Here is a 57671-nt window from a genome sequence, read left to right as displayed (position 1 = left end):
TCGGCCAGCGGCGTACGCCCGCCGGTCGGCAGCTCGGCCAGCCGGGTCGAGGCGGCCAGCACCGACGAGGTCGCCGGCAGCAGGGTCCGGGCGCCGCCACCCCGGAACGCGATCACCGCTACCTTGTCCCGCCGCTGGTACGCGTCGGTGAGCAGGGCGAGCACCGCGTCCTTCACCGTGGTCATCCGCTGCCGGGCGCCCATCGAGCCGCTCGCGTCCACCACGAACAGCACCAGGTTGCCCTCGCGCCCCTCACGAACGGCCTCGCGCAGGTCGTCGCGGCGCAGTCGCAGTGGACCGGTGACCCGGCCCCGGGCCGCCTGGTGCGGCGCGGCGGCGCGGATCGTGGCCGGCAGGTGCAGCGCGCCCACCCGACCCGCCGGCACCCGGGCGCCGGTGGTGCGGCCCCGCCCGGTGCGGGCCCGCGACCGTCGGCCCGGCACCCCGTCACCCAGGCCGGGCGCCGTGAGCACCCGCGCCTTCAGCCCACCTTTGGGTACGGCCACCGGCTGGGACTCCCCGCCGCCGGTCGGGTCGTCGGCACCGGTCGCCGATTGCCGGCCACCGCGCGGACGCGAGTTCCGGCCGTCGCCGCCCTGCTGGTGCTGCGGCCAGCCGTCGTCGTCGCCCCGGTCGCCCGGCTGGCGCTGCGGCCAGCCGTCGGTGCCGTCCGGGCCGTCGGTGCGCCCGTCGGGGCCAGCGCCGCTCCGCGCCGCAGAGTGCTCCGTCGACCCGGGCTCACAGTGGTCGACGCCGTCGCCGCCCTGCGGTCCGCCGCCACTCGGGCCGCCCTCGTGTGGTCCGCCCCCGTTCGGGCCACCGCCACCGGCCGGGCCACCGCCCTGCGGGCCGCCGCCGTCCGGGCCACTGTCGTCGGGGCCGGCGTCGTCCGGGTCGTCGGGGTGGGCATCCTGGGCGCGCTGCAACGCCTCGTCGAGGCGCTTCTCGTCCAGCCCCGGGGTGTCGAACGGGTCGCGGCGGCGGCGGTGCGGCAGGGCCAGCCGGGCGGCCACCCGTACGTCGTCGATGGTGACCCGGTCCCGGCCGTGCCAGGCCGCGTGGGCGAGGGCGGTACGGGCGGTGACGATGTCGGCCCGCATCCCGTCCACGTCGAACGCCGCGCACACCTCGGCGATCTGCCGCAACGCGGCGTCCGGCAGTCGTACCCCGGGAAGTCGACGGCGGGCGGCGGCCACCTGGCCGGCGATCTCCGCGTCGGCGTCGGCCCAGCGGGCGGCGAAGCCGACCGGGTCCGCGTCGGCGGCCAGCCGGCGGCGGACCACCTCGACCCGGATCTCCGGGTCCCGGCTGGCGCCCACCTCCACTGTGAGCCCGAACCTGTCGAGCAGCTGCGGGCGCAGCTCCCCCTCCTCCGGGTTCATCGTGCCGACCAGCAGGAACCGCGCCGCGTGGCTGACCGAGACGCCCTCCCGCTCGACGTGGCTGCGGCCCATCGCCGCCGCGTCGAGCAGCAGGTCGACGAGGTGGTCGTGCAGCAGGTTGACCTCGTCGACGTAGAGCACACCCCGGTGCGCGGCGGCGAGCAGGCCCGGCTCGAAGGCGCGTACCCCCTCGCCGATCGCCTTCTCCAGATCCAGTGCGCCGACCACCCGGTCCTCGGCGGCGCCCACCGGCAGCTCGACGAGGCGGGCCGGACGGGTCTCGGCGGCGGCTTCGGCCGGGTGCGGGCCGTCCGGGCAGACCGGGTCGGGCTCGGCCGGGTCACAGCCGAACCGGCAGCCGGCCACCCGCCGCACCGGAGGCAGCAGCGCGGCGAGAGCCCGCACGGCGGTCGACTTGGCGGTCCCCTTCTCACCCCGGACCAGCACCCCGCCGATCGCCGGCGAGACCGCGTTGAGCAGCAACGCCAGCCGCATGTCGGCCATGCCGAGCACCGCGCTGAACGGGTAGGTAGTGGTCATGCCCGGTCCTCCAGGTCGCCCTCACTGGCCAAATACGTGTCGCGCAGCCGGTCGAGGGTGGCCGGCTCCGGCTTGGCCCACAGCCCCCGGTCGGCGGCCTCCAACAGCCGCTCGGTGATGCCGCGCAACGCCCACGGGTTGGACTTCTCCAGGAACTCCCGGGTGGTCTCGTCGAAGAGGTACGCGGCGGCCAGGTGCTCGTACATCCAGTCGTCGACCACACCGGCGGTGGCGTCGTAGCCGAACAGGTAGTCCACTGTGGCCGCCAGCTCGAACGCGCCCTTGTAGCCGTGTCGGCGCATCGCGGCGATCCACTTCGGGTTGACCACCCGGGCACGGAACACCCGTCGGGTCTCCTCGCCCAGGGTGCGGGTGCGCACGTCGTGCGGCATCGCCGAGTCACCCACGTACGCCTGCGGTGACGTGCCGGTGAGGTGGCGGACCATCGCCACCATCCCGCCGTGGTACTGGAAGTAGTCGTCGGAGTCGACGATGTCGTGCTCGCGGGTGTCCTGGTTCTTCACCGCGACCGCGATCCGGGCGAACGAGCGCTCCATGTCGGCGCGCGCCTCCCGCCCGTCCAGGCCCCGGCCGTACGCGTAGCCGCCCCACACCGCGTACACCTCGGCCAGGTCGGCGTCGCTGCGCCAGGTCCGGGCGTCGATCAGGGGCAGCAGCCCAGCGCCGTACGCGCCGGGTTTGGAGCCGAAGATCCGCGCGGTGGCCCGCCGCTCGTCGCCGTGCTCGGCGAGGTCGGCGGCGACGTGCGCCCGCAGGTAGTTCTCCTCGTCCGGCTCGTCCAGGGCGGCGACCCGCCGGACGGCGTCGTCGAGCAGCGCCACCACGTGCGGGAACGCGTCGCGGAAGAAGCCGGAGATGCGCACTGTGACGTCGACGCGCGGGCGGCCCAGGTCGGCGGTCGGCACCACCTCGATGCCGGTGACCCGCCGGGACCTGTCGTCCCAGACCGGCCGGCAGCCCAGCAGCGCGAGCACCTCGGCGATGTCGTCGCCCTGGGTCCGCATCGCGCTGGTGCCCCACACCGTCAACCCCACCGAGCGGGGGTACGCCCCGGTGTCGGCGAGGTGTCGGGCCAGCAGCGAATCGGCGAGGGCCACCCCGACGTCCCAGGCGTTGCGGCTGGGGATGGCCTTCGGGTCGACGGAGTAGAAGTTGCGGCCGGTGGGCAGCACGTTGACCAGGCCCCGGGTGGGTGAGCCGGACGGGCCGGGCGGCACGAACCTGCCGTCCAACGCCCCGAGGGTGTTTGTCAGCTCGTCGGTGGTCCGGTCCAGTCGGGGCACCAGCTCGGTGGCGGCGAAGTGCAGCACCGCGGCGACGTCCGGGATCGGCCGACCGGTCACCTCCGCCACCACGGCGTCGACAGTGTCCACGGCCCAGTCCAGGGTCTCCATGCCGACGACCAGCCGCCGCGCGAGGGCCTCGATGAGGTCGATCGCGTCGGCGGCGGTGCCGGCCGGCCCGTCCACCACGTCGGTCAGCGCGGCGGGCAGCGCCAGTCGCTGTCCCGGCGACGCGAGCAGCTCCTGCTCGTCGAGGGAGTACGCGACGGCGAGGGCCTGTCGCAGGCCGGGCAGGGCCCGGGCGCCGCCCCAGATCTGCGGGGCGCGTAGCACCGCCAGGACCAGGTTGACCCGGGGTTCGCCGGTGGGCGCGTCGGCGAGGATGTGCAGCCCGTCGCGGATCTGCACGTCCTTGACCTCGCACAGGTACCCGTCGAGGTGCAGCACGAAGTCGTCGAAGTCGTCCGCGTCGGGCATCGCCTCGGCGTGCAGGTCGTGGTGCAGCTCGGCGGCGCGCACCAGGTCCCAGATCTGGGCCCGCACGGTGGGCACCTTGGCCGGGTCGAGGGCCTGCACTGTCGCGTACTCGTCGAGCAGTTGTTCCAGTTTGGCCAGGTCGCCGTAGGTCTCGGCGCGGGCCATCGGCGGGACCAGGTGGTCGACGACCACGGCGTGCGCCCGCCGCTTGGCCTGGGTGCCCTCGCCGGGGTCGTTGACGATGAACGGGTAGACCAGCGGCAGGTCGCCGAGGACCGCGTCGGGCGCGCAGTCCGCGGCCAGGCCGAGGCCCTTGCCGGGCAGCCACTCCAGGGTGCCGTGCTTACCCAGGTGCACCACGGCGTCCGCGCCGAAGCCGCCGTCCGCGACCGGCGCTGTCAACCAGCGGTACGCGGCCAGGTAGTGGTGGCTGGGCGGCAGGTCCGGGTCGTGGTAGATGGCGATCGGGTTCTCCCCGAAGCCGCGGGGCGGCTGGATCAGCAGCACCACGTTGCCGAAGCGCAGCCCGGCGAGCACGATGTCGGCGCCCTCGGTGTACAGCTCGCCCGGCGGCTCACCCCAGTGCTCCCTCATCCGTTCGCGCAGCTCGGCCGGGACCTGGTCGAACCAGCGCTGGTACGTCGACCCCGGAACACGGGCCTCGGCGGCGGCCAACTGCTCCGGGGTGAGCCACTCCACGTCGTGACCACCGGCGGCGATCAGCGCGTGGATCAGCGCGTCGCCGTCGTCGGGCGGTGGCGCGTCACCCAGGTCGTAGCCGGCCTCGGCCAGCGCGGCGAACAGCCGGACCGCCGAGGCCGGGGTGTCCAGCCCGACGGCGTTACCGACCCGGGAGTGCTTGGTGGGGTACGAGCTGAGCACCACGGCGACCCGCTTGTCGGCGTGCGGCACGTACCGCAGCCGGGCGTGGCGCATCGCGATCCCGGCGACCCGGGCGGCCCGCTCGGGGTCGGCGGCGTAGACCGAGAGCCCGTCGGCGTCGATCTGCTTGAACGAGAACGGCACGGAGACGATCCGGCCGTCGAACTCGGGGATGGCCACCTGCATGGCGGCGTCCAGCGGGGACAGGCCGGCGTCGCTGTCGGCCCACTGCGCGCGGGTACTGGTGAGGCAGAGCGCCTGGATGACCGGCACGTCCAGGGCGGCCAGGGCTCCGACGTCCCAGGCGTCCTCGTCGCCGCCACCGGAGGCGTCGGCGGCGACCGCGCCGCCGGCCGCCAGCACCGTGACCAGCAGCGCGTCACAGCGGGCGAAGAGCCCGAGCGGGCCGGCGCCAGCGGTCAGCCCGCGCAACGAGCCGCAGAAGATCGGCAGCGGGTTGCCGCCGGCGTCGTGGACCGCGTCCGCGAGCACGTCGACGAAGTCGGTGTTGCCGGCGAGGGCATGCGCCCGGTAGAAGACGATCCCCACCGTGGGCCGATCCGGGTCGGCGGGGTGTTCGCCGTGCACGCCGTACGCCGGGGTGGGCGCGGGTGCGGCGAACCCCTCGCCGGTGAGCAGCACCGTGTCGGAGAGGAACCGGGCCAACTGCCCCAGGTTGTCCGGGCCGCCCTCCACCAGGTACGCCAGCGACTGGGTGACCACCCCGGACGGCACTGTGGAGATGGCCATCAGCTCCGCGTCGGGCAGCGCCTCACCGCCGAGCACTACCGTCGGCACGCCGGTGGCGAGTACCGCGGCGAGGCCGTCCGGCCACGCCTGCCGACCGCCGAGCAGGCGTACGACGACGAGGGCGACCCCGTCGAGCAGGGCGGGCACCTCCTCGGCGGTGACTCGGGCGGGGTTGGCCAGCCGGTAGTCGGCGCCGCTGGCGCGGGCGGCCAGCAGGTCGGTGTCGGCGGTGGACAGCAGCAGGATGCGCACGGCAGGCTCCGGAAAGTGACGCCCTGGGCCCTCACGGGGGCGACCGGGGCGATGCGGGTGGGTACGGCGTCGGCCGGTACGACGGCCCGCGCGACCAGCGCCCCGACGCATGCGTCGGGGCCGGTCAGCGCCGGGCGATCAGCTCAGCGGTGCCGGTGGCCGGTGTCCTTGGAACGCACTGCCTGCAGCGCGATACGACGATAATCGTCGATGAATGAGACGCCGTGCGTCATCGGGTCCTCCTCGGGTGTCCACGCCCTGGGGTACGTCCCGACGGCCGAAGTATCCTGGCTTCCGGATCAACGCTCTCCCCCGGCCTTCCAACCGCAGACACACGGCCGTGACTCACGAGGGGGGATCGCTCCCCGGTGACAGTGGCGGGACCGCGTCGGATTCGCACCGACTTCCTTCACTGCCGTCAGGCCGCGAATGCTGCCACACCGCCGCGCCACCGGTCAACGCGGACCCCACCACCACCCGACCACGCTCACCACATTGACCTGCGGAAATATCGGCGCGCGGGTGATGCCTCTCGCCGCAACGGCGGGCTGGGCGAACTGGTTGATCGGCCTCGCGGACTGGGCCCGTGGCCGGGGGGCGGAGCGTTCAGGCGGCCCCTTTGGAGCTGATGTCGTAGACGATTCAGCCGATCAGCGGGCGTGGCGTTCCGGGTGGGCCCGGCTCCAGGTCCGCATCCGCTCCGGGTAGCCGGTGCGCGCCGCCTCGTACAGTGGCACCGCGTGCTTGCGGGCGATGGAACCGGCCGCGCGGGGCGTTCCGGTACGGCGGCGAATCCACTCGCCGTCGTGGGCGATCGCCACCACAGTGGTGTCCGTCGCGGTCGTCTCCGGTTCCAGGTAGAACTCCACCCCGCGCCGAGTGGCCACGAACGCCTCCAGCGCCGCGAGGTCGTCGCGGGTCGCCTCCCGGTCCAGCTTCGTCGGGGTCGCCTCGGCACCCCGTGACCGGCGGTTGAACCAGCTCATGCCCCGCCCCTCTCCTCGACGTCCCTCCAGTGCAGCACCGGTTCCTGGCAATACGCTGCACGCCGGATGGGAGAGAGCTGACCTGCGCCGGGAAATCCCTGTGGAACCCACGGCGGGTGGGCGGTGTCATGAGTGTGATCCGAACGGAGGCTCCCCTGGACGACGAGGCGCTCGTCACCCGCGCTCGGGCAGGTGACCTGGAGGCGTACAACCTCCTGGTCGCCCGGCACACCGCGTCCGCGTACCGGACCGCGGTGCTGCTCGGCGCGGGCTCGGACTCCGAGGACGTCATCCAGGAGGCGTTCGTGAAGGCGTACCGGAAGCTGTCACGTTACCGGGGTGACGCGTCCTTCCGGTCGTGGCTGCTCGCGATCGTCGCGAACGAGACCCGCAACCTGCACCGCTCCCGTGGTCGGCGCGACGGGCTCGTCCTGCGGGCGGCGGCAGCGGACCCGACGTCCGAGGTCGCCGAGGATGACGCGGTCGGCGCGGTCCTCGCCGGGGAGCGCCGGGCGTCGCTGGTGCAGGCCCTGCGACAACTGCCGGTACGGGACCGCGAGGTGATCGTCTGCCGGTTCTTCCTCGATCTCACCGAGGAGGAGACGGTGGCGGCTCTGGGCTGGCCCCGGGGCACTGTGAAGTCGCGTACGTCCCGGGCGCTGGCGAAGCTTCGCGGCCTGCTCGACCGTGAGGAGGTCCGGCATGGGTGACCTCGAACGCGAACTGCGCGACCTCTCCGCCTGGCTGGACACCCCCGATCCACCCGACGTGACCGCCCGCGTGCGCGTACGACTCGGCACGCCCGCGCCCCGGAGGCGCCGGTGGCGGTCGCTCGCCGCGGTGGCGCTCGTGGCCCTGCTGGTGGCGCTGTTGCCGCCGACGCGGGCCGCGATCGCCGACGTCGTCACGGGGTTGCTGCGCTTCGCCGGGGTCAGCATCGCCACCTCGCCCGCCCCGACGCGGCCCGCCGGCACCGCGTCGCCGTTGCCCGGGCAGCGGGCCGTCGCCCTGGACGAGGCGCAACGGGCGGTGCGGTTCCCGATCCGCCTGCCGGCGATGCTGGGCACACCCGAGCAGGTGCTGGTGGCCGACCCGGACGCCACGGGCCGGTACCGGGTGGCGACGCTGCTCTACGACGGGGGCGCGCTGCGCGTCGACGCGTTCGACGGTCGCCTCGACCTGGCCTTCCACAAGGAGGTCACCCCGCCGGGCGCGAACTGGGTTCAGGTCAACGGCGACTTCGCCGTCTGGGTCGACGGCCCACACGTGTTGTCCTACGTGGACCGGGCGGGCGGGATCCGCAGGGAGACCGCCCGACTGGCCGCCTCGACCCTGATCTGGCAGGACGACGACGTGAGCTACCGGCTCGAGGGCACCCTCACCAAGGCCGAGGCGATCGAGATCGCGCGCTCGTTGGGCTAGTACGCGTTGGGGTCCCAGTCTGCGAGCTGCTCCATCGGCTCGGTGTCGCCGGTGGTCTCCAGGCCGTCGAGCGGGACGCGGTCGTAGAAGTAGAGGACCAGTTCGCTCGCTGCGCCTCGCATCGCCATGTCGCCCGGTTCCGCGCCGGCGGGGAGGTCGTCGCAGCGGACGCCGTCGGCGTTGAGGGTCAGGCGCCAGGAGCGGCCCTCGGTCGTGTGCAGGTCGATGGTCGCCGGCGTGAATGGCCAGGGGACTGTCGTCGCCGCGACGGTCGTCAGGAACTCGTCGACGCCCTCGACCGCGACGTCCGTCGGCAGCGGCTGTGCGGCCCCCTGGGTGAGCTGGGCGTCGTAGGTGTGGACGGCCAGCTCCTGGATCTGGTGCCGGGCCACGGCTCCGCTGGTCTGCGGGGCCTGCGAGCGACCCCACCAGGTCCAACAGCCACGGTCCGGGCCGGCGTCGCGCATCGCGTCGAGCATGAGCTCGGTCGACTCGGCGAGCCAGGCGTCCAGGGCTTCGCGGTCGCGGGGCGCGGTCGGGGCGCCCTTCGGGTCCGTCCTCGCCGGGGGCTCGGCGCCCGGGCCCGCCGCGATGATGGCGGCCTGGCGGCGGCGGCCGTCGCCGAGGTGCTGCGCGAGTTCGTGCAGCGTCCAGTCCGGGCAGGTCGGGACCTGCACGTCAAGGTCGGGGGCGGACGCGATCGCGGCGCGGAACGCGGCCGAGCGGTCTTCGATCAGCCGCAGGACCTCGGGGAAATCCACAATGTTCTGCACCTCGGTTGTGTATCACTGCGCTCCGGCCACCGGATAGCGAATTAGCGCTCCTCTGGCCGCACCGCCGCCAACCCGGTAGACGTTCCCTCTCAGAGCACGAGGAACCCGGCGGGCCTGGGCGGTGTCGGAAAGGTGCGACGAGTGGTCGGCGCGTACCGGAAGGGGCGAGATGGTTTCCTGGGGCAGGTTGGTGCTGGCATCCTCGGTGGTCCTGCTGGCGGGGTGCACGACCACGACGAGCGGCGCGACGCCGACGGCGGGTGCGGCCACCACGGCGAGCACCGCGACCGCCTGCGCTGCGCGGGTCGAGACGGGGTCGCTGCCGGACTGGGCGGACGCCGGGTTCAGCGGGGACGCGCGGGTTCCGCACGTCTTCGGCGCGAAGGGTGACATCGTGGCGGTGCTGTTCGCCCATCCGCTGCGGCAGGTCCGCACGGACGGGTCGAACAACAAGATCCTCTGGGTGGCCCGCGCCGCCACGACCTCCCCCGACCCGACGGCACCGGCAACCCTGGTGATCACCGCGAGGCTGGACGGCACCGACACCCGGGTGATCCGGGAGGTCGCCGGAGGCCCCGGTCCGTCGATCATCGACCTGCCGCAGGCCGGTTGCTGGCGCCTCGACCTGCGCTGGTCCGGGCACACCGACACGATGGACCTGGTCTACGCCCCCTGACAGCACCTCGGGCCGCCTAGGCTGCCGATCATGCCCATGGACGCGCGGACGGCGGCCCGCAACAACGCCGAATGGTGCGACATCGTCTGCCGCAGCCATGGGTTGGCCGGCCGTACCGACGGCGACGCCTGGTCCGTCCCCCACCGTTCGCCGCAGTGGTACCCGGACGCGGTCACAGTGCGGCCGGGCGTCGACGCCGAGGCCGTGCTGGCCCGGATCGACGCGGGGCCCGGCGCGTCGGTGAAGGACAGCTTCGCCGACCTCGACCTGTCCGGGTACGGGTTCCGGGTGCTCTTCGACGCGCAGTGGATCCACCGGCCACCGTCGGCACCACCTGTCGACACGCCGCTGGCCGCGGTCACCACACCCGACGAGCTGGCGTCCTGGGCGGCGGCCCACGGCGGTGGGGAGCTGTTCCGCCCCGCGCTCCTGGCCGACCCCCGCGTACGTGTGCTCGCCCGCCACGACGACAGTGGTGTGATCACCGGCGGCGCGGTGCTCAGCGGCGACGGCCCGTACGGCGTCTCCAACCTGTTCACCCGCAGCGACGACTCCCGGGACATCTGGCGCGCGGTGTGTGCCACGGTGCCCAACGCGCCGCTGGTCGGCTACGAAACCGCAGCGGACCTGACGCCGGCGCTCTCCGCCGGCTTCACCACCACCGGCCCTCTCCGCGTCTGGCTGCACGCCTAGCGCTCCGGCCACGGGCTCCGCGCACGGACAGCTATGCTGGGCGGCATCGGCACCGATCCGGCCATCACCGGGGAGCCTCCGGAAGAACGGGCAGTTCGACCGCCCCAGTAGAACCGGACGTCGCGGCACGTCACGTCGCGAAATGGAGCGGCGCCTGCACCGTCGAGGCGCAAGCGGGGTGGTACCGCGGAGTCCTGGCCATACGCCCGGCGCTTCGTCCCCGCGTGGGCAGTGAGCTGATGCCCGCGTGAGCGGACGTGAAGTGTAGGGAGAACGTCGGTGCCGGACGGTCCGTCGAAGTCGCCATTCGTGCCACTGCCCACCAAGATCGACCTTGGTGGGATGGACCGTGCGGTCATCGAGTGGTGGCAGGCCAACAACGTGTTCAACCGGAGTCTGGAGCAGACGGCCGACGGTCCGCCGTGGGTGTTCTACGAGGGGCCGCCGACCGCCAACGGCACACCGGGCACCCATCACATCGAGGCGAGGGTCTTCAAGGACCTCTTTCCCCGGTACCGGACGATGCGAGGCTTCTCGGTGCCACGCCGCGCCGGGTGGGACTGTCACGGCCTGCCCGTCGAGCTCGCTGTGGAGAAGGAACTGGGGCTCAGCGGCAAACCCGACATCGAGAGGATGGGCGTCGCGGAGTTCAACGCCCTGTGCCGCACCTCGGTGCTGCGGCACGTGGACGAGTTCGTCCAGCTCAGTGAGCGGATGGGTTACTGGATCGACCTGGAGCACCCGTACCAGACCATGTCCCCGGAGTACGTGGACAGCGTCTGGTGGTCGCTGAAGCAGATCCACGACGGCGGGCGTCTGGTGGAGGACTTCCGGGTCGCGCCGTACTGCACCCGCGACGGCACGACCCTGTCCGACCACGAGGTGGCGCAGGGGTACGAGACCGTCACCGACCCCTCCGTGTACGTGCGGTTCCCGTTGCGCGGGGACGTAGCCGGACACAGCGGTGTCGACCTGCTGATCTGGACCACCACCCCGTGGACCCTGGTGTCCAACACCGCCGTCGCCGTACATCCCGCTGTGACGTACGCCCTCGTCCGCACCGGGCAGGGCACGTTCGTCGTCGCCGAACCGCTGGCCCGGCGGGTCCTCGGCGACGAGGCGGAGATCCTGGCGACGGTACCGGGGTCGGCCCTGGAGGGCCTGCGGTACGAGCGGCCGTTCGACCTGGTGGACATCCCGGACGCGCACCGGGTGGTCCTCGCGGAGTACGTCACGACCGAGGACGGCACCGGCCTGGTGCACCAGGCGCCGGCCTTCGGCGCGGACGACCTGGCGGTCTGCCGCGCGTACGGGTTGCCGCTGGTGAACCCGGTCGCCCCGAACGGGCGGTTCAACGACGGCATCGACCTGGTCGGTGGGGTGTTCTTCAAGGACGCCGACGCGTTGCTCATCGACCGGCTCAGGCAGTCTGGTCGGTTGTTCCGGCACGAACCGTTCGAGCACCCCTACCCGCATTGCTGGCGGTGCCACACCCCGCTGATGTACTACGCGCAGCCATCCTGGTACATCCGGACGACCGAGGTCCGCGACGAGCTGACGCGGGAGAACGAGAACACCAACTGGTTCCCGGAGCACATCAAACACGGCCGCTACGGCGACTGGCTGAAGAACAACATCGACTGGGCGGTATCCCGCTCCCGGTACTGGGGTACCCCGCTGCCGCTGTGGCGATGCCCGGACGACCACGTGACAGCCGTTGGTTCCCGTGCGGAGCTCGGGGAGCTGGCCGGCGCCGACCTGTCCGAGCTGGATCCGCACCGCCCGTACGTCGACGAGATCACCTTCGCCTGCCCGGACTGCGGCCAGGTCGCCACCCGGGTCCCCGAGGTGATCGACGCCTGGTACGACTCCGGGGCGATGCCGTTCGCGTCGTTGGGTTACCCCCACGTGCCGGGTAGCAAGGAGATCTTCGAGCGCACCTACCCGGCCCAGTACATCTGCGAGGCGATCGATCAGACGCGGGGGTGGTTCTACACGCTGATGGCGGTGGGCACGCTGGTCTTCGACCGGTCCCCGTACGAGAACGTCGTCTGCCTCGGGCACATCCTGGCCGAGGACGGCCGCAAGATGAGCAAACACCTGGGCAACATTCTGCTGCCGATCCCGTTGATGGACACGCACGGCGCCGACGCGGTGCGCTGGTTCATGGCCTGCTCCGGCTCACCGTGGTCGCCGCGCCGGATCGGGCCCGGCCCACTCGACGAGATCGTCCGCAAGGTGTTGATGACCTACTGGAACACCGCGGCGTTCTTCTCCCTCTACGCGGCGAACTCGACGTGGGCGCCGCATCTGGCGCAGCCGGTCGCCCAGCGACCGGTGTTGGACCGGTGGATCGTCGGCGAGGTCCACGCCCTCGCGGCCGCCGTCGACGAGCGGATGCAGAACTACGACACGGCTCGCGCCGGCCGACTGCTCGCCGACTTCATCGACGACCTGTCGAACTGGTACGTACGGCGGTCGCGGCAGCGTTTCTGGGAGGGCGACCCCGACGCCCTCACCACCCTGTACGAGTGCCTCGACATCCTCACGCGGCTACTGGCGCCGTTCATTCCCTTCGTCACGGAGGAGGTGTGGCAGCAGGTCGTCCGGCGCGGTGCCGAGTCGGCCCCGGAGTCGGTGCACCTGGCGACCTGGCCCACACCCGACACCACACTGATCAGCACGGAGCTGTCGGCCCAGGTGGCCACGGCGCGGGCGTTGGCCGAGGCGGGCCGGTCCGCGCGCAAGGCGAGCAGTCTGCGGATCCGTCAACCGTTGAGCCGGGCGCTCGTGGGGCTGCCGGCCGGCACCGTCCTCCCGCAGGCGTTGCTGGACGACATCGGTGACGAGTTGAACGTCAAGGTCCTCCAGCCGCTCGATGCCCAGAGCGGGGTCATCGACGTGCAGGTCAAAGCGAACTTCCGGACCCTGGGCCGCCGGTTCGGCAACCGCACCCAGCACGTCGCGAAGGCGATTGCCGCCGTGGCCCCTCGGGATCTGGTCGACGGCGTCCGGGCGAACGGGACGTACCCACTGTCGGTCGACGGCGCGCAGGTCGAGGTGGGCCTGGACGACATCCTGATCACGGAGGTGCCGCGCACCGGTTGGGTGGTGGAGTCCCAGCGTGGCGTGACGATCGCGTTGGACACCGAGATCACCCCCGAGCTGGCTGCCGAGGGCGTCGCACGAGACGTCGTCCGCATCATCCAGCAGGCCCGCCGCGACGCCGACTTCGAGGTCTCCGACCGGATCACGGTGTCGATCGCCGCCCCCGCGGATGTCGCGGCGGCGATCTCCACGCATCAGAAGCTCATCGCGCACGAGACCCTCGCGCTCCAACTGACGGTAGTGGACGCGTTGTCGGAGGGGTTCTCCGGCACCGTGGGCGACGGTCAGGAGATCGTCGTGCACGTCGTGCGGGCCTGAGCGGGCGACCGTAACGAGCGCGGGTGCGCGGCGCAGTCGGCCGCGCACCCGCTACCGCTCGGCGGCGAGGGCTAGTTCCTACCTACCGACGGAGCGGTTTCAGCGGAGTGCGGCGGGCGCAGCACCGGCACCAGCAGCAGGGTCGGCAGCAGCAGCAACGGCACCGCCAGCAACGCGCGTAGGGTGCCGACCTCGTCGCCGACCAGCCCCAGCAGCGGCGGGCCACCGAGGAACGCGGTGTAGCCGATCACCGCGACCACGCTCACCCGCACCGCCGCGTGCGCCTCGTCGTCGGCCGCCGCGCTCATCCCGACCGGGAAGCCCAGCGACGCACCCAGACCCCACAGCGCGACGCCGATGACGGCCACCGGTCCGGAGCCCGCCAGTACGGCCAGGCCGGCGCCGACCACGGCGAGGCCGATGGTGCCGCTGAGCACCGGCACCCGGCCCCACCGGTCCAGGGCGATGGTGCCGACGGTGCGGCCGACGGTCATACCCACCACGAAGACCGCGAAGACCGCCGCGCCGGCGGCCTCACTCAGGTCCCGTCCATCGATGAACGCCACGGCCAGCCAGTCGTTGGCGGCACCCTCGGTGAACGCCGCCACCAGCACGAACAGCCCGATCAGCAGGGTGCGCGGCTCCCGCCAGGCGGCGAGTTGCGCCCGGCGACGGGCAGCCGGGGTGGCGTCCGCCGGGTCGCCGGTGTGGTCGCTGCCCACGGGCAGGAACGTCCGGGCGGCGAGCGCGGTGCCGGCCAACACGACCACCGCGACCGCGACGAGATGCGCGCCGACCGACACGTCGAACCGGGCCGCCCCGGCGCCGAGCGCCGCTCCGGCCACCGAACCGAGGCTCCACCCGGCGTGGAACCGGGGCATGATCGTGCGGCCCAGCCGCCGTTCCACCGCCGCGCCCTCGACGTTCATCGCCACGTCGCAGGCGCCGGAGCCGTAGCCGAGGGCGACCAGTCCCAGGGCCACGATGGCGAACGACCCGGTCATCGTGGCCCCCAGCCCCGCCACGGTCAGGCCGACGGCGACCAGCACGGTGGCCATCGTGACGGTGCGGGCCGCACCGAATCGCTGGGCGAGCAGGCCGGAGGTGGGCATGGCCAGCAGCGCGCCGACGCTCATCGCGAGCAGCAGCAACCCGAGTCGGCCGGCGGAGAGGTCCAACGCCTCCCGGACCGCCGGGACGCGAGAGAACCAGCTACCGACGGCCAGCCCGTTGAGGGTGAAGGTGACGGCGACGCCGTTGCGGGCGAGCCGCACCGTCCGCACTGTCGGCGAGGCATTGTCCGGGGTTACGAGTCGACTGGTGGGGGCGCTCACGAGGGTGGGTCCTCTTTCTCGGGGTGATCTCCTGGCACGATCGCACACCTGAGAGCGCTACCACCACAACCGGGAACCGCCCCTTACCGCTGTTGGTCCGGCCGGGGCATGATGTGAGCAGGCGTTGGTCCGACCGGACGGGCCGCCGCAGGAGGCGACGATGACGACAGCGGCACACCGACCGGCCACTCTCGAGGACGTGGCCCGGGTCGCCGGGGTGTCCCGGTCCACGGCGTCGCGGGTGATCGCCGGCACCGGGTTCGCCTCGCCGGCCGCCCGGAAGCAGGTCACGGCAGCCGTCGACCAGCTCGGCTACGTGCCCAACCCGGCTGCCCGGGCGCTGGTCCGCGGCGGTGGCGTACGCCTGGTGGTGGCCGTTCTCGGCACCAGCGCCGCGGTGCTGGACGACCCGTACGTGCACCAGGTGGTCGGCGCGGCCGCCCGGGTGTGCACGCCCGCCGGTGTCGGGGTGGCGCTGTACTGGCTGCCGTTCGGTGACCCCCGCAGCCTCGACCAACTCGACGGGGATCGCAGCGTCTGCGGTGTGATCCTGGTCAACACCACCGAGGAGTTGCTGGCGGCGGTGCCCCGGTCGCTGCGCGGTCGGGTGGTTTCGATCGGCGTCGGCTCGGCGACAGTGCCGTCGTTCGACGTCGACAACGCCGCCGGTTCCGAAGCGGTGCTGCGCCATCTGTACGCCTCGGGTCGCCGCCGGATCGCCATGGTGACCGGCCCCCGGTGGCTGCCCTGCGCGCAACGCCCGGTGCAGACGTACCGCCGACTGATGGCCGAGGCCGGCCTGCCGGAGCGGATACTGCCCGGGGACTTCCGGGCGCCGCGCGGCCGGACGGCGGCCGGCGAGGCGCTGCGCCGCTGGCCGGACATCGACGCGATCTACGCGATCAGCGACGACACCGCGCTCGGGGTGATCGCGGGCCTGCGCGATGCTGGTGCGCAGGTGCCCGGCGACGTCGCGGTGGCTGGCTTCGACGACATTCCGTTGGCCGGGATGACCGCCCCGGCGCTGACCACGGCGAGTCATCCGGTGGGGCGGATCGCCGTCGCCGCGGCCACCGCCCTGCTGGACGGGCGCCCGGCGGCTCCGGTGACCCTCTTCCCGTCCGCCCTGGTGGCGCGGGCCAGCGCCTGAGTCGACGCTCGGTCGAGCACGCCGACGGTTAACCCCGTACGGGCCGGGTAACCGCGTCGGACCTTTCGTCCACCGTGAGGAGCGCCGACCCGTGTCCGACTCCGCGCCGTCGCGCTGGGACCCGGCGCCGAGCCCCCGGGACGGCCGGTTGACCGCCCGCCGCCACCCGCCGGTGGCGCCGGGCCGCACCGGGCTGGTGCCGATGACCGGCCCCGACGGTGACCGGCTGGCCCTGGGGTACGCCCCGGAGCCGGCGGCCGACGGTTCGGCGTACCGGTTGGTGCTGCTCCTGCACGGTGCGGGCGGTTCGGCCCGACAGGGGTTGGACCTGCTGTTGCCGGTCGCGGACGCGCAGCACCTGCTGCTGGTCGCCCCGGACTCGTCGGCGGCCAGTTGGGACCTGATCGCCGGCGGCTTCGGGGCGGACGTCCGGCGCATCGACGGGCTGTTGGCGACCGTCTTCGACACCTACCCGGTGGCCGACCTGACAATCGGTGGCTTCTCCGACGGCGCCTCGTACGCGCTGTCGCTGGGCCTGGCGAACGGGGACCTGGTCGACGCGGTGCTGGCCTTCTCCCCCGGTTTCGCCGCGCCACCGGTCACCCACGGCCGGCCACGGATCTTCATCTCGCACGGCGTCGACGACCGGGTGCTGCCCATCGACGTGTGCAGCCGCCGTCTCGTCCCCCATCTGCACGATCGCGGCTACGACGTGACCTACCAGGAGTTCCCCGGCGGCCACGACATTCCCGCCCCGATCCGCGGTTCCGCCGTCGCCTGGCTCACCGCCCACCCGTGAAGGGCAGGGAACCACAGTTGAGCGGCGCGGACGTCAGACCGGCGGGAGGCCGAGGGCGTCGTCGACGCGGGCGAGGACCGCGGCGTCGTCCTCCGGGTTGACGCCGCGCAGCAGGTCGATGGCGGTGGCTCGGACCTGACCGATGATCATCGCCAGGGGGAGGGTCTGCGTGGGACCGAAGAGCTGCCCGGCGGCGTGCACCGCGGCCAGCGCCGACTCGTCGGCCAGCGTGGCGTGTCGGTCGGCGGTCCCCTCCTGCCCGTTCAGGTCGGCGGCGAGGGCGGCACCGGCCTGACGGACCGCCTCGGCCAGTGACCGCAGGGCGGCGCCCAGTTCGGGCGGGGCCGGGGTGTGCAGCCGGCTGAGGGTCACGCCCGCACGGGCCAGTACCCGGACGTTGCGGACCGCGTAGTCGATCTGCCGGATCGACTCGTCCACCGAGCGCAGCCGACCGATGTGCCGACGTCGACGGACGTTGAGCCGCAGCGCCTCACCGGCGGCCAGCACACCGTCGCGCAGCCCGTCCACCCGGGCGTCCATCCCCCGCGCCTGCCGCAGCGCGGCGACCGCCGCCGGTTCGTCGCGGTCGTCCAGCGCGTCGGCGATCCCGCCGAGCAGCCCGGCCAACTCGTCGAAGGTCCGCCGCACCTCGGCGACCAGCGGCGCGAGGGGATGCCGGGCGTCGACCAGCAGGCTGGCCGCGAGGGCTACCGCGCCGCCGACCAGCGCGTCGACGAAGCGGAACGGCACCAGCGAGCCGTCCGGTGGTGCGACCACCACCAGGTAGAGCGCGGAGACCGCCGCCTGCACCAGCGTCACGCCGGTGGCGCCGAAGGCCACCGCGAGGAGGACGGTGAGCAGGATGACTGTGAACACCGTCCAGGTGCTGCCCGGGCCGAGCGCCTGCACCACCAGGTCGGCGACGAGCACCCCGGCGGCGACCCCGAGGATGACCTCGACGGCCCGTCGGATGCGCTGCCCCCGGGCCTGCCCGAGGACGATCAGCGCGGCGGCCGGCGCGAAGAAGGGCTGCGGGTGCCCGAGCAACCGGGTGGCCAGCAGCCAGGCCACGGTCGCCGCGACGGTCGCTTCCAGCACCGGCCGCCAGCCGTGCCGCAACCGCCCGCCGGCCGTCCGCAGGCCGCTGAACCGCACCATCGCCCAACCTCTCCCACCTACGCCGCCGGCCCGCCGCCCGGCCCGCCGCCCCGGCCCCGGCCCGCCGCCCCGGCCCCAGCTCACCACACGCGCCACCAGCTCCCGCCGGCACGGCGCCGGCACACCGCCGGCACACCGCAGCACGCCGTCCGCTCCCCCTTTGGAGCTGATGCCGTAGACGAATCAGGCGCGATGTCGTAAACGATTCAGCTCCATAGGGCCAGCCCACGACACCATGCCGGCGGCCCACGGCATCCCGGGGCGATCGTCTCCCATCACGCGTCGGACCTGATCACCGGGCTGCCTGGCGACCCGCCCGGGTGCCAGCGCGCAGACGGGCCGCGCCCAGCCAGGCCCGCACATCACCAGGCCCGCACACCGTCGGGCCCGCACACCCTCGGGCCCGTACATCACCAGGCCCGCACACCGTCGGGCCCACACGCAGCCTGGCCTGGCGACCCGCTCGCCAACCGGCGCCGGTCGGGTCAGCTTCCGGTGAGGGCACGCAGCAGCGTACGGACGGCGGCGCTCAGGTCGGCCCGGCTGGCTGCGGTGCCGGGCGGTGGGGCGCTGAGCGCGCCCGCGCCGGCCAGCCGGTCGAAGAGCAGCCCGTCCACGAACGCCACGAACTGGTCGCCCTGCCGGTCGGGGTCGGTGGCCCCGGCCCGGGCCAGCAGGTCCCGGGACTGCACGCGCAGGCCGGTGCCGTGTTGCAGGATGCCGCGCAGCTCGGGCCGGTGCACCGCCTCCAGCAGGCAGGCGTAGCGGGCGAGGCTCCGGCTGCGTCCGGTGCTCAACCAGCGGTCCAGCACCTCGGCGACGCCGGCGGCGAGCGCGTCGAGGTCGCCGCTGTCGAGCCGGGGGGCAGGGGTCGGGGGTGGCGGGCCGGTCGGCAGGTCGTACGCGGCCAGGTCGGCCCGGTCCCGTTCGGCGAGCCGTCCGACGACCGCCTCGATCAGCGCCTGTCGGGTCCGCAGGTACGCGGAGGTGGTGCCCGGCGGCATTCCGGCGCGGCCGTCGACCGCCCGGTGGGTCAGGGCTCGCATGCCACCGTCGGCGATCAGTTCGATGGCCGCGTCGGTCAGCGTCGCGATCCGGTTCGCCCGCGCCGTCATGGCACTCCTTCCTATCCGGTGGTCCGCAGGTAGTATCACTCTTCTACAGGTGTAGAAGGAGGATCGACATGGACGACTCACACGCGGTGGTGGTGGGCGCCGGCATCGGTGGGTTGAGCGCGGCCCTCGCCCTGCACCGGCACGGGTGGCGGGTCACCGTGCTGGAGCGCGCCCCCGAAATGCGCGAGGTCGGTGCCGGCCTGAGCCTGATGTCCAACGCGGTACGCGGGGTGGACGCCCTCGGCCTCGGCCCGGCCCTGCGCCGGGGTGGACACGGCGAGGCACCCGGCGGAATCCGCAACCGCCACGGGCGGTGGTTGTCCCGGATCGACGCCTCGGAGATGATCAGGCAGCTGGGCACCACGGCGCTCGGCGTGCACCGGGCCACGCTGCACCGCACGCTGCGCGAGGCTCTGCCGGCCTCGTCCCTGCACACCTTCGCCACAGTGCAGCACGTCGAGTCCGGCCCGGACCGCGCCGAGGTGCACTATCAGGGCCCGGACGGCACGCACACCCTCAGCGCCGATCTGGTGGTCGGCGCCGACGGCCTGCGCAGCCGGGTCCGCGCCCAGCTCTGGCCGCAACACCCCGGCCCGGTGTACGCGGGATCGACGACGTGGCGGGCGGCCATCGCCTTTCCCGACCCGATCCCGGCCGCCATCACCTGGGGGCCGGGGGCCGAGTTCGGCATGGTGCCGATCGGCGACGGCCAGCTCTACTGGTACGGCGCGCTGAACGCCCCGCCGGGCGGCCACGCCCCCGACGAGCTGGCGGCCGTGCGGGAGCGCTTCGGCGACTGGCACGACCCCATCCCGGCGCTTCTCGCGGCGACCCCACCCGATGTCGTGCTGCGCAACGACATCCACTACCTCGCCGAGCCGCTGCCCTCGTACGTGCGGGGCCGGGTGGCGCTGCTCGGCGACGCCGCCCACCCGATGACACCCAACCTCGGGCAGGGCGCCGGGCAGGCCATCGAGGACGCTGTGGTGCTCGGCGCGGTCTGCGCCGGCGGCGCCGAGGGAGTGCCCGCCGCCCTGGTCGCGTACGACGCGCAGCGTCGACCACGCAGTCAGTCAGTCGCCCGTGCCTCCTACGTCGCAGGGCGGTTCGGACAACAGTTGCACAACCCGATTGCCGTCGCGATGCGGACCATCGCGTTGCGGCTCACCCCGGGCCGGGTGGCGCTGCGCAGCATGGCCCGCTACGCGGACTGGAGACCGCCGGCGGGCTGAGCAGGCCCGGCGATCCGGCCGGTGGCCATTGCGGCGTACTCCGCCGAGGCGAGGAACTCGGTCAACACCTCCACGGTGCCCGGCGTCCACTGACGACCGTTGAGCACCTCGGCACCGGGGACGAAGATCATCGCCGCGCCCTCGCCGAGCACCACGTCCTCCTGCCGGGCCCTGGTGCTGCCGAGGAAGTAGTGCTTCACGCGGGCCAGCTCGGGCAGCGACTGCACGGCGACCGGGTGCAGTGGCCCGTCGGCCCGCAGGCCGGTCTCCTCCAACAACTCCCGCTCGGCGGTCTGCTCCGGCGTCTCCCCCGGCTCGCCGTGGCCACCGGGTAGCCCCCACACGTTCGGGTGGTGCGTCGCGTCGCCGTCGCGCAGTTGCAACAGCAGCCGCCCGTCGGGATCTACCAGCAGGACGCACGCGACAATTCTCATCCGACCAGACTACGGCCGACGAGGAACCGTCGTGGCCCCAAAGCTCCAGAATAGTCAAGCGGGTCGCCGTCGGGGCTAAACAAAGGCGACAGTGCGCCGGTAAAATCGGCGACTTCGTTGTGACCGATCGCTGACTGCTGATGGTGAAAGCGATCACACACACTGAGCCCATGAACAGGAGAGTCAACCGCGGTAGGGCACTCCGCGTCGCGGTGTGCCTCCTTCTTCTCGCCGTGCTGAGCGGCTGCATGCAACTCAACATGGGGTTGACAGTCAACGCCGACGACACCGTCGACGGTCAACTCCTGCTGACGGCCCAGAAGTCCGTGCTCAGCGGCCGGAACAAGAACCTCCCGGTCGCCTTCGCGGAGTTGCGGCAGAACATCCCCGCCCTACCGGCGGGCGAGGAGACCCTTTACCAGGACGACACTTTCTACGGCTCCCAGATCAGTTACCGCAAGGCACCACTGGCCGGTTTCGACACCGAGAGCGTAAAACTGGTCAGGGACGGGGACCTGTACCGCTTCACGCTGCCGCTCGATCCCAAGAAATATGGCGGAAAGGTTGCGGAGCAGAATCCGCAAAACCAACAGGCGTTCCTCAAGCTCATGTCGTTCGAGATCTCGGTGACATTTCCCGGCCGGGTGATCGACAGCAATGGCACCGTCAACGGCCGCTCGGTCAGTTGGAAGGTCGATCCCAACCAGGAGAAGCCAGCCGAGCTGCGGGCCGTGGCCGAGGCGCCACCACGGCCGTCCACCTCGCCGGTTGCCGCCGGCGAGGAGGACGACGGCGGATTCCCCTGGCTGCTCGTCGTCGGCGGTGTCCTCCTCCTGCTGCTGCTCGCCGCGGTGGGCGTACTCCTGGTTCGCCGCCGTCACCCCGCGGCGCCGGCTGCGCCCGGTCCGACCCCGCCGCCGGGCCCGCCCGCCGGCGCCCCGGGGCCCGGCTGATCCATCTGGTGGCCGGCTCAGCCGGCCACGCCCGGCCCCGGCCGCCCCCGAAACGACGGCGACCGGCCCCGGTGCTCCCCGCAGGGGGCACCGGACCTCACCACCACCACATCCCGGTCGCACCATCGCAGAAGGGGGATCGTCATGAACGATCTCTTCACCTGGGCAGCCCTGGGGACCATCGCCGGCGCGAGCGCCGCCACCCTGCTGGCCACCAACGTCATCGGCGGGCTGATCGGCCCGAGCGGCGACAAGCTCCGCAAGTGGATCGCCATCGCCATCGCGCTGCTGCTGTCCTACCTGACAGCGGCGTTCGCCGACGACGCCGGCGGCGAGAAGTGGATCATCGCGTTCTTCAACGCGTTGGTCATCTTCTCCGCCGCGCTCGGCGTCAACCAGTTCCCGCCCGGCAACCGACAGGCGACGCCGACCCAGGTCGCGAGCGGTCGGGAGCCCCGAGTCTTCCGTTCCTGGGTCTGAGGGGTGTCGTCATGGTCTTCGGAATTCTCAGCGCAGCCATCCAGGTCGGCTTCGCCGCCCTGCTCGGCTTCCTCGCCGGTGGCTCGATCGGGCTGCTGATCGGCGCCGTCGTGGGCCTGGTGGTCGGCGCGGTCTTCGGCTGGTCGGTGGCCTCCGCCGGGGTGTACGGCGCGGACGCCCGCGGCATCTTCCTCTTCGTCGTCGACCACACCTGGAGCCTGCTCAACACTGTCGTCGGCGCCATCTACCTGACCGTGCACCTGATCTTCGGGCACTCACTGGACCGGCCCACGTCACTGAACAGCGGCCGGGTCAGCGTGGTGGAGGGGGTCTCGCCCCGCTACGCCACCACCATCGGCACCGTCTGCGCCGGCTCCAGCTCCGGCATCCAACGGCACGAGGACGTGCACATCTTCCAGGGGCGTCTGCTCGGGCCGCTCTACATCCCCCTCGTCCTGGCCAACTACGTCCTGTTCACCATCGCGCCGGTGTGGCTGCTCTACCACGACCACACGAACGCGCCGATCAACCGCTTCACCAGGTACTTCGAGATCGGCGTCTACCCGCACGTGTGGAACGAGGCCATCGCGTACCGGATCCAGGGGACGCCGCCGCGATGACCACCCACGGGCGCGGACCGATCGAGACCGCCACCGCCGAATTGGTCGCCTGGGTGACCAGCGCGGCGGGGGAACCCGTCCCGATCGGCCCGCCCCGCGCGTGCGACGACGCCGACGGGCTCACCCTCTGGCCGATGGAGCTGCGCCCGGCCCGGCAGACCCGCTCCAGCGGCGCGGTCCGCGAACCGTACCGGTTCACTGTCCGTCACCTGCTCTGCGTCACCGGTCCGGCCGGGTTGCCCCGGTTGGACCGGGTGCTCACCGCCGCGACCAGCGACGGCAGTTACCCGGTCGTGCTGGAGGCCGGTGACCCACCGCTGTGGACGGCCTTCGGTACGGCGCCCCGACCGGCGCTGCTGATCGACGTGGCGGCGCAGGTGGACCACCCGACTCCGGCCGCGCCGCCGGTGCTGCAACCGCTGCGGCTGCGGCAACTCGACGTGCGCAGCCTCGGTGGACGGGTGGTCGGCCCCCAGGAGCAGCCACTGGCCGCGATGCGGGTCGAGCTGCCCGCCACCGGGTCCGCCACCCGCACCGACACCGAGGGCCGGTTCCTGATCGTCGGCGTCCCGCACGACCCCGAGCATCCGAGCCCGGTCCGGCTGCGGCTGACCGGACGCGGGCTCGTCCTCACCGCCGACGTCGACCCGGCCGAGGACGACATCGTCATCGTCTGCGCGCCACCGACCCACTAACACCCACAGGCACAGGAGGACCGATGCCCAGTTACTTCTCCCCCGGCATCTATGTCGAGGAGGTCCCCAGCGGCGCCCGACCGATCGGGCCGGCGAGCACCAGCATCGCCGCCTTCGTCGGCGTCGCCCCGGACCGCTCCGCCCACCTGGGCAAGGCGGTGCCGGTCAACAACTGGACGGAGTTCCTGCGGCTCTTCGCCGGTGGGGAGCGGGTGGAGAGCACCCCGCTGGCCCGGGCGGTCTTCGGCTTCCTCGACAACGGGGGCGCCCGCTGTTGGGTGGTCAACGTCGGCGAGGGTGGCGCGATCACCGGCTCCGGGCAGCGGCGTGGCGGTCTGCAACTGCTGGAGGCCGTGGACGAGATCTCCATCATCGCCGCGCCCGGCTTCCACGACGTGGTGTCCCACGAGGCGCTGCTCAGCATGGCCGAGCGCACCCGCACCATGGTGGCGATCTGCGACCCGGCGCCGGACATCGACGACATCTCCGCGTTGACCCGGGTCGCCACGCCGTCCTCCGGCAAACCCCCCAAGCCCGCCGAGGGTACGGGCGGCGGTCCGGCCGGCGGTCCCGGCGGCGGCGCGGCCCAGCCGGGCGGCTCCGGAGGCCACGAGGGGGCCGCCTACCGGCCGCGACAGTCCGAGTTCGGCGCGTTCTACTACCCCTGGATACGGGTGCGCGACCCGATCAGCGGCGAGTTGGAACTCACCCCGCCGAGCGGGCACCTGGCCGGCATCTGGGCCCGCACCGACGCCCTGCGCGGGGTGCACAAGGCACCGGCCAACGAACCGGTGCGCGGCGCCGTCGACCTGGGCTACCTGGTCACCCGACCGGAACACGACGTGCTCAACCCCAAGGGTGTCAACGTGATCCGCTACTTCGCCGGCGAGGGCATCCGCGTCTGGGGCGCCCGTACGCTCGCCGCCGAGGCCAGCGAATGGCGTTACCTCAACGTCCGACGCCTCAGCATCGCCATCGAGCAGGCCATCGCCAACGGCACCCGGTGGATGGTGTTCGAGCCCAACGACTTCACCCTCTGGCGTTCGATCCGGCGCGACATCGGGGCGTTCCTCACCCGGGTGTGGCGGGACGGCGCGTTGCTGGGGCGCAGCCCGGAGGAGGCGTTCTTCGTCAAGTGCGACGAGGAGACCAACCCGCCGGACGTCCGCGACGCGGGCATGGTGATCGCCCACATCGGCATCGCGGTCGTCAAGCCCGCCGAATTCGTGGTGTTCAAGCTGAGCCAGTGGGCCGGCGGCACCGAGACCGAGACGATCGGAGGCTGACATGCCCACCACCGCCACCCCGCAACCCGGGGCCCCGGTCGACCCGTACCGGGCGTACAACTTCCGACTGCTCATCAACGGCGTCACCAACGGCCACTTCACCGAGATGACCGGGTTGGAGGTGAACATCCCCGGGCAGCCGTACCGGGAGCACGGCCTGGGTCGGATGCGGATGGTGCCCGGTCAGGCCGAGTACGAGCCGGTGACGCTGCACTTCGGCCTCACCGCCTCCCGCGAGTTGTGGGACTGGGTGAACGCCACCGCCCAGGGCACCCTCAACCGGCGCAACGTCTCCGTGGTGCTGCTCGACTCGGTCGGGACGGCCGAGGTGCTGCGCTGGAACCTGATCGACGCCTGGCCGACCCGGTGGCGCGGGGCGCACCTCAACACCCTCAGCCACGAGATCGCCATCGCCTCGCTGACCCTGCGCTACGAGGGCCTGGAGCTGGAGACCGGCGGTGCCACCGCGCCGACGCCCGCGTAGCTGGCTGGCCGTCGGGCTGCGCTCGGCGGCCGGGGCGGTGCAGCGCCTCGCCGGGCGGGTCGAGCCCGCCGGCCACCTTCCGCCGCCGTCGCAGACACCCGTGGCGGCCCCACGCCGTTTCGGGGAGCCGCCGCGGCACTGGCTGGACCTGGTCGCCGCCCACGCGCCCGGCCTGCTGCACGACCTGGACCTCGCCCCGTCTCCGGACGGCACCGCCGAGGCCGGGGCCTGGGACGGCGGGCAGGGCGAATCGACCCGTCCGGTCGACGCCGACGGTGCGGACCCGGTCGTTGACGGCAGGTCCGACGGATCCGGCAGCCTTGGCGGGCTCGGCAGGTCCAGCAGGTCCGGCGGGCTCGGCGGCCAGGGCGACGTAGGCGGTCCCGGTGCGAGCGGGGACAAGCGACCGACCAGGTCGCGTGCCGAGGGCCGAACCGGCAGGGCAGGCCGTCCGTCGCGAGCCGCGGACCAGCCCGACGGTACGGGGACCGGTGCCGCCGGCCCAGCCGGCGACGGGACGCCTTCGTCCAGCTCGGACCTGACAACCCCGACGGCCGGATCAAGCTGGCCCGACGCGTCGACCCCGCCGGCCGGTCCGACCTGGCCGGCGGGACCGGGCGCGGCGGTGCCTCCGGTACGGCGGGCGGCCCGGGGCGACACCACAGCCCCCGACACCACAACCGTCGACACCACGGTCCCCGACGCAACGGCCCTCGATGCAAGGGGACTCCCCTGGGCGGATGGACCCCGACAGCCGGTCCGCTCCATGGTCTTCGGGCCGCACGGCTCGCCGAGCGGCCGCCCGCACCGGGCGGACGCCGAAGCCACCCGAATCACCTCACACCTACCCCTGGACGCACGGCGGTCCGGTGAGGTCGGCCACGGGCGTTCCACCGCACGACCCACCGCCGGCCGACTCTCGGGTGGTCACGACGGGTTCCGGGGCGACCCGGACGGCCAGCCCTCGCCCAGGGAGGACCAGAGCGAACACGCGAGTGGTGATGCACCGAGCGCGGCCCGGACGTCGCGACTGGACACAGTGGCCGTGCACCGCCTTCGAAACGGGGGCGGGGCCGACGCCTCCTGGACCGGTTCGACGGCGACGAGCGCCGGGAACCCGTCGGCCTCCGGGCGCGGGGACCTGATGCGCGTCGTGGACGGTGGACCCTGGCTGGCCCTGCCCGGTGAACCAGCACCAACCGGGCGCCCGGCCGCGCTGCGCGACCCCGGCGCGGGAGCGACCGGCGGCAACCGAGCGACAGGCATCGACGGGCCGCCGCCCGACGCGGTGGCGCGGAGCGTCGACCCGTGGCCGGCACTGCCCGACGACACCGCACTCTGGTCGGTCGCCGGCACGGCGGTGGACACCGCCCAGCTGACCCGGCTGGACCGGGAACAGGCGGGTGACTGATGGAACGCGTCGCCTTCCTCATCGACTCCTCAGGCGTTCGGGTGGACTGCCTGCTCAACCCGGAGACCGTGCAGGTGACCCGGCTCGCCGGCGTACGGCAGCGGGGTGCCGGCGGCGGACAACTCACCGGGTCCGGTCTGGCCGACGACCCACTGGTCTTCACCGGCGGGGGCCGAACCGAGCTGGTGCTGGACCTGCTCTTCGACGTCGACTTCGTGGAGGCGCAACTGCGTCCGGCCGACGTCCGGGTGCTCACCCGTCCGCTGTGGATGTTGGCGGAGAACTCCACCGCCGAGCATGGTTGGCTGCGACCGCCGTTGGTCCGGTTGGTCTGGGGCAAGACCTGGAACGTGCCGGGTGTGATCATCGCGGTGGCGGAACGGTTCGACGCGTTCACCGGCACCGGGTCGCCGCGACGCTCCTGGCTGCGGCTGAAGCTGGTCCGCGCCGCCGAGACGGCCGATCAGGCCGAGGCCGGCTTCGCCGAGGAGTTGGCCGCCGCGAGCACCCCGACCGCCGCGCCGGGCAGCGCGGTGATCGCCGCCGGTGACGGTGCGGCCGAGCCGGGTCGCTCCGGCGTGCGCTTCGACCTGCTGGCCAACGACGCGCTGGGCTCGCCGCTGCGCTGGCGGCTGCTGGCCGAACACAACCGGATCACCGATCCCCTGGCCGTGCCGGCCGGCACCACCCTCGCCGTCCCACCCACCGCCGGCACCGGCTCGGTCACCGGGTTGGCGCGGGCGGTGGCCGGTGCGGTGGGCGCGGGAGCGTCCTACCTGGGCACCTCGATCGCCGACGCGCCGTGGAACGCGGCGACCGGCCCGACCGCTGCGGCTCCGAGCGCGCCCGGCAACCCCGGGGGTACGCCATGACCAGCGTCGCGCCCCGGGCGTTGATCATCCTGCTGGACGGCACCGAACTGGTCGGCGCGGCCCGTCAGCGGGTCCGCTCGCTGCGGGTCGCGGCCCGACTCGACCAGCCCACCCAGGCCGAGCTGGTGCTCGCCACCACCGCCGGGACCGGCGCGTTCGACCCGGCGGTACGCCCCGGCACGGCCCTCGACGTACGGCTCGCCGACCACGCGGACGCCCTGTTCACCGGTGAGGTCACCTGCGTGGAGATGGAGTACGCCGCCGACGGGGCGGCGGTGCTGCGGCTGCGGGCGTACGACCTGCTGCACCGGCTGCGCAAGCGGCAAGGGCTGCGAGTCTTCACCTCGGTGACCGCCGTCGAGCTGGCTCGGGAGCTGTGCGGCGCGGTGGGGCTGGCGGTGATGGCCGAGGTCGACGGCCCTCGGTTGGAGCGGCTGCTCCAGCACCGGCACAGCGATCTGGAGCTGCTGCGCGAGGTGACCGGCCGGGCCGGGCTGCACCTGGCCGCCGACGGTGACGGCGTCCGGTTGGTCACCCTCGCCGGCTACGGGGAGCCGGTCGCGTTGACCCTCGGCGCGGGGATGCACACAGTGCGGCTGTCCACGAACACCGACCAGGCCAGCGGTCCCAGCGCGGCCCTGGGCTGGCACCCGCAGCGGGCCGAGGTGATCAGCCAGCAGGTCGACGAGGCGCGCTGCGGCCGACCCGCCGACGACCGCCCGGACCCGGCCGACGTGGGCGCCGACGGCGTTCGCACCGCCGTGGACCAGCCCGGCCGCAGCGACGACGAGCTGGCGGCGCTGGCCCAGGCCCGGCTGGACACCCGGGCGGCGGCGCTGGCCACGGCCGAGGGGGTGGCCGAGGGCGATCCGGCGCTACGGCCGGGCCGCCGCGTCGACCTCGGCGGGGTGCCCGACCCGGTCGCCGGGACGTACGTGCTGACCGAGGTGGTGCACACGGTGGACGGCAACGGGCACCTGACCCGTTTCTCCACGGTGCCGCCGGCCACCCCGGCGACTCCGACCGGCGGCGCGGTGGTCACCCTCGGCAGCGTCACCGACGTCGCCGACCCGGACGGGCTGGGCCGGGTCCGGTTGACCCTGCCGGCGTACGGGGACCTCGACGCCGGCTGGCTCGCCGTGCTCTGCCCCGGGGCCGGGCCGGGCAAGGGTCTGGTGGCGCTGCCCGATCCGGGCGACACCGTGCTGGTGGTGCTGCCCGGCGGCGAGCCGGCCTCGGGCATCGTGCTCGGTTCGCTGTTCGGCGCCGTCGAGCCGTACGACGCGGGCATCGACGACGGAAAGGCCCGCCGCTGGACGATGCGCACCGCCGGCGGGCAGTCGATCGTCGTCGACGACGTGCGGCGCAGCCTGCGGCTGGGCACCCAGGGAGGCAGCTTCCTGGAGCTGACCCCCGACCTGGCCACCCTGCACGCGGCGTCCGACCTGGTGATCTCCGCACCCGGCCGGGCGATGGTGGTGCGCGCCCGCAGCGTGGACTTCCTGCACGCCGACTCGACCGAGGACCCGACCACCGCGGCGGAGCAGGCCCGATCGCTCGCCCGCGCCCACCACCAAGGAGGCGGCTGATGCGCTGGATCCACAGTGACTCCGTGATCACCTGCGACCACGACGGCCGGGTCGAGAACCGACCCTCGCGGCAGTGGGTGACCGTCACCGGTGTGCCCGTGCTCGTCGACGACGACCCGGAGGGACGCACGATCATCGCCTGCCCGAACTACGGCCCGACCATCAAGCCGTGCACGACGACGCTGACCGTCCGGGTCGGCTACAGCGACTGGGTCCGCGTCGACGGGCACCGGGTGGTGCTGTCGCACCTGGAGGGGTTCACCAACGGCACACCGCCGGGGCTGGTCAAGCACACGGTGCGCGAGGCACGCCAGCAGTTCCTGGGGGCGGACCGATGAGGGCATTCCGCTTCGTCGGCGCCGGCTTCGACGCCGGCCGTACCGGCGGGTTGGCGCTCACCGCGGCCGGCGGCCTGGCGATGACCGAGGGCGACGAGAGCGTACGGCAGGCGCTGTTCCTGCTCCTGTCGACAACGCCGGGCGAGCGGCTGATGCGACCCGGGTACGGCTCCCGGCTGCACCGGTTGGTCTTCGCGCCCAACGACGACACCACCGCCGGTCTGGCCATCCACTACGTCCGGCAGGCCATCGCCCGTTGGGAGCCCCGGGTCGAGGTGATCGGCGTGGACGCCGGGCCGGACCCGGACGACGCGTGGCGGTTGGTGATCCGGTTGGACTACCGGGTGCGGGCCAGCCTGACACCCGGGCAACTGGTCTTCTCAGTGGATCTGCTCCCGGTCGACGAGCCCGCTCAGGGAGGAGCGTCATGACGCTGCCCGTGCCGCACCTGGACGATCGCGGCTTCCTCGACCTGGTCACCGAGGCCCGGGAACGGATCCGGCAGTCCTGCCCGGCGTGGACCGACCTGTCGGCGCACGACCCCGGCATGGCGCTGGTGGAGACGTTCGCGCACCTCACCGAGGTGATGATCTACCGTTTGAACCAGTTGCCGGAGAAGGCGTACGTCTCGTTCCTGAACCTGCTCGGGGTCACCCGGCACGCGCCGACAGCGGCCTGGGCGGACGTCCGGTTCACCCGCACGGGCACCGACCGCGGCGCGGTCCGGATCCCGGCCGGGCTGCGGGTCGCCGCGGCCCGGGGCGCTGACCCCCGGCCGGTCGTGTTCGTCACCACCGAGCCGACGCTGCTGCCCGCGGACGAGACGTCGGTGACGGTCCGGATGCACCACTGCGAACCGGTCGAGGCGGAGTTGCTCGGGGTGGGCACCGGTCAGCCGGGGCAGGTGCTGCGCGCGGCGCACGCGCCGCTGACACACACCGCCGAGGCGCTGGACCTGCTGCTCGGGGTGGAGGTGCCGGCCGGCACCGTCGAGCTGGGCGCGGCGGCCCGCGAGCACGACGGTCGCACGTTCGAGATCTGGCAGCCGGTGGACAGCTTCGCCGGGCTCGGCCCGCAGGCCAAGGCGTACCTGGTCGACCGCTGCTCCGGCACCGTCGTCTTCGCCCCGGCCCTCGACCTGCGACCCCCCGTCGGGGCGACCCCGCACGGCGAGGTCACCGCCGACGTGGCCGCACCGGCGAGCGCCGTACCGCCGGTGACCGTCGCGGCGGTGCCGCCGGCCGGACGGCAGGTCCGGCTCTGGTACCGCGCCGGTGGCGGGCCGACCGGCAACGTGGCGGCGGGCACGCTGACCAGCCTTCGTGACCCGCTACCCGGGGTACGCGTCGACAACCCCGCCCCGGCGGCCGGCGGCCGGGAGGTGGAGGCGCTGGAGTCGGTGCTGCTGCGCGGCCCGTACGAGTTCTTCGCCCAACAGCGGGCGGTCACCGCCCGCGACTTCGAGGTCCTCGCGACCAGCTCCGGCGCGGTGGCGCGGGCGCGGGCGTTCACCCGCGCGGCGGTGTACAGCTTCGCCCGCCCCGGTGAGGTCGAGGTGGTGCTGGTGCCGTACGTGCCGGACGCGGCCCGACCGGGCGGTCGGCTGCCGGTGGCGGTGCTGCGCGAGCACGAGGTGCCCGAGGCGCGACACCGGGTCGAGGCGGACCTGGAGGAACGCCGGATGCTCGGCATCCGCTCCCGGGCCAGCTGGGCGCGGTTCAAGGCGGTGTCGGTGCGGGCCCGGGTGGTGGTCCGCCGCGAGGAGGACGTGGACGCGGTCCGTCGCCGCATCCACGACCGGCTGCACCAGACGTTGAGCCCGCTGCCGACCGCGCTCAACCCGACCGGCTGGCCGTTCGGCGAGCCACTGCGGGCGTCAAACGTGTACCGGCTGCTGGAGCACGCCGAGCCGGGGGTGCGCTATGTCGAGTCGGTGCGGTTCGTGGTCGACGAGGCGCCCGACGCGAACGTCCGCGCCCTCGCCGTGGACCAGTACCAGCCGCGCACCTGGTACGCCGGGCGCGGCCCGGTGCTGTTCCGCTCCAGCAACGGCGGCGCGGGGTGGGAACCGGCAGGTCGCTTCGACGACGACGAGACGGTGCTGCGGGTGGCGCCCGCGCCCGCGCCGGTACGGCCGGGCATCGTCGCGCGTCCCGGCTCGGTGGCAGTGGTGACCCTGCGCGGCTCGGGCGGCTCCCGGGTGCATCTGAGCACCGACCTGGGCGAGTCGTGGTCGCTGCTCACCGACCTGGACTCGCGAATCTCCGACGTGGCCTGGCTGGACCGCGACGGCGCTGGCGCGCTGCTGGTGGCCACCGACACCGGCCTGTACGAGGTGTCGCTGCTGCCCGGGGCGGTGCCGTTGCAGATCCTGGTCGACCCGTCCGACGCCGACCGGGGCTTCTACGCGGTCCGCACGTTCGTGTCCGAGCGGGGCGCGCCGGGGGTGGCGGTGGCCGCGCAGGCCAGCTTCGGGGTGTACCTGTCGACCGGCGGCGGCCGACCCGGCAGCTTCAGCCACGTCGGTCTGGCCAACGTGGACAACCGGGTCCTCGCCGTGCAGTACGACGGCCCGGCCACCCTGCTGTGGAGCGGCGCCGGCGAACCGGATCCGAAGAAGCCCGGCCAGGGCTGCCACCGCACCCGGCTGTTCGAGTCCGACGTGAAGTGGCAGTCGATGCAGGCCGGGTGGCTGGGCGGCACCTGCCGGGATCTCGCGTTCACCGGTCAGCAGGCGGTGGCGGCCACGCAGAGCGGCGGGGTGCTGCGGCTGGACACCCTGGCCGCCCAGCCGCAGTGGCAGGCGGTGTCGGTCAACTGCGGGTTGCCGTTGCGGGACCGGACCCGGTTCGTGCCGGTCGACGCGATCGCGGTCAGCGGCCCGACGGCCGCCAGCGCGACAGCCGGCGGCACCGGCACGGCAGAGCGGTTGATCCTGGCCAGCGGCGAACGCGGCGTGCACCGCAGCGCCGACGCCGTCACCTGGACGCCCAGCGCCAACCAGGCCACCGCCGACGTGGTGACCGTCCCGGATACCTGGCTGCTCTGCTCCGGCGAGCACGACATCGAGGTGGTGCGCCAGGATGCGACGCTCGGCGATTGAACGGCTGCTGCCCGCCGCCTACCAGCGGGCCTGCGTGCCGGGCAGCGTGCTCTGGGCGCTGCTGGACGTGATGGAGGGGCTGCACGCCCCGGACGAGGCGATCCTCGCCGAGGTGGACGCGCTGTTCGACCCGTACCGGGCGCCGGACGGGCTGGTCGTGCGGTTGACCCGCTGGGTGGCGATGGACCACGTGGTGGCGTCGCCCCGGCCGGACACCCCGCTGCCGCTGCCGGTGGGTCGGCTGCGCGACCTGGTGGCCAACGCCGCCCTGCTGGCCCGCTGGCGCGGCACCCCGTACGGGATGCGCCGGGCCCTGGAGCTGGCCACCGGGATGTCGGGCTTCGCCATCGACGAGCCCCCCGAGCGGGCCTTCCACGTCGTGGTGCGGGTGCCGGTCGCCGCCGCCGGTCAGCTCGCCGTGATCACCCGCATCGTCGAGGCGGAGAAGCCCGCCTCGGCCACCGTCGAGATCGTCCTGGAAGAGGAGTCGTCATGACCACCGAATGGGCGGTCGTCGCCGCCGCCGAGCAGTTCACAGTCGACCCGCGCAACAGCGGTGAGCTGACCTTCACCGTCTCCAACCCGGGCAACGCGCCGGACACCGTGGTGTTCGACGTGGCGCCCGGTGACGGCTCCCAGCGGGCCTGGTTCACCGTCGCCGAACCCCAACGGGTGGTGCCCGGGCAGGGTTCGGTGTCGTTCCTGGTCAAGCTCGCCGTGCCGGCCGGCACCCCGCCCCGGCGCTACGACATGACCGGGTTCGCGTACTCGGCGAACACCGCGCCGGAGGAGAGTTCGCGCTCCAGCGGCCGGGTCACCTACGAGGTGCGGGCGGTCGCGCCGCCACGGCGTACCCCGTGGTTGTGGATCGCCGCCGCGGCGGCGTTGGTGCTGGTGGTGGTCGCCGTGGGGGTGGTGTTGCTGACCCGCGACGGCGAGCCGGCGCCCGGCGAGCCGCGGGTGGTCACCGTCGAGGCGGAGAGCCTGGTGGACGCCGCGGTGATCACGTCGCCGCAGAACAGCAAGGCGGCCGTGGGCGCGCAGCCCAACTGCTGCGGGGTGGTCTGGTCCGGGGACAAGCAGCTCTTCTTCACCGGGCTGGCGATCGGCGATCAGGTCACCGTGACGGTGCAGATCCCGGCCGACGGCACCTGGCGTTTCGCCGCGGTGCGGACCACTGCCTTCGACTACGCCAACACCGTCTTCGCCATCGACGGCACCCAGGTCGGCGGCACGTTCCTCGGCTTCACGCCGACGGTGCAGAAGACGGAGTTCCTGGACGTCGGCACGGTTCGACTCGCCAAGGGCCCCCACAAGGTCACGCTGCTGGTGGTCGGCAAGACGCAGGGCACGAACCGCTACTTCGCGGGCGTCGACGAGATCCGGTTCACCGAGATCGTGGCGCAGGCCGTGGCGCGATGAGTGGTCGGCAGAAGGCCCTGCTGGGGCTGTTCGCCGTCCTGCTCGTGGCGCTCTTCGTGGTCGCTGTCGGCGCGGGCCGCGACGACAGTGGTGATCCGGGGGCCCGGCACGGGTTCGTCGACCGGTTGGGCGCACTGGGCGGCGAGCGTTCCGCTGTGGATCCGGCGACGGTCAGCGCCGACTGCGCCGACGAGGCGGGCCGGCTGGTGTTCTCCGGCAGCTGCGCGGTGCGGGTGGCGGACCCGGGCGCGCTGCGCACCCTGGTGCTGCGCAGCGCGGCACGTTTCACTGTCGTCGCCCCGGCGCCCGGCGACGCCGACCTCACCATCCGCGACGAGGTCGAGCCGGCGGCGGACGGCACCGGCGCGGTGGCGAAGATCGCCGTCGATCAGGCCACCGAGGTGGGCCTGGTCTGCCCCGGCCTGGGCGGCTGCGCTGTCGTCGTGGCCACGTCCTGACCCGACCTGGACCGAGAGGAAGGTGCCGCCGTGGGTGACCTGCGCAAGCCGTTCCTGCTGCTGGCCATGCTCGCCATCGTCCTGGCGATCGGGGTGGAGCTCGGCGCTGGGCTGCTGCTCGGCGGCGCCGACGCCGGCGCGGCCCTCGCCGACAGCGCCGGAGCGCTGGACGTGGAGATCGACGACGTCTCCGGGGTCAGCGAACCGTCCGGTCGGGGCACCGGCTACCTGGCGCTGATCGACGCGGTGGCGGTCTGGAGCACCGGGCTGTTCTGCCTGGGCCTGCTGCTGCCCGAGCGCGTCCAAGGCCGGGTGCAGGGCGTCGCCAGCCTGATCTTCTCGATCATCCTGATCATCGTCGGACTGATCGCGCTCGTCGTCGCGTTCGTGGAGCTGTCCATCATGGTGTCGCTGTTCCTGGCCGTCCCGTTCGGCACCCTGGCGTACCTGGCGCTGTGGGGGTTCTTCCCGGTCGGCGAGGCGGCGGTGCTGCTCGGGCTGGTGCTGCTGCTCAAGCTGGTGTGGGCCGGGATGCTGGTGCTGGCCCAGCCGCGTTTCCTGCAGAACAAGGGCCTCGTCCTGCTGATCCTCACCACCCTGCTGTGCACGGTGGTGCTGGAGTTCCTGCACAACCTGGTGCCGGTGATCCTGGTCAGCATCGTCGACGACGTGGCGGCGTTGATCTTCGCGATCATCGCGATCATCTGGGGGCTGGTGCTGTTGATCGGCTCCATCCCGGCGATCGTCAAGGCCATCCGAGTCACCGCCGCCCTACCGACCCGTTGACGTTTGCCGTATCGGCAGCGCCCGGGTGGATTGTCTGTGACCCTGACGGCGTGGACAGGACGCCCGAGCGCGACGCCGTGGAGCTGCGCGTGCACGGCATCTCCGGCGTCACCGCCGAACGGATCCTCGACCACCCGATCGTGACCCGGGTCGCCGGGAACACGCACGCGGGCTTCTTCCGGCCCCGGCCGGGCAGCGGCACCGCCGGCGGGGCCACCGACGGAGTCGCCGTCGAGGCGTACCGCTGGGGTTCGCTGACCGCCGGCGCGGCGGTCCGCACGGCCTCGATGTTGCTGCTGCTGCCCTTCATGCTGAGCAACCTGGCGATCTGGCTCCGGCCGCCGGGGCACGACCGGTGGGGCCTGCTCGGCGTGCTGTGCCGGTTGCTCGCCGGCACCCTCACCGCCACGTTCGTGCTGGCGGCGGTGGGCGCCACGCTGGACCTGGTCGGCTGGCAGTGCGTGCCGTACCCGGGGTGCCGGGCCAGCCGCCCCTACCTCGCCTGGCTGCATGTCCTCCCGACCGGGCCCCGGCTGGCCCTGCTGTCGGTCGTACCCCTGGTGGCGCTGCGGGTCGTCTGGGCCATCAGCACCCGGTCGGCGCGGGCCTTCGAGGGGTTCGGCACGGCGTTGCAGCGTCCGCCGCGAGGCCGGAACGCAAGCCTCGCCGACGCCGGCTTCTGGCAGGACGAGCAGACCACCGGCTGGCTGCGAGAGCTCCACGTGGTGCTCGGCATAGGGACGTTGAACGTCGCCCTGCTCGCCGGCATCACACCGGGCGGCGTGGGCGCACCCGGTCACGACGTGCTGTTCGGGATCGCCGCCGGGCTGCTCATTGTCGCGGTGATCCTGCTCGCCCTGCCCGTGCCGCCGAACCCGGCGAGGGCCCGACGGCTCCTGCGCCCCCTCTGGGCGGCCACCGTGGTGGTGACCGTGTGCTGCCTCGGCGCGGCCACGCTCGCGGACCCGACACCGGCCGGCCTGGGCAAGCTGCCCGGGTACGAGGGCGCCGCCGCCGGGGTGGTCGCCACGCAGGGCGTCCTGCTGGTCGCGCTCACCGTCGTCACGTACACCCGTCAGCGTGCCGTCCGCGACGGCGAGCGCCCCGTCCTGCGCGGGCTCGGCACCCCGATCGTGGCGGCGGCGGCGGTGAGCATCGGCGCCGCCTTCACCGCGACCCTGGTCTACCGAGTCGCGGACACCCTCGACCACGGCGACATCCCCGATCCGATCCGGCCCAACCCGCCGATCATCGGCCCACTGGAACCGCCGGTGGCCTACTGGTGGGCGGCGCTCGCCGGGCTCGCCGCGCTGCTGATCGGCGCGGCGGTCACCTCGGTCACCCTCCTGCTGAGCCGGCGTCGGCGCCGGAGGCTGGCGGCGCGGATCATCGAACGGGACTACCCGGACGTGTCGGCGCAGGACGCGCACCGGCTACGCCTGGTCCGGGAGACCATCGCCCGGTCCCGGATCGTCGAGGAGTTGGGCCCGGTGCTGATCGCATTCCTGTTGATCGCGTCGCTCGGGCTGGCCACCGTCGCCTTCGACCTGATCGGGATCGGTCCCACCCAGCTCGCGGACCGCCTGGGCGGGCACGGTGGCGGCGCTGGCGTGATCGCCGCCTACGTCACCGACGCCGGCGTCTGGGTGATCAGCCTGCTGGTGCTCAGCCTCATGGTCCTCGGTTTCCGCGCGTACCGGTCGGCCCAGACCCGGCGGGTGGTGGCGGTGCTGTGGGACCTCGGCACGTTCTGGCCCCGGACGGTTCACCCGTTCGCGCCGCCCTGCTATGCCGCCCGCGCCGTTCCGGAGTTGGCGAAACGGGTCACCGGGCTCACCGCGCGGGGGCCGGTGGTCATCTCCGGGCACAGCCACGGCTCGGTGCTCGCCGCGGCCACCATCCTGCAACTACCGCCGTCCGTGCTGGCCCGGGTCTCGCTGTTGACCTACGGCTCGCCGCTGCAACGCACCTACTCGCGGCTCTACCCGGCGTACCTCGGGCCGCAAACCCTGCGCGACCTGGGCGGGCGGATCGGGTGGCGGTGGCGCAACCTGTGGCGCGACACCGACCCGATCGGCGGGCCGATCTTCCCTCCGGGCCCGCACGGCGCACCACCCGGCGTCGACATTCGACTGCGTGATCCGCGCAGCCTGACCGTCGACCCGGCGGACACCGTGCCGCCGCCGATCGAGGGACACTGGCCGTACCACACCCAGGCCGCGTACCAGGTGGCGATCCGTGAGCTGACCGACCGGTCCGGCTGACCACCGGGTCCGGGCGGGGTTCACACCACCGTCGCGACCAGTGCCGCTACCGCGTCCCGGTCGAGGGTCCCGTCGGCCACCCACACCTGGTACCGGCCGTGCCGGCTTCCACCGGCCGGCACCACCGCCGGGCGGTCGAACGCGAACGCCACACAGACCCCCGGATACATCCCGGTCCGCACGAACCACCGGTCGCCGCGGCCGAGGCCCGCGAAGACCAGTGTGTACGCCCCGCCGCCCGACCCGGCGCCGGTCAGCGCGAGCCACGGCGCCGCGCTGCCGTTGACCGTTTCCTCCCCGGCCGCGTCGGCGGTGAACACCGCCGGTTCGCCGTCGGCGGCGGCCCGCCAGAAGAACCCCCCGTAGCCGGCCCCGCCCGGGCGGCCGTTGGTGGCCGGGCTGCCCAGCCGGATCTCCCGGTCGTCCGGGGCGACGAGGACGGATTCCACATCGAGCCGCCAGGCGTCCGGCGCGACCACCGACGCGGCGAGCCACCTCCGCTCGGTCAGCAGCACCCCGCCGGCCCGGTCGCGCCACTGGAGGTCGTGCGCGTACCGGCCCGGTGACCGTTCGACCTCACCGGTGTGCGCGATGACGCCGTGGTCGTCCCGCCAGGTGTAGCCGACGTCGCGGACGTAGGTGCGCCCGCCCCAGAGGTTGCTGCCGTCGACGTCCTGCACGGCGAGGGACGCGCCGAGGTGCCACACGTGGTCGGCGGGGAGCGCGTCGGTGACCACCGTTCCGCCGAGCGTGCGTACCGGGTGCAGGTACGGTCGGGGCCCGTGCCGCGCGTCCAGCGCCGGGTCGAGCACGTACTCCGCGACCTCCGTTTCCCCGACCGTCAGCCGCACCGGCTCCCCGCTCACGGCAGCTCCCGGCGTCCGGCGACGGCGACCGAAACCGGCCGGCGGGCGTTGGGGTCGCCCGGTCTCTCCCGGCCGCCGAAGACGGCATCCGAGACCGGCCGGCGGACGGTGACGGCGTGCAGGGCGGCCACTGTGTAACCGGCGAGGATCGGCACCGCGACCGGCGTGACCAGGACGGTGAGCAGCCCGGCCAGCGCGACGACCCCGGTGAGCGCTGCCCAGCGGGTGGGCGCGTCGAGGCAGGCGCGGGCGGCGGACCGGGCCGAGGCCCGCCACCGCCCGCCCCCGTTTCCGCCCACCTCGACGACGACCAACCCGGCGTACCCGGCCAGGCCGGCCGCGATCAGCGCCGTCACGAGCAGCGCGGCCGGGCCGCCCGGCACCCGCCCGGTGGCCAGCGCCGCCAGGTCGGCGGCGAGCAGCGCCGCGCCGGCGAGCGCGAGCAGGCTGACCGGCACACCGGGCAGCACCGCGCTGCCGAACCGGCGCGCTGTCGTGCGCGCCGACGGCCAACTGCCGGTACGCGTCCAGTCGTGCACCGCCGCGCTGGCCGTGCCCGCCGCCGCGGCGGCGGTGAGCAGGGGCACCGCCGCGAGGGTCAGCAGGATGCCCAGCAGTGCCAGGTCGGCGGCGTCGCGGGCGACGTCGCGCCAGTCCCGTCGCCCGCCGGTGTCCGGGGGTTCAGCCCTTGATGCCACTGGTGTTGATCCCCTCGACGAGCATCCGCTGGAACGCGACGAAGAACAGGAAGACCGGCAGCAGCGACAGCACCGACATGGCGAACATCGGGCCGACCGCGCTCTGGCTGGTCGAGTCGATGAACAGGGTCAGCGCGACCGGAACCGTGTAGTCCTCCAGTTGGGACAGGAAGACCAGCTGGCGGAAGAAGTCGTTCCACGTCCAGATGAACGAGAAGATCGCCGTGGTGACCAGCGCCGGGCGGCTCAGCGGCAGGATGATGTGCCGGAAGATGCCGAACGGGCCGGCGCCGTCGATGCGGGCCGCCTCGTCCAGCTCCCGGGGGACGCCCCGCATGAACTGCACCATGAGGAAGACGAAGAACGCCTCGGTGGCCAGGAACTGCGGAATGAGCAGCGGCAGGTACGGCCAGTCACCGCCGACCAGCCCGAGCGTGCGGAACAGGATGTACTGCGGCACGATCAGCACGTGCTGGGGTAGCAGCAGCGTGCCGATCATGACGGCGAACCACATGCCACGCAGCCGGAACCGCAGGCGGGCGAAGGCGTACGCGGCCAGCAGGCAGGAGAGCCCGTTGCCGATGACGGTGAGCAGACTGACCATGGCGCTGTTGAGGAAGAACCGGCCGAAGCTGACGTCGAAGTTGGACCACCCGGCGGTGTAGTTGCCCGGCGTGAACCGCTCGGGCAGCAGCCCGACGTTGTTGACGATCTCCTCCTGGGACTTCAGCGAGGTGCCCACCATCCAGATCAGCGGGTAGAGCACCACGACGACGATCGCCACCAGGATCAGCAGTCGCAGCACTGGCCGTCCGCCGGGTCGTCGGCGCGCGGTCGGCGGCGCTGCGGTCGGCGTTGCGGTCGTCGGGGTCACCGTCACCATCACCGGTCCTCCCCGTCGGAGTAGTGCACCCAGAACCGTCCGGTGCTGAAGAAGATCGCGGTGATGACCGCGATGGCGAGCAGGAACACCCAGGCCATCGCCGAGGCGTAGCCCATGTTGAGGTCGGTGAAGCCGGTGATGTAGAGGTTCAGCGTGTACATCAGGGTGGAGTCGACCGGGCCGCCGGTGCCGTTGCTGAGCACGAACGCTGCGGTGAAGCCCTGGAAGCCGTTGATGGTCTCCAGCACCAGGTTGAAGAAGATGACCGGGGAGAGCATCGGCAGGGTGACGTTGCGGAACTGACGGAACCGGCCGGCCCCGTCGACCGACGCGGCCTCGTACAGCTCGGTGGGCACCTGCTTGAGCCCGGCCAGGAAGATCACCATCGGTGCGCCGAACTGCCAGATGGCCAGCACCATCAGGGTTTCCAGGGCCCAGTCGGGGTCGTTTACCCACGGTTTGCCGGTGATGCCGAAGAGGCTCAGCAGCGAGTTGAACGCGCCCTCGCGGTTGAACATGTTGACCCAGACGATGGCCAGCGCGACGCTGCCGCCGAGCAGGGACGGCAGGTAGAACAGGCCGCGGAACAGCCCGACGCCGCGCCAGGCACGGTTGAGCAGCAGCGCCACGCCGAGCGCCGCGGCCAGCTTCAGCGGTACGGCGATCAGCGCGAAGGTCAGTGTGACCCGCACCGCGTGCCAGTACGACGGGTCGGCGGTGAACATCCGTTCGTAGTTGGCCAGCCCCACCCACTCCACCTCGGAGAAGGGGGTGAGGATGTCGTAGTTGGTGAAGCTCAGGTAGAGCGACAGCAGCATGGGGATTGCCGTGACACCCATCAGGCCGATGAGCCACGGCGACAGGAAGACGTACCCCGCCAGACCTTCGCTGTGCCGGAAGCGTCCGGGCCCACGCCTCTCAGCGTGGGCCCGGCCGGATCCGGGGCCGCGTCGGGTCGGGTCGGGTGCCGTGGTCAACGCCACGAACAGCTCCTCTCCTCGCCTGTTCGGGCGGTCAGGCGATGGCGGACTTGCACGCCTCGATGAACTGAGCGGCGGCCTCGGCGGTGGTGGCCCGGCCGTACTGCGCGTTCTCGGCGGCCTTGATCAGCTCGGAACGGACCTTGCTGTGTCCCTTGATCGGCACCTGCGGTGACTTGCCGAACTTCTGGGTCAGCTCCGCCTCGACGGCGATGGACTGCTTCATGGCCGGGTCGGTGGTGTCGTCGCTGACCACGCGGCGCAGGTCCTGGTTGGACGGCAGCCCGCGGTCGGTGCCGAGCAGCTTGACCGCCTCCTGGTCGTTGTTCAGGAAGTTGATCACGTCGACCGCGACGTCCTTGTTCTTGCTGCCCTTGAACACCGACCAGTACATCGAGGCTCGGGCCCACTGCGCGCTCGGGTCACCGGGGTAGGCGATCACGCCCAGCTCGTCCTTGGTGTTCTTCTTCAGGTCCGGCATCTGGTTGGCCCAGACCCAGGAGGTCGCCGACTTGCCGGTGACCACCAGCTGCTTGGTGATGTCGCTGGAGTTGCCCTCGTGGATGACGTCGGCGGTCGGGGTGGCCTTGCGGTCCCGGGCGCCCTTCCACAGGTCGAACCACTTGGTCACGTCCTCGGCGGTGAAGCCCAGCTCCTTGCCCTTGTAGAGGTCCTTGCCCTGTTGGCGCAGCCAGACCCAGAACGCCTTGTAGTCGGCGCTCGGGTCCTGGGTGCCGGGCACCTTGGTCTTGGCGGTGACCTGCTCGGCCCAGGCGATGTGCTCCTCCCACGACATTCCGGTGGTCGGCTCGGGCAAATTGTTAGTGGTCAACAGCGTCTTGTTGTAGACCAGGCCCTGGGTGTTCTCCCCGGCGGCCAGACCGGCGAGCTTGCCGTCGACAACGCCGTACTGCCAGAGGCTCTCGGGGAACTTGGAGGTGTCCAGCTTCCCGGACTTCTGGTACGAGGTCAGGTCGAGCGTGGTGTTGCGGGCCGCGTACTCGGCCAGGTAGTTGTCGTCGATCTGGAACAGGTCCGGCGGGTTGCCGCCGGCGGTGAGCGTGGCCAGCTTGTCGAAGTAACCCTGGTTGGCCTGCCAGGTCTTCTCGAACGTCACGTTCGGGTGCTTCTTGGTGTAGAGGGCCAGGGCGTCCTCGGTCAGCTTGGCCCGGGCGTCGCCGCCCCACCAGAAGATGGAGAGCTTGACCGGGGCGTTCGGGTCGGCGGCGCCGCCGCCGTCGTCGTCTCCGCAGGCCGCGGCGCCGAACATCAGCGGTGCGGCGACCGTCACGGCGAGCAGGCCACGCAGCAGGCGCCGCCGAGGCAGCGGGGTACGGTGGGCGCGCCCGACGGGCGCGTCAGTGGTGGGGGGCGTTGCGGGGTGCATGTGCGCTCACTCCTCGGCATTAGGAGGCGACGGCGTCACCGGTGGCCGTAGTCGGGATGCCCGGGTCCGCAGGGCAATGCGGGCCCGGGCCACGTGGTGCGGCCAGGGGACGTGCCGGTCGGGCGTACGGGCCCGGGCCGGTCGAGTCGCGGATGACCAGGTCGGTCTGGAGCATTACCTGTGCGGTGGTACGACGGACGCCGAGCGCTGTGCCGGCACCGGACCCCCGCGCACCGCGCGGTGACTCGATGTCCTGTTGCAGCAGCATGTCAACGGCCGTCCGGCCGGCGGCCCCGGTGGGTGTGGCCACCGTCGTCAGTTTGGGGCGGGTCAGCCGGCTCAGGGTGATGTCGTCGACCCCGACGACGCTCACCTCCTGCGGCACCCGGACCCCGAGCGCGTCCAGCCCTTCGATCAGGCCGATCGCCATCAGGTCGTTGTAGGCGAGCACTGCCGACACGCCACTGCGTCGCACCTGCTCGGCGACGGCGGAGCCGCCGACCTCGGTGGGCGCGTTGGGGCCGAGCATGGTCAGCTCCGCGCCGCCGGCTCGGGCGGCAGCGCCGGCGGCACGGCGCATCTCCCGATTGGTCCACGAGCTGCGCGGGCCACCGAGCAGCGCGATGTTGCGGTGCCCCAGGCCGATGAGGTGCTCGATCGCCGACCGGGCGCCCTGACCGACGTCCATCAGCACGCAGGGCAGGCCGGTCACCTGGCGGTTCACCACGACCAGTGGCACCTCGCGGCTGAGCTGCTCGATCAGGCTGTTGCTCATCCGAGGGCTGCAGAGCAGCACGCCGTCCACCTGCTTCGCCAGCGCGTGGACCAGCTCTTCCTCGGCGGTCGGGTCCTCGTTGGTATCGGCCACGAAGACGTGGTAGTCGCGGTGGCGGGCCTGACTCTCCGCCGCCTTGATCAGCGGCGGGAAGAACGGGTTCGCGATGTCCGCGATGATCAGCCCGATGTTGTGCGTCCGCCCGGTGATCAGGGCCCGGGCGGCGCGGTTGGGCCGATAGCCCAGATCCTCCGCGCAGGCCAGCACCCGGACCCGGGTCTCCGGGTTGACCAGGTGTGGAGCGGAGAAGGTGCGCGACACGGTGGAGATGTGCACACCGGACGCCCGTGCGACGTCCCGGATGGTGACTGGCACGGCGGCCCCTTCGTCCGATGTGGTGGCGGTCACGTAGGTGTGGCCCATTAATGCAAACGGTTGCGCCAGTGTCAACGGTCAATGATTACGGCTTCGTTGCACCCACACTCCCCTTGGTCACCTGCGGCCCCCCAAACGCTGACAAATGACGCCGATCACGCCGTCGTCGTTGACGCGAACGGATCGATCGTGATTACTTCATTGCAAACCTTTGCAGCACCACGGGAGGCGACCGCATGTCACCGAGAGCCGCCGGCCGAGTCCGGTACGCCGTCGTGGGCACCGGCGCGCGGGCCGAGATGTTCGTCCGGGCGCTGGTGCTCGACCACGCCGACACCACCGAGCTGGTCGCCTTCGCCGACGTCAACCAGGCCCGGATGGACGCGCACAACCGCTGGCTCGGCGAGCTGGGCCATCGCCCGGTGCCCACGTACCCGGCCGGTGACTTCAAGGCCATGCTGGACTCCGAGCGCGTCGACGTCGTCCTGGTCACCAGCGTGGACGTCACCCACGACGAGTACGTGGTGGCCGCGCTGCGCGCCGGCCGGGAGGTCGTCACCGAGAAACCGATGACAGTGGACGTGGCCCGCTGCCGGCGGATCCTGGACACTGTCACCGACACCGGTGGGCGGGTGACCGTCGCGTTCAACTACCGCTACAACCCGCTGCACGAACAGGTTCGCCGGCTGCTCGCCGAGGGCGCGGTCGGCGAGATCGGCTCGGTGCACTTCGAGTGGTTGCTCGACGTCCGCCACGGCGCCGACTACTTCCGCCGCTGGCACCGTGACAAGGCCACCTCCGGCGGGCTGATGGTGCACAAGGCCAGCCACCACTTCGACCTGGTCAACTGGTGGCTGGCCGCCACGCCCGTCGAGGTGTACGCGGCCGGCCGGCTCTTCTTCTACGGCCAGGACGGTCGCCGGCACGGCTACGCCCGCGACTACGACCGGGCGCACGGCTCCCCCGCCGCCGCCGACGACCCGTTCGCGCTGCGGCTGGACGCGCACCCCCGGCTGCGCGAGCTGTACCTCGACGCCGAGGCCGAGGACGGCTACCAGCGCGACCGCAACGTCTTCGCGCCCGGGGTGAGCATCGAGGACGACATGGCGGTGCTGGCCCGCTACTCCACCGGCGCCACCATGACCTACCACCTCACCGCGTACGCGCCCTGGGAGGGCTACCGGGTGATGGTCAACGGCAGCCGTGGCCGACTGGAGCTGGACGTGGCCGAGAACGACTTCGTCGACCGGGGCACCGCCGGCGCGGTCAAGGGCGCCGCCCTACACGGCGCCGAGGCGCCGGCCGAGGGCGGCGGTGCGACGCTTACCCTGCGCCCGTTCTGGGCCCCGCCCCGGCAGATCCCGGTGGAGGGTCGCAGTCGGCACGGGCACGGCGGCGCTGACGCCCGGATGACCGGGGTGCTCCTCGGCGGTCAACCCGACCCGTTGGGCCGCGCCGCTACCGCCGACGACGGCGCGTTGGCACTGCTCACCGGTCTGGCCGCCAACCGGTCCATCGAGACCGGCCGACCCGTCCGTGTCGCCGACCTGCTCACCCCCCGCTGACACAGGAGACGAGGAGCCCCACTCCGTGCCCACGTTCGACCACACCGACCTGCTCCTGCCGCCCGAGCCGGGCCAGCGCGCGCTGGCCCGGGAGCTGTACGCCCTGGCGGCGGAGCAGCCCATCATCTCGCCGCACGGGCACGTCGACCCGGCCCTGCTCGCCGAGGACCGCCCCTTCCCGGACCCGGCGCAGTTGCTCATCGTGCCCGACCACTACCTGACCCGGATGCTGCTCAGTCAGGGCGTACCCCCTGCGGATCTGGGGGTGCCCACCCGCGACGGCAGCCCGGTGGAGACCGACGGCCGGGTGATCTGGCGACGCTTCGCCGCGCACTGGCACCTGTTCCGGGGCACCCCGTCGCGGCTATGGCTGGAGCAGACCTTCCGCACCGTGTTCGGGGTGCACACCCCGCTTCGCCCGAGCACCGCCGACGCCCTCTACGACGAGATCGCGGCCCGGCTCGCCGAGCCGGACTTCCGGCCCCGGGCGCTGTTCGAGCGGTTCAACATCGAGGTCCTCGCGACCACCGAGTCGCCGCTGGACGACCTCGCGCAGCACGCCAAGCTGGCCGCCGACGGGTGGGGCGGGCCGGGCGGCCGGGTGGTCACCACGTTCCGCCCGGACGACGTGGTGGACATGGAGTTCGAGGGCTGGTCGACGAACGTGGACCGGCTCGGCGATCGGGCCGGCGAGGACACCGGCACGTACACCGGCTACCTGGCGGCGCTGCGGGCCCGACGCGCCGCGTTCATCGCCGCCGGCGCCACCTCCTCCGACCACGGCCACCCCACCGCGCGCACCCTGGACCTGACCCCGGCCGAGGCCGAGCGGCTCTACGACCGGGGCCGGCGCGGCGAGGCCGACGCCGACGACGCGGAGGCGTTCCGGGCGCACATGCTCGTGGAGTTCGCCCGGATGTCGCTCGACGACGGCCTGGTCATGCAGCTGCACCCCGGCGCGGTGCGCAATCACAACCGGTGGTTGCACGCCCGGCACGGCCGCGACGTCGGCGGCGACATCCCGCAGGCCACCGAGTACGTGCACGCGCTCGCCCCGCTGCTGGAGCGCTACGGCAACGACCCCCGGCTGCGCCTGGTGCTCTACACCCTCGACGAGGACACCTTCACCCGCGAGTTGGCGCCCCTCGCGGGCGGGTACGCCGCGCTGCTGCTCGGCGCGCCCTGGTGGTTCCTGGACTCCCCTGAGGTGCTGCGCCGGTTCCGGGAGACGGTGACCGAGAGCGCCGGCTTCTACAACACCACCGGGTTCGTCGACGACACTCGGGCGTTCTGTTCCATCCCGGTACGCCACGACGTGGCCCGCCGGGTGGACGCCGGCTTCCTGGCCCGGCTCGTCGCCGAGCACCGGCTGCCGATGGACGAGGCCGCCGAGACCATCGTGGACCTGGCGTACCGGCTGCCCAAGCGGGTCTTCAACTTCGGAGGACACCAGCAATGACCGTCACCATCACCTCCGTCGAGGTGCACGACGTGCGGTTCCCCACCGCCGCCCGGGGCGACGGCTCCGACGCGATCAACCGGGGTGACTACTCGGCGACGTACGTGGAGCTGGGCACCGACGCCGGCCCGACCGGCGCCGGGTTCACCTTCACCAACGGTCGGGGCAACGAGATCACCTGCGCGGCGGTGCGCGCCCTGGCGCACCACGTCCAGGGCCGCACCATCGAGGAGATCACTGCCGAGCCGGTGGCGTTCTGGCGCTCGCTCAGCGCCGATGTGCAGCTGCGTTGGCTGGGCCCGGAGAAGGGCGTCATCCACATGGCGACCGGCGCGCTGGTCAACGCGGTGTGGGACCTGCGGGCCACAGTGGCCGGCAAGCCGATGTGGCGTTTCCTCGCCGATCTGCCCACCGACGACCTCGTGGCCAGCGTCGACTTCCGGCACATCACCGACGCGCTCACCCCGGACGAGGCGGCCGCCATCCTCGACAAGGGACGTGACGGGCTGGCCGACCGGTTGGCCACAGTCGACCGTGACGGTTTCCCGTCGTACACCACCTCGGTCGGGTGGCTCGGCTACCCCGACGACAAGGTGCGGGCGCTGACCCGGCAGGCGTACGCCGACGGCTGGCGGGCGATGAAGATGAAGGTCGGCGGCCCGCTCGCCGACGATCTGCGGCGGGCCCGGATCATCCGGGAGGAGATCGGCCCGGACGCGCTGTTGATGATGGACGCCAACCAGGTCTGGGACGTCGACGAGGCGATCACCGCGATGGCGGCGCTGACCGAGGTGGACCCGTACTGGATCGAGGAGCCCACCCACGCCGACGACATCCTCGGGCACGCCCGGATCGCCCGCGCGGTGACCGAGTTGAGCGCCGGACGGTGCCGGGTGGCCACCGGGGAGGTGGCCGCCAACCGAGTGATCTTCAAACAGCTGCTCCAGGCCGAGGCGATCGGGGTGATGCAGGTCGACGCCTGCCGGGTCGGCGGCGTCAACGAGGTCCTGGCCGAGCTGCTGCTGGCGGCGAAGTTCGGCGTGCCGGTCTGCCCGCACGCCGGCGGCGTGGGCCTCTGCGAGTACGTCCAGCACCTGGCGATCTTCGACTACCTGAGGGTGGGCACCGGTCTGGACGGTCGGATGATCGAGTACGTCGACCATCTGCACGAACACTTCGTCGATCCGGTGCGGACCCGCGGTGGCCGCTACCTGCTGCCCGAGCGGCCCGGTTACAGCGCCACCATGAAGCCCGCGTCGATCGCCGAGTTCCGCTTCCCGGACGGTCCGGCATGGCGGTGACCGTCGGGGCCTCCCGGCTCGGCCTGGGCATGCTGCGCCGGTTGCCCGCCGAGGCCCGCCCGCTGATCCGGCCGGGCACCGTGCCGACCGGCGTCGTACACCTGGGGTTGGGCGCGTTCCATCGCGCCCACCAGGCCGTCTTCACCGAGGCGGCGGTCGGCGCGGCCGGCGGTGACTGGGGCATCGTGGCCGTCGCCCCGCGCAGCACCGCAGTGGTCGAGGCGATCGCCGCGCAGGACAACCTGTTCAGCGTCAGCGCCCTCTCCGCGGCCGGCAGCTCCACCCGGGTGGTGGGCGCCCTCAGCGGTGTCCGGCACGCGCCCAGCGACCCGGACGCCGTGGTGGCGTTGCTCGCCGACCCGGCGGTGCGCGTGGTGACCCTGACCGTCACCGAGAAGGCGTACCAACTCGACCCGGTGACCGGCCGCCTGTCCCCGGACTCGGCGCTCGCCGCGGACCTGGCCGGCGGCGGAGCGCCGACCACGGTGCCGGGGCTGCTGCTGCGCGGGCTGGCCGCCCGGGCCGCAGCGGACGCCGGGCCGGTGGCCCTGGTGAGCTGCGACAATCTGCCGGCCAACGGTCGACGACTGCGCGGCATGCTCGACCAGGCGGTCGGCCGGGCCGGCGGGGTGCCCGCCGGGCTGGTCGAGTGGGTGGCCGGCAACGTCACCTGCCCGGGCACCATGGTGGACCGGATCGTGCCGGCCAGCACCCCGGAGACGATCGAGGCGGCCCGGCGGGCGCTCGGCGTGACCGACCTGGCCGCGGTGGCCGCCGAGCCGTACGCGCAGTGGGTGATCGAGGACGACTTCCCCGGCGGTCGGCCCGGCTGGGAGTTCGCCGGGGCGGTGCTGACCGACGACGCCGGCCCGTGGGAGCGGTTGAAGCTGCGCGCCCTCAACGGGGTGCACTCCGCCATCGCGTACCTCGGAGCGTTGGCCGGTCGGGAGACGATCGCCGACGCGCTGGAGATCCCGCACCTGCGTGACGTGCTGCGCCGGCTGATCGCCGAGGACGTGGCGGCCAGCTTCACCCCACCGGACGGGGTGTTGGTGGTCGACTACGGCGAGCAGGCCCTCGCCCGGTTCGGTAACCCGGCGATCCACCACCGCACCCTCCAGGTGGCGATCGACGGCTCCCAGAAGCTGCCGCAGCGCGTCCTGCACACCATCGCCGACCTGCGCGCGACCGGGCGGTCCGCGCGCTGGGGCGCGCTGGTCGTGGCGTCCTGGTTGCGCTTCGCGCTGGGGTACGCCGACGACGGCCGGTCGTTGCCGTTCCAGGACCCCCTGGCCGGGCCGATCCGGGCCGCGCTGGACGCCGGGGCGCAGAGCCCGGCGGGCGCTGTCGACGCGGTCTTCGCGCTGCGCGACGTCATCCCGATCGAGGTGGCCGAGGACGACGAAGTCCGCGCCGACGTGATCGCCTGGCTGACCGCGTTGGAGCGGCACGGCGTCGAGGCCACCCTGGCCGGTGCCCGGTGACCGGGTCCACCCGGACCGGCCGGCGGTGAGCGGGGCAACCCCGCCGCCCCGGGTGGCGGTGATCGGGGCCAACGGGCACGGTCGCTGGCACCGGCGGGTGATCGCGCCCCTGCACGACGCCGGTCGGTTGCGGTTGGTCGCCCTGGTCGACGTCCGACCGGTGGAGGACGACCCGGCCGCCCCGGTGCCGCCCGGGGTGGCGGTGTTCACTGACCACCGGGCGATGCTCGCCGCCACCCGACCGGAGGTGGTGGTGATCTGCACGCCGCCGCACACCCACCTGGCGATCGCCCGTGACGCCCTGGCCACCGGCGCGGACCTGCTGCTGGAGAAGCCGCCGGTGCTGTCGTTGGCCGAGCACGAGGAGCTGACCTGGGCCCTCACCGCCGCCGGTCGGGTGGCCCAGGTCGGTTTCCAGGCGCTCGGCTCGGCGGCCCTCACCGCGCTGACCGACGCGCTGGCCGCCGGCCGGTTGGGCACTGTCACCGGCATCTCCACCATCGCCGCCTGGCAACGGCCGGACGCCTACTACGCCCGCTCCCCCTGGGCCGGTCGACGGAGTGTGGACGGCCGGCCGGTGCTGGACGGCGCGCTCGTCAACCCGCTCGCGCACGCGGTGATGCAGTGCCTGGCGATCGCCGAGGCGCTCGCCGGGGCAACGCCGTGGCCGGTCGCGATCGAGGTGGAGCGCTACCGGGTCCGTCCGATCGAGGTGGAGGACACCGCCGTGTTGCGGGTCCGGTTCCGCGCCGGGCCGCCGGTGCTGGTGGCGGTGACCCTGGCCGCCGAGGAGTTCGTGGCGGGCGAGGTGGTGGTGACCGGTACGGCGGGGCAGGCGGTGCTGGAGTACCCGACCGACCGGCTGCGTCTGCCCGGGGACGTGGTGACCCGCCGGGTGCCGGGGCGGCTGGGGCTGCTGGAGAACCTGCTCGCCCACCGGGTCGACCCGGTGGGCGTGCCACTGATCGCACCGCTGGCCCGTACCGCGCCGTTCACCGCGCTGCTGGACGCGTTGCGGCCCGCGCCGGAGCCCCGGCTGCTCGACGGCGAGCTGGTGACCATCCTCGGCGAGGGCGGGGAGCGGGTCCGGCACCTGCGGGGCGTCGTCGACGTGTTGCGCCGGGCGGCCGAGCGGGGGGCGCTGCCGAGTGAGCTGGGGGTGCCGTGGGCGTCCGGCGCGTACCGCGCCGAGCTGGCCGGATAGCGGCAGACACCACCTGGGACGGACCACCACCACAAACGAACGGAGTGAGTCGATGCGCAGAATCCTCGGCGGCGCCACAGTGGTCGCCCTTCTCCTCGGCGCCGCGCCGGCCGCCGCCGCTGCCCGTCCGGACGTCCCGTCCGCCGACCGGCTCTCCTGGTTGGCCGACCACCTGGGCCGGCAGACGCTGCCCGAGCGGGACGGTTGGGCGGCCGACGGCCCCGGCACCACCGGCGGCTCGACGGCCACCCCCGAGCGGACCCGGGTGGTCCACGACCGGGCGGAGCTGGTCGCCGCGCTGGGCGGCGACAATGCCGGCAACGCCGCCGACGCCACCCCGAAGCTCATCTACGTCGACGGCGCCATCGACGGCTTCGAAGGGCCCGGCGGCACGCCGCTGAGCTGCGCCGACCTGGCCGACCCGGCCTACCGGTTGGACGCCTACCTGGCCGCGTACGACCCGGCGGTGTGGGGACGGGTGCCACCGAGCGGGCCGCTGGAGGAGGCTCGGGTGCGCTCGGTGACCAATCAGACCCGGCAGACCCAGATCAACGTCGGGCCGAACACCACCATCGTCGGGCTGCGCGGCGCTCGACTGACCGGGCTCACCCTCATGATCGACCGGGCGACGAACGTCATCGTCCGCAATCTGACCCTCGTCGACGCACGGGACTGCTTCCCCGCCTGGTCTCCGACCGACGGTGAGGCAGGCAACTGGAACAGCCAGTATGACCAGATCTCGGTACGCCGCAGCGAGAACGTCTGGGTCGACCACAACACCTTCACCGACGGCGACAACCCGGACAGCGCCCAGCCGGTGTACTTCGGTCGGCCGTACCAGGTGCACGACGGATCGCTGGACGTCACACACACCGCCAGCCTGGTCACCGCCTCCTGGAACCGCTTCACGGGTCGGGACAAGCTGCTGTTGATCGGCTCGTCCAACACCGTCGGCCCGGACGTGGGCCGGCTGCGGGTCACTCTGCACCACAACCTCTTCGACGGCGTCCTACAACGGCTGCCCCGGGTGCGTTTCGGTCAGGTCGACGTCTACAACAACCACTACCGACTCGGCGGGGACGACTTCCAGTACGCGCTCGGCGTCGGTGTCCAGTCGGCGATCTACGCGCAGAACAACTTCTTCACACTGGATGCGGCGGTCGACCCGGCGGACCTGCTCTACGACTGGGGCGGCACCGCGGTGACCGAGCGAGGCTCCTGGGTCCGCCAGGGCGGCGGGGCGGCCCGACCGGTCGACCTGCTGGCGGCGTACAACGCGACTCATGACCCCGACCTGGCCGCGGACGCGGGCTGGACGCCCACCCTGCGCCGCGACCCCGTCCTGCCGGCGCCGCTGGTCCCCCTCCTGGTGGGCCCGCTCGCCGGCGCCGACCGGCTGCCGATCTGACGGCTCGGCACGCCCGCAACTCGCGGTCGGGTCGGCGACGTACGGGCTCATCGATGTGGGGAAGATCGGCTATAAGTGACGCATGGACTTCCCGCCGCACCTGGGCAGCATGCCGATGCACGCGATCACCGAGATCCACGGCGAACCGGGCCTGCTGGAACGTTTCCGGTTGGAGGTCCAGCAGTTCGACGACGCCGCCCGGGCGCGGTTGACCGCCGCGCTCGACCTCGCCGCCGAACTGCACCGCGACGATCGACGCGTCCGCGAGCCGTACCTGAACCACCTGCTGCGGGTGGCGATCAGGCTGATGCACCACTACCAGGTGCGGGACGTGGACGTGATCGTCGCCGGTCTGCTGCACGACGCGGTGGAGGACCATCCGGTCGAGCTGGCCGGCGGCGACCCCGGCACCGACCCGACCGGGGCCGCGCTGGCCGGGCTCGCCGCGCGGTTCGGACCACGGGTGGCCACCCTGGTCGCCGCGGTCACCAACCCGGTGTACGACCCCGAGCGGGACCGCAACGCGCAGTACCGGGAGCATCTGGCGGTCAGCCTGGACCGGGAGCCCTGGGCCCGGGTGATCAAGGTGTCGGACTTCACCGACAACGGAGTGGGCGTGATCCACACGGTCGGGCCGAAGGTGATCTCGTCGGCCCGGAAGTACCGGCCGCTGGTGCCGCTGTTCCGGGACCTGATCGGCCGGCCGGACACCCCGTTGTCGCCAGCGGTGAAGCGGCACATCTTCGGCCAGCTGGACCTTGCCGAGGAGCGGTTCAGCGCCATCCTGGACCAGCCCGCCCCGCACTGACCCGTTTCCAAATCACCCGACCGGGTTCCGTGACAAGTTCTCAGATCTGCGAGGAAGCCCCGGGCCTTACGGTTGGTTTGCGCCAGATGAGAGGAAATGCCCCTCTCGGTTCATTTTTCGGGCGTGTCACCAATCGAGAGGATTCGGACCATGCGCGACCTTTCCCGTCGTGATCTGCTCAGGGCGACGGCCGTCGGCGCCGGAGCGGTCGCTATCCCGAGCGTGATCACCGGCAGCTCGGCCATCGCGGCCGACGGTCCCGGGTGGCCCTCCGACACGAAGTTCCCGCCGGCGCAGCTGACCGGCCGGATCGTCCGCCCGCAGAGCCCCAACTACGCGGAGGCCAGCCTCGGCTGGGACGAGCTGTTCGTGCACTATCCGCTGGTCATCGTCTTCGCTCAGGAGACCCAGGACGTGGTCAACGCGCTCACCTGGGCGCGACAGCACAACGTCGCGCTGCGGGTACGCAGTGGTCGGCACAACCTGGAAGGCTGGTCGAACGTCGACAACGGCATCGTGATCGACGTCAGCGAGCTGAAGGACGTCCACATCGACACCGCCACCCGCACGGCAAAGGTCGGCGCGGGGCTCACCCAGTCGGAGGCGGTGACCGCCCTCGGGGAGCACGACCTCGCGGCGACGACGGGCACGGAGGGGACAGTGGGCCTTTCCGGCGCCACCCTCGGCGGCGGCCTCGGTTTCTTCACCCGCTACCTCGGGATGGCCTGCGACAACCTGATCGGCGCGGAGATCGTCGTGGCGGCGGGCGCCGACGGGGCGAGAGTGCTCCAGGTCGACCCGTGGAACTACTCGGATCTTCTCTGGGCGCTGCGCGGAGCGGGCAACGGCAACTTCGGGATCGTCACCTCCCTGACCTACAAGGTCGCTCCGGTCACCAGCGTCGCATATTTGCAGGTGACCTGGCCCGGTCTCGACGACCTGCACGAGGTCTTCGACACCTGGCAGCGCGTCGCACCCTTCACCGACCCGCGTCTCGGCAGCCAGATCGAGGTCCACCCGACCGAGATCCTGTTCTTCGCGGTGCTGGCGGACGGATCCGAGGCGGAGGCCAGGGAGTTGCTGGCGCCGATCCTGTCGATCGGCAACCCCACTGTCACTGTGCAGACCGGCAACTGGGGCGACGTCTACGCCGGCTTCCAGACCCCGAACGAGGACGACCCGGCGAACTGGAAGTTCTTCTCCCAGTTCACCCGCGAGCCGTTCCCGGAGGAGGCGGTCAGCATCGTCCGTGAGTTCATGGAGAAGGCGCCCTCACCCGACAGCAACTTCTTCACCCAGGCCTTCGGCCGGGGAGCGCAACGACAGGAGCCCTTCGGCGGCTCGGCGTTCCCGCACCGCGACGCGCTCTTCTACTCGGAGCCCGGCGCGGGCTGGGGCAAACGCGGCGAACCCGACAGCGACGATGCCATCACCCCGATCGCCCAGACCTGGATCGCCGAGTTCAGCCAGGCGCTGCGGCCCTACGTGGACGGCGCCTACGTGAACGTGCCGAACATCGGCATGGCCGAGTGGGAGAAGGCCTACTGGGGGCACAACTTCCCCCGGCTGCGCAAGATCAAGGCGAAGTACGACCCGCACAACGTCTTCCAGTACGAGCAGAGCATACCGCCCGCGACGCACTGACCGGATGCCCGGCGGTGCGGGGTGACAGCGACCCGCACCGCCGGGCCACCAACCTCGCGCCCGGGACGGATCGAATCACCGGTCAGGACGGCGCGGTCTCGTTGAGGACGACACGCAGCGGGTGCGGGGCGCTGGTGGCGAGGTCGCCGAGCACGGCGAGCAGCAGACCGTGCTGATCGGACGGCTCGTCGACGAGCAATTGGCCGGCGTCGGTGATCAACACTGTGAGCGGGCCGGCATCGAGCCGGTCCCGGAGCACGTCGGAGAGGGCGTCCCAGGTCTCCCCCAGGTACGCCGGCAGGGCCAGCACAGCGGCGAGCGCGGCGAAGAACCCGGCCCTGGTCCGCGTCGTCGCTCCGGCCAACACCACAGCGCCGGGCACGTCGAGGTCGCCGTCGTGGCAGACGATCAGCCAATCGGGCACCCGACCCGCGTGCTCGTCGACCATCACGTTCCTCCTGATCTGACCGCTACGGCATCTGACCGGCACGGCATCTGACCGGGCGACATCCGACCGGGACGACGCCGTAGTGGGGCCGACCGGCCGAGGCCGGCCGGCCCCCAGGTCGGTCAGAGCCGGTAGAAGTCGGTGTAGTGGTTGGGCGAGAACCAGGTGACCCCGGTGCTGCGGTTCACCACGATCCGGTACGCGTCCCGGGCGGCGCCCTGGGTGCGCGGGTAGACGTCGTACTCGTGGTAGGTGGCGTTGGTGGGCAGTTGACCCTCGTAGTTGTAGAACTGGCCGCCGGCGAAGTTGGACTTCCCGCCGCTCCAGGAATACCAGCCGCGGCTGGTCGGGAACCCCTTGGCGGACCAGCCCGAACGGGCGGTGCGGGCGTCCTCGCAGCGGCTCATGGTGCAGGAGCTGTAGACCGACGCGAAGGCCGGGTCGGTCAACCGGGGGGAGACCACGGACGGGCCGACCAGCGCGGCGGCGACCATGGCGAGGAGCAGGGCGAGGGTGGTGGTACGCCGGCGGATCGCGCCGAGCGTGGTCAGCGGGGACACGAGGGTGGACACAGGCTGCCTCCAGACCATCCAGTCGATCGATCCGCATGATTGTCGGACCGGACCCAGTCTCACCGCTGCCGGTCGACGACAACACCCCTCGGCACCCCAACTGCTCCACAATGCTCGGTTAATCCCGAATGATCATCAGTCTGGTTGGTGTCGATATGCCGTCCGCTCGGTGACGGCGTGGCGGCGGGCATATCGGTCACCGGTTGTTAGCGTGAAACGCGGATCCGTGACAGTGGAGGGGTGCCATGACGGACGCCCCCGACGGGAGGCCGAGGCCCGCGGACCAGTGGCGACACCGGGGCGTACGCGGGCTGACCATCGCCCGCGACGCCGGTGTGCGCGGCTGGCGGTGGTGGGCGCGTAGCTGGGATCGGCTGGTCGCCGCACTCCAGGACGAGGCGCCGGTCGGCTCCGCCGCCGCGCCGTCGCCGTCCGGTCCACTCGTCGAACAACGCGACGCACCCCGGCTGATCGCTGTCCCCGCACGCGGCTACGTGTACTCGTTCTACATCCGCGCCACGTTCGCCTGGTCGTCACCGGCGAGCCTGCGGTCCGAGGTGCTGAGCTGGTACGTGCAGTACTTCCAACCGAACGCGGTCCAGCGGCTGACCCGGCTGGCTGCCGACGCCGCCCGGGACCTGCCCCCACACCGGGCCGGAGACCTGGAGGTGGCGTTGCAGCAGGCGCTCGCCGAGGACCCCCTGTGGCACTACCAACGGGGCGACATCACGCTCACCTGCCGCCCCGACGCCGCCGTACGACTCGACGAACGGATCCTGCCGGCACTCCAGCCGCACGTCGACCGCCTGGTCAAGCTGGAATACCAGTTCGACGAGCAGATCCGAAAGGCCCGGTACGCGGAGGAGCTCAGCCGCCAGTGGGCCACGATCCTGGCTGATCACGCGGACGACCACGACCTGGCCGACGCCCGCGACCACATGCTCACCGCGCAGCGAGAAGCAGCGAGATGGATCGCCGAACTCCTCCACCGCCACGCCAACCCCTCAAGCGACCCGACCGCCCGGGTCCCCCCACAAGCTTCTTCACGATCACTTGATGGCGAGTAGTTGTTTGGGGCTGTCGAGAACTACTCAGCATCAAGTGATCATGGGCGGCCGTGACGGTTGGCGAGGATGGCCAGAGTCTCCTGGCGGACCTCGGCCGGATCCGTGGTGAGGCGACGGTGGCTGAAGCGGACGACGAGGATGCCGACGGTGGCGAGCAGGGCGTCGCGGCGGAGGTCGATTTCCCGTTCGGCCGGATCGCCATGGCTGGTCGCGCCGTCCAGCTCGATGTTGACCCGTTCCGCCTCGGCGAACATGTCGAGGTAGATCGTCCGGGAACCGACCCGTACCCGCGCCTGCCGGGTGAACCTCGGCATTCCCGGGCCGGTGAAGACGTGGTCGTGCCCCCAGACCTCCAAGGGGCTGCGGCACCCGGCGGCGAGGCGATCCACCAACCCGCGCACCGCCGCGCGGTCGGTCAACCTCGGCACCTCGGCCAGAACGGCGGCGAGGCGCTGCGGCGTGGTCAGGCGGTCGTTGACCGCGCGGATGAGCAGGCTGGATCGGTCGACCGACGGCAACAGGGGCCAACAGTCCACCAGGGTCCGATCAAGCCGAGTAACCGGCAACCCGCGCCGCATCACCACGTGCGGTGGCTCAATCACTAAGCCCGGCCGGTGCCGCACCATGAGATGCGGCGAACTTCTCATGCCCGCTTCGGTGGGCAGGTCGATATGCACCGGCTCACCCGGCGGCTGACGCCGTACGCCCCACACGTCGAGCGCGCTCAGTCGACCGAGCGCCCCGCGCCCTCCCGCGTACGCCAGCGCGGCGCGACGAGCCAGCTCCGGTTCGATCCGCGCGAGAGGTGGCAGATCAGCATGGGCATCCCGGACGAGCGCTGTATCGACGTAGACCTCCGGCAGGACCCGGACCACTCGACCGGCCCGGCACGCGCCCTGGAGTGTCCACGGCGGCGCCACACGGAGCACGTCCCGTCGGGTAGCCAGGCCACCGCCTCGGTCGAGCAGGGATTGCAAGCGTGCGTCCACCGGCCCACCCTGCCGTCGAGCGTCGCCCTCGCGGGGGTTGCTGTGGACAGCAGAAGCACCTGTGGACGACGGCCCGAGTCCTACCCAGCTGTGGTACGCGCCGCTGAGCGCCGCACGCCGACGGACCAGCTGGGCAGCCACCTACCCATGGCGAAAGGCCACCGCAGGTCTGGTCGACCCGGCGGCGGCCAATCGGGTCTGAGAGCGCCCGT

Annotated in this window: 51 protein-coding genes and 1 riboswitch (1 of these 52 running past the window's edge); of the genes, 34 read left to right on the top strand and 17 right to left on the bottom strand. The window is 72.6% G+C overall.

Annotated elements, in window-relative coordinates; all coding sequences use genetic code 11:
- The 3 genes from OG598_RS09565 to OG598_RS09555 form a co-directional block, all read right to left on the bottom strand.
- Positions 1–1922: the 5' portion of a magnesium chelatase subunit D family protein gene (locus tag OG598_RS09565; RefSeq protein ID WP_328654080.1), read on the bottom strand. It extends 301 nt beyond the left edge of the window; only the first 1922 of its 2223 coding nucleotides appear in the window; the start codon lies at positions 1920–1922; its stop codon lies beyond the left edge, outside the window.
- Positions 1919–5587, bottom strand: a complete 3669-nt coding sequence (gene cobN / locus OG598_RS09560) for a cobaltochelatase subunit CobN (protein WP_328654079.1) — start codon at positions 5585–5587, stop codon at positions 1919–1921. Before cobN ends, OG598_RS09565 begins: the two co-directional genes overlap by 4 nt.
- 258 nt (positions 5588–5845) lie before the next feature.
- A riboswitch (cobalamin riboswitch) is annotated at positions 5846–6022 on the bottom strand.
- Between the two features lie 215 nt (positions 6023–6237).
- Positions 6238–6573, bottom strand: a complete 336-nt coding sequence (locus OG598_RS09555; protein ID WP_124859681.1) for a hypothetical protein — start codon at positions 6571–6573, stop codon at positions 6238–6240.
- A 128-nt stretch (positions 6574–6701) separates the two neighbouring features.
- On the opposite strand from OG598_RS09555, the gene OG598_RS09550 reads away from it, so the two are divergent.
- Positions 6702–7283, top strand: a complete 582-nt coding sequence (locus tag OG598_RS09550; RefSeq protein ID WP_328654078.1) for an RNA polymerase sigma factor — start codon at positions 6702–6704, stop codon at positions 7281–7283.
- Positions 7276–7995, top strand: coding sequence for a hypothetical protein (locus OG598_RS09545; RefSeq protein ID WP_328654077.1), 720 nt, complete (start codon positions 7276–7278; stop codon positions 7993–7995). The genes OG598_RS09550 and OG598_RS09545 overlap by 8 nt, the downstream gene beginning before the upstream one ends.
- Here OG598_RS09545 and OG598_RS09540 read toward each other — a convergent pair.
- On the bottom strand, positions 7992–8768 hold the full coding sequence (locus OG598_RS09540) for a maleylpyruvate isomerase N-terminal domain-containing protein (RefSeq protein ID WP_328654076.1): 777 nt from the start codon (positions 8766–8768) through the stop codon (positions 7992–7994). The two genes, OG598_RS09545 and OG598_RS09540, sit on opposite strands and share 4 nt — an antisense overlap.
- Positions 8769–8958: 190 nt before the next feature.
- Here OG598_RS09540 and OG598_RS09535 point away from each other — a divergent pair, with 190 nt between their 5' ends.
- From OG598_RS09535 to ileS, 3 genes are all read left to right on the top strand, one after another.
- On the top strand, positions 8959–9444 hold the full coding sequence (locus OG598_RS09535; protein ID WP_328654075.1) for a hypothetical protein: 486 nt from the start codon (positions 8959–8961) through the stop codon (positions 9442–9444).
- 30 nt (positions 9445–9474) lie between these two features.
- Positions 9475–10137 carry a hypothetical protein gene (locus OG598_RS09530; protein ID WP_328654074.1) on the top strand — a complete coding sequence of 221 codons (663 nt, stop codon included), beginning with the start codon at positions 9475–9477 and terminating at the stop codon, positions 10135–10137.
- Between the two features lie 279 nt (positions 10138–10416).
- Complete coding sequence (ileS, locus tag OG598_RS09525) at positions 10417–13563, top strand: isoleucine--tRNA ligase (RefSeq protein ID WP_328654073.1); 3147 nt, start codon at positions 10417–10419, stop codon at positions 13561–13563.
- 71 nt (positions 13564–13634) lie between these two features.
- On the opposite strand, the gene OG598_RS09520 is transcribed toward ileS, so the two are convergent.
- Positions 13635–14897: an MFS transporter gene (locus OG598_RS09520; RefSeq protein WP_328654072.1), complete on the bottom strand. Its 1263-nt coding sequence runs from the start codon at positions 14895–14897 to the stop codon at positions 13635–13637.
- 160 nt (positions 14898–15057) lie between these two features.
- Here OG598_RS09520 and OG598_RS09515 point away from each other — a divergent pair, with 160 nt between their 5' ends.
- Complete coding sequence (locus OG598_RS09515) at positions 15058–16047, top strand: LacI family DNA-binding transcriptional regulator (RefSeq protein WP_328654071.1); 990 nt, start codon at positions 15058–15060, stop codon at positions 16045–16047.
- 91 nt (positions 16048–16138) lie between these two features.
- Positions 16139–16846, top strand: coding sequence for an alpha/beta hydrolase (locus OG598_RS09510; protein WP_328654070.1), 708 nt, complete (start codon positions 16139–16141; stop codon positions 16844–16846).
- A 33-nt stretch (positions 16847–16879) separates the two neighbouring features.
- On the opposite strand, the gene OG598_RS09505 is transcribed toward OG598_RS09510, so the two are convergent.
- Both OG598_RS09505 and OG598_RS09500 read right to left on the bottom strand, forming a co-directional pair.
- On the bottom strand, positions 16880–18004 hold the full coding sequence (locus OG598_RS09505) for an FUSC family protein (RefSeq protein WP_328654069.1): 1125 nt from the start codon (positions 18002–18004) through the stop codon (positions 16880–16882).
- Between the two features lie 485 nt (positions 18005–18489).
- Entirely contained in the window at positions 18490–19119 is a 630-nt protein-coding gene (locus OG598_RS09500) for a TetR/AcrR family transcriptional regulator (RefSeq protein ID WP_328654068.1), read from the bottom strand.
- Between the two features lie 68 nt (positions 19120–19187).
- Between OG598_RS09500 and OG598_RS09495 the strand changes: the two genes are divergently transcribed.
- Positions 19188–20351 carry an FAD-dependent oxidoreductase gene (locus OG598_RS09495; protein ID WP_328654067.1) on the top strand — a complete coding sequence of 388 codons (1164 nt, stop codon included), beginning with the start codon at positions 19188–19190 and terminating at the stop codon, positions 20349–20351.
- Here OG598_RS09495 and OG598_RS09490 read toward each other — a convergent pair.
- Positions 20321–20785 (bottom strand): NUDIX hydrolase, encoded by a 465-nt coding sequence (locus tag OG598_RS09490; protein WP_328654066.1) that lies wholly within the window; start codon positions 20783–20785, stop codon positions 20321–20323. The two genes, OG598_RS09495 and OG598_RS09490, sit on opposite strands and share 31 nt — an antisense overlap.
- A 170-nt stretch (positions 20786–20955) precedes the next feature.
- Here OG598_RS09490 and OG598_RS09485 point away from each other — a divergent pair, with 170 nt between their 5' ends.
- The 17 genes from OG598_RS09485 (at position 20956) to OG598_RS09405 (ending at position 37546) form a co-directional block, all read left to right on the top strand.
- Positions 20956–21738 carry an LppM family (lipo)protein gene (locus OG598_RS09485; RefSeq protein ID WP_328654065.1) on the top strand — a complete coding sequence of 261 codons (783 nt, stop codon included), beginning with the start codon at positions 20956–20958 and terminating at the stop codon, positions 21736–21738.
- 144 nt (positions 21739–21882) lie between these two features.
- Entirely contained in the window at positions 21883–22218 is a 336-nt protein-coding gene (locus OG598_RS09480; RefSeq protein ID WP_328654064.1) for a hypothetical protein, read from the top strand.
- A gap of 11 nt (positions 22219–22229) precedes the next feature.
- Entirely contained in the window at positions 22230–22838 is a 609-nt protein-coding gene (locus OG598_RS09475; protein ID WP_328654063.1) for a glycine zipper family protein, read from the top strand.
- A complete protein-coding gene (locus OG598_RS09470) occupies positions 22835–23533 on the top strand; it encodes a carboxypeptidase regulatory-like domain-containing protein (protein ID WP_328654062.1) in 699 nt (232 codons plus the stop codon). Before OG598_RS09475 ends, OG598_RS09470 begins: the two co-directional genes overlap by 4 nt.
- 23 nt (positions 23534–23556) lie before the next feature.
- Positions 23557–24819 carry a phage tail sheath family protein gene (locus OG598_RS09465; RefSeq protein ID WP_328654061.1) on the top strand — a complete coding sequence of 421 codons (1263 nt, stop codon included), beginning with the start codon at positions 23557–23559 and terminating at the stop codon, positions 24817–24819.
- 1 nt (position 24820) lies between these two features.
- A complete protein-coding gene (locus OG598_RS09460; protein WP_030327509.1) occupies positions 24821–25303 on the top strand; it encodes a phage tail protein in 483 nt (160 codons plus the stop codon).
- Positions 25278–26714 (top strand): hypothetical protein, encoded by a 1437-nt coding sequence (locus OG598_RS09455; protein WP_328654060.1) that lies wholly within the window; start codon positions 25278–25280, stop codon positions 26712–26714. The genes OG598_RS09460 and OG598_RS09455 overlap by 26 nt, the downstream gene beginning before the upstream one ends.
- Positions 26714–27586: a CIS tube protein gene (locus tag OG598_RS09450; protein WP_328654059.1), complete on the top strand. Its 873-nt coding sequence runs from the start codon at positions 26714–26716 to the stop codon at positions 27584–27586. The genes OG598_RS09455 and OG598_RS09450 overlap by 1 nt, the downstream gene beginning before the upstream one ends.
- On the top strand, positions 27583–29175 hold the full coding sequence (locus OG598_RS09445; RefSeq protein WP_328654058.1) for a contractile injection system protein, VgrG/Pvc8 family: 1593 nt from the start codon (positions 27583–27585) through the stop codon (positions 29173–29175). Before OG598_RS09450 ends, OG598_RS09445 begins: the two co-directional genes overlap by 4 nt.
- Entirely contained in the window at positions 29175–29513 is a 339-nt protein-coding gene (locus OG598_RS09440; protein ID WP_328654057.1) for a hypothetical protein, read from the top strand. Before OG598_RS09445 ends, OG598_RS09440 begins: the two co-directional genes overlap by 1 nt.
- On the top strand, positions 29510–29944 hold the full coding sequence (locus OG598_RS09435; protein ID WP_328654056.1) for a GPW/gp25 family protein: 435 nt from the start codon (positions 29510–29512) through the stop codon (positions 29942–29944). The genes OG598_RS09440 and OG598_RS09435 overlap by 4 nt, the downstream gene beginning before the upstream one ends.
- A complete protein-coding gene (locus OG598_RS09430; protein WP_328654055.1) occupies positions 29941–32616 on the top strand; it encodes a putative baseplate assembly protein in 2676 nt (891 codons plus the stop codon). The genes OG598_RS09435 and OG598_RS09430 overlap by 4 nt, the downstream gene beginning before the upstream one ends.
- Positions 32597–33112 carry a phage tail protein gene (locus OG598_RS09425; RefSeq protein ID WP_328654054.1) on the top strand — a complete coding sequence of 172 codons (516 nt, stop codon included), beginning with the start codon at positions 32597–32599 and terminating at the stop codon, positions 33110–33112. Before OG598_RS09430 ends, OG598_RS09425 begins: the two co-directional genes overlap by 20 nt.
- The gene (locus tag OG598_RS09420; protein ID WP_328654053.1) at positions 33109–34038 is read left to right on the top strand and encodes a hypothetical protein; all 930 of its coding nucleotides are present in this window, start codon (positions 33109–33111) and stop codon (positions 34036–34038) included. Before OG598_RS09425 ends, OG598_RS09420 begins: the two co-directional genes overlap by 4 nt.
- Entirely contained in the window at positions 34035–34496 is a 462-nt protein-coding gene (locus OG598_RS09415) for a hypothetical protein (protein ID WP_328654052.1), read from the top strand. The genes OG598_RS09420 and OG598_RS09415 overlap by 4 nt, the downstream gene beginning before the upstream one ends.
- 30 nt (positions 34497–34526) lie before the next feature.
- Complete coding sequence (locus tag OG598_RS09410) at positions 34527–35282, top strand: hypothetical protein (protein ID WP_328654051.1); 756 nt, start codon at positions 34527–34529, stop codon at positions 35280–35282.
- Positions 35283–35332: 50 nt separating this feature from the next.
- Positions 35333–37546 carry a hypothetical protein gene (locus OG598_RS09405; RefSeq protein WP_328654050.1) on the top strand — a complete coding sequence of 738 codons (2214 nt, stop codon included), beginning with the start codon at positions 35333–35335 and terminating at the stop codon, positions 37544–37546.
- Positions 37547–37566: 20 nt separating this feature from the next.
- Here OG598_RS09405 and OG598_RS09400 read toward each other — a convergent pair whose 3' ends face one another.
- Genes OG598_RS09400 through OG598_RS09375 form a run of 6 tightly spaced genes read right to left on the bottom strand, consistent with a single transcriptional unit; the run spans position 37567 to position 43510 of the window.
- The gene (locus tag OG598_RS09400) at positions 37567–38412 is read right to left on the bottom strand and encodes a PmoA family protein (protein WP_328654049.1); all 846 of its coding nucleotides are present in this window, start codon (positions 38410–38412) and stop codon (positions 37567–37569) included.
- Entirely contained in the window at positions 38409–39110 is a 702-nt protein-coding gene (locus OG598_RS09395; protein ID WP_328654048.1) for a hypothetical protein, read from the bottom strand. Before OG598_RS09395 ends, OG598_RS09400 begins: the two co-directional genes overlap by 4 nt.
- Positions 39094–39993, bottom strand: a complete 900-nt coding sequence (locus OG598_RS09390; RefSeq protein ID WP_328654047.1) for a carbohydrate ABC transporter permease — start codon at positions 39991–39993, stop codon at positions 39094–39096. The genes OG598_RS09395 and OG598_RS09390 overlap by 17 nt, the downstream gene beginning before the upstream one ends.
- A complete protein-coding gene (locus OG598_RS09385) occupies positions 39993–40976 on the bottom strand; it encodes a carbohydrate ABC transporter permease (protein ID WP_328654046.1) in 984 nt (327 codons plus the stop codon). The genes OG598_RS09390 and OG598_RS09385 overlap by 1 nt, the downstream gene beginning before the upstream one ends.
- A gap of 31 nt (positions 40977–41007) precedes the next feature.
- On the bottom strand, positions 41008–42360 hold the full coding sequence (locus tag OG598_RS09380) for an ABC transporter substrate-binding protein (protein ID WP_328654045.1): 1353 nt from the start codon (positions 42358–42360) through the stop codon (positions 41008–41010).
- Between the two features lie 19 nt (positions 42361–42379).
- Positions 42380–43510: a LacI family DNA-binding transcriptional regulator gene (locus OG598_RS09375; RefSeq protein WP_328654044.1), complete on the bottom strand. Its 1131-nt coding sequence runs from the start codon at positions 43508–43510 to the stop codon at positions 42380–42382.
- Positions 43511–43746: 236 nt separating this feature from the next.
- On the opposite strand from OG598_RS09375, the gene OG598_RS09370 reads away from it, so the two are divergent.
- The 8 genes from OG598_RS09370 to OG598_RS09335 all read left to right on the top strand — a co-directional run bounded on the left by OG598_RS09370 (position 43747) and on the right by OG598_RS09335 (position 54383).
- Positions 43747–45075 carry a Gfo/Idh/MocA family protein gene (locus OG598_RS09370; protein ID WP_328654043.1) on the top strand — a complete coding sequence of 443 codons (1329 nt, stop codon included), beginning with the start codon at positions 43747–43749 and terminating at the stop codon, positions 45073–45075.
- Positions 45076–45100: 25 nt separating this feature from the next.
- On the top strand, positions 45101–46534 hold the full coding sequence (gene uxaC, locus OG598_RS09365; RefSeq protein ID WP_328654042.1) for a glucuronate isomerase: 1434 nt from the start codon (positions 45101–45103) through the stop codon (positions 46532–46534).
- Positions 46531–47835: an enolase C-terminal domain-like protein gene (locus tag OG598_RS09360; RefSeq protein WP_328654041.1), complete on the top strand. Its 1305-nt coding sequence runs from the start codon at positions 46531–46533 to the stop codon at positions 47833–47835. The genes uxaC and OG598_RS09360 overlap by 4 nt, the downstream gene beginning before the upstream one ends.
- Positions 47826–49319 carry a mannitol dehydrogenase family protein gene (locus OG598_RS09355; RefSeq protein WP_328654040.1) on the top strand — a complete coding sequence of 498 codons (1494 nt, stop codon included), beginning with the start codon at positions 47826–47828 and terminating at the stop codon, positions 49317–49319. The genes OG598_RS09360 and OG598_RS09355 overlap by 10 nt, the downstream gene beginning before the upstream one ends.
- Before the next feature lie 25 nt (positions 49320–49344).
- Positions 49345–50523 (top strand): Gfo/Idh/MocA family protein, encoded by a 1179-nt coding sequence (locus OG598_RS09350; protein ID WP_328654039.1) that lies wholly within the window; start codon positions 49345–49347, stop codon positions 50521–50523.
- A 52-nt stretch (positions 50524–50575) separates the two neighbouring features.
- Positions 50576–51931, top strand: coding sequence for a pectate lyase family protein (locus OG598_RS09345; protein WP_328654038.1), 1356 nt, complete (start codon positions 50576–50578; stop codon positions 51929–51931).
- Between the two features lie 82 nt (positions 51932–52013).
- Positions 52014–52739 (top strand): HD domain-containing protein, encoded by a 726-nt coding sequence (locus OG598_RS09340; protein ID WP_328654037.1) that lies wholly within the window; start codon positions 52014–52016, stop codon positions 52737–52739.
- 150 nt (positions 52740–52889) lie between these two features.
- On the top strand, positions 52890–54383 hold the full coding sequence (locus OG598_RS09335) for an FAD-binding oxidoreductase (RefSeq protein ID WP_328654036.1): 1494 nt from the start codon (positions 52890–52892) through the stop codon (positions 54381–54383).
- An 82-nt stretch (positions 54384–54465) separates the two neighbouring features.
- On the opposite strand, the gene OG598_RS09330 is transcribed toward OG598_RS09335, so the two are convergent.
- Both OG598_RS09330 and OG598_RS09325 read right to left on the bottom strand, forming a co-directional pair.
- Positions 54466–54831: a barstar family protein gene (locus OG598_RS09330; protein ID WP_328654035.1), complete on the bottom strand. Its 366-nt coding sequence runs from the start codon at positions 54829–54831 to the stop codon at positions 54466–54468.
- A gap of 122 nt (positions 54832–54953) precedes the next feature.
- Complete coding sequence (locus OG598_RS09325; RefSeq protein ID WP_328654034.1) at positions 54954–55403, bottom strand: ribonuclease domain-containing protein; 450 nt, start codon at positions 55401–55403, stop codon at positions 54954–54956.
- Positions 55404–55648: 245 nt separating this feature from the next.
- Here OG598_RS09325 and OG598_RS09320 point away from each other — a divergent pair, with 245 nt between their 5' ends.
- The gene (locus OG598_RS09320; protein WP_328654033.1) at positions 55649–56470 is read left to right on the top strand and encodes a hypothetical protein; all 822 of its coding nucleotides are present in this window, start codon (positions 55649–55651) and stop codon (positions 56468–56470) included.
- Between the two features lie 38 nt (positions 56471–56508).
- Here the strand turns inward: OG598_RS09320 and OG598_RS09315 are convergent, their stop codons facing one another.
- On the bottom strand, positions 56509–57459 hold the full coding sequence (locus OG598_RS09315; RefSeq protein WP_328654032.1) for a DUF559 domain-containing protein: 951 nt from the start codon (positions 57457–57459) through the stop codon (positions 56509–56511).
- Positions 57460–57671: the final 212 nt, after the last annotated feature.

This window comes from Micromonospora sp. NBC_00330, from assembly GCF_036136635.1.
GTDB lineage: Bacteria > Actinomycetota > Actinomycetes > Mycobacteriales > Micromonosporaceae > Micromonospora > Micromonospora salmantinae.
Note: the sequence above shows the minus strand (reverse complement) of the source record. Positions and strands in the feature narration are given on the sequence as shown.

Excerpts from the sequence above, each read along its gene's own strand:
- OG598_RS09505 (WP_328654069.1), bottom strand. The coding sequence starts at position 18,004 with ATGGTGCGGTTCAGCGGCCTGCGGACGGCCGGCGGGCGGTTGCGGCAC.
- OG598_RS09480 (WP_328654064.1), top strand. The coding sequence starts at position 21,883 with ATGAACGATCTCTTCACCTGGGCAGCCCTGGGGACCATCGCCGGCGCG.
- OG598_RS09355 (WP_328654040.1), top strand. The coding sequence starts at position 47,826 with ATGGCGGTGACCGTCGGGGCCTCCCGGCTCGGCCTGGGCATGCTGCGC.
- OG598_RS09530 (WP_328654074.1), top strand. The coding sequence starts at position 9,475 with ATGCCCATGGACGCGCGGACGGCGGCCCGCAACAACGCCGAATGGTGC.
- OG598_RS09515 (WP_328654071.1), top strand. The coding sequence starts at position 15,058 with ATGACGACAGCGGCACACCGACCGGCCACTCTCGAGGACGTGGCCCGG.
- OG598_RS09335 (WP_328654036.1), top strand. The coding sequence starts at position 52,890 with ATGCGCGACCTTTCCCGTCGTGATCTGCTCAGGGCGACGGCCGTCGGC.
- OG598_RS09485 (WP_328654065.1), top strand. The coding sequence starts at position 20,956 with ATGAACAGGAGAGTCAACCGCGGTAGGGCACTCCGCGTCGCGGTGTGC.
- OG598_RS09550 (WP_328654078.1), top strand. The coding sequence starts at position 6,702 with ATGAGTGTGATCCGAACGGAGGCTCCCCTGGACGACGAGGCGCTCGTC.
- OG598_RS09495 (WP_328654067.1), top strand. The coding sequence starts at position 19,188 with ATGGACGACTCACACGCGGTGGTGGTGGGCGCCGGCATCGGTGGGTTG.
- OG598_RS09555 (WP_124859681.1), bottom strand. The coding sequence starts at position 6,573 with ATGAGCTGGTTCAACCGCCGGTCACGGGGTGCCGAGGCGACCCCGACG.
- OG598_RS09425 (WP_328654054.1), top strand. The coding sequence starts at position 32,597 with ATGCGACGCTCGGCGATTGAACGGCTGCTGCCCGCCGCCTACCAGCGG.
- OG598_RS09470 (WP_328654062.1), top strand. The coding sequence starts at position 22,835 with ATGACCACCCACGGGCGCGGACCGATCGAGACCGCCACCGCCGAATTG.
- OG598_RS09320 (WP_328654033.1), top strand. The coding sequence starts at position 55,649 with ATGACGGACGCCCCCGACGGGAGGCCGAGGCCCGCGGACCAGTGGCGA.
- OG598_RS09415 (WP_328654052.1), top strand. The coding sequence starts at position 34,035 with ATGAGTGGTCGGCAGAAGGCCCTGCTGGGGCTGTTCGCCGTCCTGCTC.
- OG598_RS09445 (WP_328654058.1), top strand. The coding sequence starts at position 27,583 with ATGACCAGCGTCGCGCCCCGGGCGTTGATCATCCTGCTGGACGGCACC.
- OG598_RS09420 (WP_328654053.1), top strand. The coding sequence starts at position 33,109 with ATGACCACCGAATGGGCGGTCGTCGCCGCCGCCGAGCAGTTCACAGTC.
- OG598_RS09500 (WP_328654068.1), bottom strand. The coding sequence starts at position 19,119 with ATGACGGCGCGGGCGAACCGGATCGCGACGCTGACCGACGCGGCCATC.
- OG598_RS09435 (WP_328654056.1), top strand. The coding sequence starts at position 29,510 with ATGAGGGCATTCCGCTTCGTCGGCGCCGGCTTCGACGCCGGCCGTACC.
- OG598_RS09330 (WP_328654035.1), bottom strand. The coding sequence starts at position 54,831 with ATGGTCGACGAGCACGCGGGTCGGGTGCCCGATTGGCTGATCGTCTGC.
- OG598_RS09360 (WP_328654041.1), top strand. The coding sequence starts at position 46,531 with ATGACCGTCACCATCACCTCCGTCGAGGTGCACGACGTGCGGTTCCCC.
- OG598_RS09380 (WP_328654045.1), bottom strand. The coding sequence starts at position 42,360 with ATGCACCCCGCAACGCCCCCCACCACTGACGCGCCCGTCGGGCGCGCC.
- OG598_RS09345 (WP_328654038.1), top strand. The coding sequence starts at position 50,576 with ATGCGCAGAATCCTCGGCGGCGCCACAGTGGTCGCCCTTCTCCTCGGC.
- OG598_RS09390 (WP_328654047.1), bottom strand. The coding sequence starts at position 39,993 with ATGGTGACGGTGACCCCGACGACCGCAACGCCGACCGCAGCGCCGCCG.
- OG598_RS09475 (WP_328654063.1), top strand. The coding sequence starts at position 22,230 with ATGGTCTTCGGAATTCTCAGCGCAGCCATCCAGGTCGGCTTCGCCGCC.
- OG598_RS09460 (WP_030327509.1), top strand. The coding sequence starts at position 24,821 with ATGCCCACCACCGCCACCCCGCAACCCGGGGCCCCGGTCGACCCGTAC.
- OG598_RS09340 (WP_328654037.1), top strand. The coding sequence starts at position 52,014 with ATGGACTTCCCGCCGCACCTGGGCAGCATGCCGATGCACGCGATCACC.
- OG598_RS09430 (WP_328654055.1), top strand. The coding sequence starts at position 29,941 with ATGACGCTGCCCGTGCCGCACCTGGACGATCGCGGCTTCCTCGACCTG.
- OG598_RS09490 (WP_328654066.1), bottom strand. The coding sequence starts at position 20,785 with ATGAGAATTGTCGCGTGCGTCCTGCTGGTAGATCCCGACGGGCGGCTG.
- OG598_RS09440 (WP_328654057.1), top strand. The coding sequence starts at position 29,175 with ATGCGCTGGATCCACAGTGACTCCGTGATCACCTGCGACCACGACGGC.
- OG598_RS09450 (WP_328654059.1), top strand. The coding sequence starts at position 26,714 with ATGGAACGCGTCGCCTTCCTCATCGACTCCTCAGGCGTTCGGGTGGAC.
- OG598_RS09545 (WP_328654077.1), top strand. The coding sequence starts at position 7,276 with ATGGGTGACCTCGAACGCGAACTGCGCGACCTCTCCGCCTGGCTGGAC.
- OG598_RS09370 (WP_328654043.1), top strand. The coding sequence starts at position 43,747 with ATGTCACCGAGAGCCGCCGGCCGAGTCCGGTACGCCGTCGTGGGCACC.
- OG598_RS09465 (WP_328654061.1), top strand. The coding sequence starts at position 23,557 with ATGCCCAGTTACTTCTCCCCCGGCATCTATGTCGAGGAGGTCCCCAGC.